A 55,371-nucleotide genomic window follows, 5' to 3' on the forward strand; every position below is an offset into this window, starting at 1 on the left:
CTTATAATTATAGGATCACCTCGTTCATAGCGGAATGAAACATCAATCCATATTCGGCGGCGCGGGGACACCCTAACGGGGAGCATTATCGTTTGAACCACCCCTCTTTCACTGTGATCCCCGATGGGGCACTTATCTGCTTCCCCTCTAGGTTTTCAAGCATTTTAGACCGGAGTTCTTCAAGCGCCTGAAGGACAGCATAATATGCTTCGGGCGTGTTTGGGGGCTCGTGCGCGGCGATGTATAGCGCGCATGCATGGATAATCTCGCCGCTACGGTCTCGGTGATGTGCGTCTGCAAGTCGATCAATTTGCTCAACCATGCCGGGATCCATCCTTACTCCAGTCTGTTTATTCCTTTTTGCCATTTGCCATCACCAAAATTTACCATTATATATCGTTGATAAACGTTGTAAAACCGGTAGGCATATATGGGTTTGTATATCATTGTTAATTTGTGGTAAACAATGGTAAATAAAAACCAGAAAGCCGCCCTTCTGCACTCCATTTGGTTCAAAGTCCCTACGTGGATGCTCGACGCGATCGATGAGGTACAGGTCAGCCACAAGTTGGTCACCCGCACCGAGGCGGCGCGGCTCATCGTTGTTCGAGGGCTCGATGCTCTCGGTATCGACACTTCAGATGTCGCAGAAGAGGAGGTCTCTGAAACGAAAGGCTCCGTCGAGCGAATTTTCATCAAAGGTGAGAATGCATGTCAAAAAACAAATGCCTGAACGGCAGCCCCGCGTGTTCCCACGCCTGCAAGCACCAGGAAAACCGGGCCGCCACATCTGTATCGGAATCTGAGAATATATTGGTTCGCCCGCGCGTCCCGGATACCTTTGCCTGCCGGGTCGCCAGGTGCCCTGACCTCATCGAGGGTACGAATCGGGCCGGCCGGCCGCACCGCACCTGCAGAGCGGCCGGAAACAAGTGCCCCGGGAAACTCAAGCAGTGCCCGACGGGCTGGCTGGACCAGCATTTGTCTGAGACCCCAAATGCTGCGAAGACCACCGCCTGCCCCCGATGCGGTGCGGACAGCATCCGGACCGGGACCGTGCAGGATGGCATCGGGGCGACGTATGAACGCTACCGGTGCCTGCGGTGCGGGCATGTGATCGTGGTCCAAGACGAGGGGTGCGCCTGATGCAGTACACTCTTTCCCGCGGCCCCTTCCCCGATGAAGCGCTTGCCGTAAGTCGGGCGTATCACATCGGGATCTCCGACGGCACACTTCGGCCCCGGCTGGATCTAGGCCGCTACTTTCGGCAGCGCCGGCTTCCGGGGGTGGAGTAAGTGAACTCCACTCTAATCCTCGGAGACTGTGACACCGGCATGGCGACGCTCCCCGATGACTCAGTTAACCTCATCTTCACCGATCCGCCCTACCTCGGGAAGACGTACGAGCAGGCGTACAGCACTCTCGCACGCCACGCCCCCAGGATCCTCAAATCCTCCGGGTTCCTCGTCATGTACTGCCCGCAGTTCTACCTCAACCGCATCATGCACATCTTCGAGGACGCCCCCGGCCTGAGTTACTTCTGGACCGTGGCACAACTCAACAGCGGTGCAAAAACAGTAGTGTGGGCCCGAAAGGTAATCTGCGGCTGGAAACCTATTCTCATCTACCAGAAACCCCCGATCACGCCGGTAGAAACCATCTTCTTAGATGTAGTCTCCGGGGCCCGGGCAAAGCAGTTCCATCAATGGGAACAGTCTATTCAAGAGCCGTTGCACTTACTCTCACGGCTCACACAACCCGGGGATCTCGTTCTCGACCCTTACGCCGGATCGGGAACGTCCCTCCTCGCGGCAAAGCTCCTCAACCTATCGTACCTCGGATACGAGATCGACCCGCTTGCATACGAGACAGCCCGGGCGCGGCTCCAGCAGGAACCACTCACCATCTCAACGCCTCGCGGGCAAGGGGTGGCAGAATGATCACCGCCACCCGAACAACAAAGGCCCTCCTCACCCGCACCCGGGGGAAGACATGGGACGTCATCCCCGGCACCGAGGAAGGAGAGTTCATCCGTGTACAGGTAGTGGGCCGGCACGCATCGTATTACTGCCGCCGCTCGGACCTCGACGGACGCCGCCAGCAGCTCTACCTCTACGAGCTCACAGCGCCGCAGGAGGCGGTATAGGTGCTTCTCTTCAAGCCCTCCTATCACGTCGAAGCCGTGATCCTCGGAAGGAAGACACAGACACGCAGGAATTGGAAGAAGCCGCGAGTGAAGATCGGCTCCCGCCACCTTGCAAAAACGGTGATGCTTTCGCCGGTCTGGTTCGCCCGGGTTGAGCTCCTCAACATCGTATTGAAGGGTGAGGGGGTGCCGGCATGACCCGCCAGGTCTCTCCCGCAGATATGGATCGGCTTCTCCTCGATCCTCGATGCACCCCCGCTCACCGGGCCGTCATCGATCTTAAGATCGAGTCGGGCGAGTGGGTCATTAAGGCCCCGGACCAGGCGCAAAACTGAGGGGAGCGCAATGGAAGACTTCCCTCATGCGATAGCGGACGCCATCAATGACTTCGAGGCGTCCGCCGGCGTCCGCGTCTGGCAGGTCATCGGCCGTCCGGGATCCTGGCGTGCCGAATACTCCGACCTCCACCCACCCAGGCGACCCCAACCGAGGGAGCCGCAGGCCACCGGTCCGGAACGTCTCTCCTCGTTCGGTGTCTCCGGCCCCCTCGCACCGCTCATGGAGACTCTCCAGGGTATAGCAGCGAAGGCCGGGACTATAAACCTCCACATCGCCCGACCGGCCCGGGACGCCGCTCCGCTCCTGATCTGGTGGACCGCCCGCGATCCACGAACTGCCCTGAGAACACCAGTTCTTCACCACGCACGGATTGAATGCGACTTTCGTACACGGAACAGCGGATCGCCCGCCTCATAGCGACGGGCGATCACACTCAGGCTCAGGTGGCGCGCTTACTCGGAGTTTCACGGAAGCACGTCAGCATCACTATACGGAAGTTACGCGAGCTCGGGCTACTCTGGCCGAGCTCCGCCACCCCGGGAAAAACGGATCAGTGGTGGGTGGGAGCCACAGACCTACGGGCCCCGCGGCCCCCGCCGGAGCTCTCTTCCTGCCGGGTTCACAACATCCGGCTTAAGTATCAGATTACCCGGATGGATGGCCTTCTCTCCCTCGATCCGCTGCACACCGGGTATTACCGCTCATGGAAGATGCGTAACGGGGAGCGTCACAAGTTCCTTGCCGCACAGCAGGGGCCGAACATGCCAGCTATAACGCTCGATCTGCACCCCCGGAGTATCGTAGCATACCCGGACGCCCAACAGCGGATTATAGCCCCTTCTATGGAGGTGGCGGAGGTGCGGGTCCTGCTCGCCATCCATGAAGCCGTGCAGAACTTCGTGCTTGCTCAGTACTACACCGGCTGCACGATCGAGGTGCATCACCCCGACGAGATCGGGAAGATCATTACTCAGCCCCATTACGCCTTCCGGGTCTCGGAGACTCTGGCGGACGGGGGAACTGCTCTCCCGGGTTGGTGGGTGGACCACAGCGAAGGCCCCGCCGAGGTGGAGACGATGGACCGGGGGGGAGCGTCCGCCCTTGACCGGGGGATTCTCCGGCTCCTCACTCACGATCGGGCGCTGGAGAAGATCGACGCCCTCACCGAGCAGGTGAGCAGGCTTACGGCGCTTATGGAGGGGAAGAATGGGGAATGACCTGTGTTCCCATTGCAGCGATCACTTGAGAAAGGCAGGTGTTTCGAGTTAAACCGCGAGAGGAGTGCGACAAAGGGCCTATACCGTGAAGAGGATGCACTCACAGTATTGCTGAGCGCGCGCTCAAAAGTCAATGTTACACACTTAACAATTCATGTATTATACACTTTCACACCGCGCATATGAAAAAGTTAAATATTCTAGGGTTCTTCATTGAGTATACATCCATACTCATAAATATCCAATGTGCAGATGAGTGTATTAATATCGGACCCAGAGAGCTGCGTGAGGGGTATGACGAATGGTCGGATCGAGAGAAATTAGTATTTACATTGCTTCACACAGTGAAGAACACCCCAAGATATCAGTTAATGCTCTTATCAGCAATTTTCAGGCGATCCAGAATTTAATGTATGTCGTATGCGATCACCTAGAGGGTCATAAACCAAGAGCTGCAGGTGACTTCCCCAAGACTGTGAAGGACAATTGCGAGCTGGAAATATCTGAGCTTAAGCAGGGTAGTGTCGACGCTACTGTGAGGCTTTCGCACAGTCAGTATGGACTTCCAGGTGTTGGAGGCACATTCGGGGAGCGTGCGATCTCCATTGCTGGCACCATAGTAGATATCGCTTCGAGTCAAGACGAGATCTACTCTAAGGTACTCGGTGTACTAAATAACGATGAAGATAGAGCGGTTAAATCCATCGAGGTCGTGGATAATCTCTGGCCGGAGCAAGATTCAATATATGATGTCAATATCGGGTTTGGATCTGCGGAGAAAGTAAAGTTAGACCCACAGAGAAAACCCATAATCAAGAATGCCATAATTAAGCCCCCAAAACCAATTAGAAAAACTGTCACGGGCCGTTTAGTAGAGTTAAGTGTAGATAAAAAGCGCCAGTTTATTATTGACACGCCTGAGGGTAAATATACCTGTAAGTATCCTCCAGAACTCGAAGGAATTGTGATAAAAAGAATTAAACAGCTTGTTAGTGTAAGTGGTTCAACTGAGGAGGGTCAACGAACTATTAATATTGCGAACGAAAAAGAATTCAAACCATTAAAAAATCTCCCTCTAACCCACATTCGATTCGATGAATCGCATGTTCTGTCTCTTCGAGTTCCTATCAACCTTGAAGTTGAGTTTGAAAATGACGAATATATCCTTTATAATGATGATTTCAGTCTCCTAGTTACATGCAATGACCTAAAAGATGGTGTAGATAGGATAAACGAAGAATTCAAGTTGCTATGGTTCGATTATGTTGAGGAGGATGTTAACAAATTGACTGAAGGAGGAGTTCAGTTCCGTGAAAAACTGCTATCACTACCGGCTGAGGGGATATAATTGGGAACCCGGAAAAACCGCAACATCCAAAATGCGTTGATAAGAAAAGGTTTCCAACAACATAACTCAAAAGACATCAAATTAACTCTCTACCATAACGGTAAAAAGACGCGGATAGTCACTTGGGTGAGTCACGGAACCAAAGAGATCAGTGATAAACTAATTGGGATAATGGCAAGACAGTTAAAAATCGAGAAAAATGAGTTTGAGAACCTTGTTGACTGTACCTTATCAGAGCAAGGCCTGATCGACCTATATAATAAACGAGAGATCCAGTTCTAAAACCCGATCCAAACTATTTCTATAGCCCTATGTAGGGTGCAACAATCCCTAACCCAAAAACCACGTCAGTCCCAGCTCATCCACTGGCACACAACGCAGGCCCAACCGATAGGTAGCCACTCCCTCTGCTCTCCCGATGACCGTACGTACACCCGGTTCATGATCGTTCCACAGTGGACGCACCGGGGGTGGGTCTCCTTCTTCTCCGTCATGGTATACCCTTTTCTCAACATCGAGATATTTATATCTTCTGCAGAACGAAAGCGCAGGAAAAGACATGAAACAGGTAAACAAATTACGGCTTTGAACCTCGGATGAAAAGGAGCCGCTGGGGGGACTTGAACCCCCGACCTGCTGATTACGAATCAGCCGCTATACCGCTAAGCCACAGCGGCGACTGCCTTACAACATTGTACGTCCGAAATTAAAAAGGTATCACCTGCCCGGAGACCGCCGCCCCGATCCCGTTCAGGAGTAGCCCCGGATGGTGACGTTACTCTCCTGGTGTGGGGCGGTCTCAGGGGTGGTGATCTTGCCGAACTTCTGTTCGTAGTCGGCAACGCTCTTTGCCAGCACCTCGACCAGATTTTTCGCGTGCCGGGGGCTGATCGAGACGATCGCCTTCGCACGCGCCTGGTTCATGCCGGGGATCTCGTGCAGGAAGAGGAACGTGAACTCGTCCTCCTTGTAGGCGATCTGGATCCGGTTCGAGTAGACCGGGTCGAGGTTGCCGGGGATGTTGACCGATATCTCTCGGTTTGCCATACTCTTCTTTTGTGACCTGCTTCGGCATAAGAGTTCGTCCCGGGTGCGGCCGGGGCCGGGACCCCGCACCGGTGCAGAGGACAAGCCCATATAAAGAGGGAGGACGTATGTCTCTCTCAACAGAACCGATTGCGCATGAACGAGTATATCCCGGTATCCGGCGTCGTCGCCTGTCACATCTGCCCCCGGCGCTACTACTTCGAGCGGTCGGAAGAGCGGGAGGAACCACCCCGCTACACCGTCTGCAAACAGGTCTCCATGCACCTTGGAGAACCCCTTGAAGCGGAGCGGATCTGGCAGGAAGTTCTCTGTGTTCTCCCCGATGCTCCCCCGGAAGCCCGGGAATTCCTCGACGAGTGCGTCGCCGCCTGCCGGGAGACGGCCTGGCAGACGCCGGTCCAGACCGACCTTGCCGTCGAGTCCGACCTCCTCGGCATCCGGGGGAGGATAGACAAGGTCTTTTCCGACGGCACGTTCGCCGTCACCCGGTCGAGCACCGCCCCGAAAGCCGGGGTCTATGGCACCGACCGCCTCCGGGTTGCCTGTTACGTCGCCTGTCTCCGGGAGACACTCGGGCGCGCCGTCACCGGCGGCTACGTCGAGTATGTCGCAAGCGGGACCTGCCGGTTCGTCGAGCCCCAGCCCCGCGACCGCAGGGAGATGATCAGGGCGATCCGGGCGGCAAAACGGGTCGTCGCGGGCGATATCCCGCCGCGGCCCCTCAGAGCGCCATGCGACGGCTGCCCCCACTCCGAGCGGTGCACGACCGGTCCGCGACGGCTCTCGGACCTCTTCTGACTACCCCGCGTTCTCAAGCAGCGTCTTTGAGACGATGTACTCCCCCTTCGCCTCGCGAGTCGTGCCGACGATCAGCCACCGCTCGTCGCCGTGCTCCTCCACGACACCCCGGGCCTCGATGACCTCCCCTGCAAGCGCCTGCCCCGCGTAGGTATGAGTGAAGGAGAGCACCCGGGAGATCTCACCGTGGGCCACGGCGTAGACCGCCGGGCTGTCGAAGGAGAGGGAGGCATCGGTGACCGTGGCCTCGATCGTCGTCCGGCCGACCACCTTCCCCTTGCCGGCAGGGACCGCATCCAGGTTCCCGTAGGCCCGGGTGTAGAGGAGGTCGAAGTAGGTCCCCTCGAACTCCCCCCGGTTCCACTTCCGCTGCTCGTGCAGGACAAAGGTGTCAAACGATATCTCCGGGACCCTCTTCTCGTAGACCTTCCGCCACATCGCGGTGCTCATCCCCGGGATCACCCCCGCCCCCACAAGATGCCGGAGCTGACGCTGAGCGGCAAACCAGGCGTCGCCATAGACCACCAGATCGATATCGGAAGCGGCGTTGTCCAGGCCGCAGAGGAGCGAGCCCGTGCACCCGAACGAACCCGGCGGGAGGTCGAAATGGGAGAGGAGCCTCCGCACCCGGGCGTTCCGGGCCGCCACCTTGCCGATCTCCTCTTCCGGTTTATACACCCGCACCACATCAGAGCGGGGCACCCGGTGGACCGAGTCCAGGTACTCCGGCTTATGCTCCCGGATCCAGGCAAAAGACTCGGCAAAGTCATATTTCCGATACCGTCGGCCGGAGAGGCTCGTTCGCTCCCCGCCATCATCGGGGACGTAGCGGAGGATACACCCGATCCGGTCGTCGTTGTCGTAATTCGAGACCGCATAAAGACAACCCTCGCGGTCCTCGATGAAATCACGAAGTCGTATCGGCCGCATGGTTCACCCTAACGTTTCCAGAAACGCCTTCACTGCTTCATATTCCGCGCCCTCCCGCAGGATGCGCCGGGCAGGGAGGTCAACCACCGTGCTCGGTGTTCCGGGAAGTTCTCCGCCGTCAACCAGATAGTCATGGGGCACGGAGACTTCTTCGGGCCGGGTTGGCGGGACATCCCCCGAGATGTTCGCGCTGGTGGCAGTGATGGGAGCGTCGAGCCGCGCGATGATCGCAAGAGCGAGCGCGTGATCGGGCCACCGGATGCCGACAAGGCCTGTGCCGCCGGTGAGGACAGCCGGCAGACAGGACTTCGCCGGCAGAATCACCGTCACCGGACCGGGCAGGAACCGCTCGATGAAGGCCCGCGCGGCCTCGTCCACCACTGCAACAGCCGAAAGCATCTCCATATCCGAGACTGCGACCGATACTGGTTTTCCCACCGGACGGTTCTTAGCCTCGTAGACCCGCATCACCGCATCCTCCGAGAGGGCGTCCGCCCCGAGACCATAGACCGTCTCGGTGGGATAGACGACGAGCCCGTCCCGCGAGAGCACCCTGACTGCCATATCTATCGGATCCATCAGAACTCACGCCCACGTACGCGGTTGATATCAAAGACTCCTTTGCCGCTGACGTGCATCACGGCAAAAACACCGGCCTGGATGGGATCGGTCACGACCAGGTCGGCATGCTGCGGAACGCTCCCGGCCATCTTGAGAGCGATCACCGGGATGCCCGCCTGCCGGACCCGGTCCACGGCCCGCGAGACCTCGCCGCCCATCAGCGACCCGGCGAGCACCAGGATCGACGCCCGGGGGAGCCGGGCCACCGCATCCACGGCAAGCGTCAGGTTCTGCTCCCCGACGAGGGGGATCGTGTCCACCGATATCCGCTCGCCGCGGATGTTGTGGCGGTCCGCCTCGTTTACAGCACCGAGCGCCACCTGCGCCACCTGCGCACCCCCGCCGATGATGATCACCCTTGTGCCGAATATCCGGGAGAACGGCGGGTAGATCGTGACGTCGACGACGGACGGAACCCGCGCAAGGTCGGCGACGAGTTCGCCGTGGTCTCCGCACTCCTCGAACTCAAAGTAGAGGTAGGCCCTCCCGACGTTCGAACCGGTGGTGATGATCGACTGCTGGATCATCTGGATATTGGCCTGGTAATTCGCCATCACCGTGGCCACATCGCGTAACACCCCTGCCCGGTTCTCGGTGATGATCGAGAGGGCATACAGATCGGCATCGCTGCTGGTCATGATCCTCCCCTGCCGGAGATCCGGGTGCTCTCCGATTGCCTGGTGGACAGGAAAAATTCGGTCATATAGCGCTAATTGTTAGATTTGGGTCTCATAAGGGTTATAGGTTTTCGGTATGGCAACCGCACCCGGGCAGAACCGGGACCGATTTTTCGAGCGGACATCATCTCCTGTGCCTGGCGGGATCGAGCAGCTCGCCCGCCCTGATGATCACGAAGGTCGCCACCGCGAGAACGCCCATCAGGCTGAGAATGACCCAGAATGCAAGAGAATGCTCTTTAAGCGGGAGGGATACTTCCATCCCCCAGAGAGCGCCGATGATGGCCGGGACGGAGAGCGCAATGGTGATCTCCGTCAGGGTCCGGACGAGGTTATTGAGGTTCAGCGAGACCAGAGACGTAAACCCACCGATGAGGTCGTTGTGGAGTTTTGCGGTGGTGTTGGCAACGGTGAGGCTCTCTCTGTTCCTATGGACAACGTCCTCCAGCAGGTCCCGATCCTCCGGCTCAAGGTACCTCGAACTCCGGAGCGCCTCAACCATCTCCTGATTGGACCCTAGAGCGGAGACGAAGTACGCGAGGCTCCGCTCGCCGTCCAGGAGATCGATCAGCCCCGTCCCGGTGAGAGCTCGCGTGAGCACCTCCTCATCGAGTACACCCCGCTCCCGGATCTCTCCCAGATGCACCTTGAATATCCGGGCGTTTTGCAGCAAAATCATCAGACAAAACCTGTGTCTCTCGTAGGTGGGGACCGCATACGCATCTTCCAAAAGGAGGTCGAAGATTAATTCCGGATCGCGAGAGCAGATCGTGACGATCATCTTCTCCCGGAGCACGATGCCGAGCGGTTGCGTCACAAACGGCACCGACTGCTCTGCACCGGAGCGGGAACAGAGCAAGACAATAGAGAGGGAACCATCCAGTTTCCTCGCCCGGGCCAGCGCATCCGGATCGAGGGCCTCTTCGATACAGTCCCGGGGGATACCGTGCTCCTGGATAAGGTATTCTTTCTCCTCGTCGGACGGGGCCAGCACATGGACCCATCCGCCTTCTTCCGGGTGATCCCGCAGCGTCAGGGCGCCGTCGACCGTCCTGAACGGAAAGATCATGGCAGGGAGAGAGACACCGAGATTAAAAATGGTATCCTCCGGGGAGGCGGAGAAGAGTGATGCCTCGAGCCGCTGCTGCGGGGCAACACAGCAACACACAGGATAACAAGCGCAGGACGGCGACCGTGCGGGCGGCGGGGCGCAAAAAAAAGTACGGGTCTGGACCCCTTCATGGAAGGCGCCCGGGTGCGGGAGAGGAGCCCCGGCGTTACCGGGTCCGGATCTCCCGCGCCACCTTCCGCCCGAGCTCGTAACACCGGGCGAGTTCGCCGGCATCCGGGCGGTAGTTCACCTGGAACCCGCCTTCGATCACCTCGATCCCGGCTGCCTTCAGTGCCTCTTCGGCCTGGGCGACCGCGCCGCCCATGCCGCCGTGCGATCCGAACGCACACCCGATCTTCTTTGCCGTAAGGCGCCCCGGCCGCAGTCCCCGGAGGTAGCTGAGGAACCCTGCCACCGTGGGGAGAACCTCGTCCTGGAGTGTCGGCGACCCGATGAGGACCGCCTTTGAGTCGAGCACATCCGTGACGACGTCGCTCCGGTGCGTCCCCTCGTAGCGGCCGTCCCGGAGGAGGCAGACCTTGACGTCAGCCCCTTCGGCCATGACGCCCTCGGCGATAGCCCGGGCCATCATCGTGGTTGAGTTGTGCATGGTGTCGTAGACGATTGTGACCTTATCCTTCGAGACGCCCCTGCTCCAGTCGGTGTAAGCCTTGAGAATGTCCCCGGCATGCGACCGCCAGATAACGCCGTGGCTCGGCGCGACCATCTTGATCTCGATGCCGAGTTTTCCGACCTCGTCGAGCTTCTTTAAGACCTTCGGTGCGAGCGGGATGATCAGGTTCGCGAAGAACTTCTGTGCGTGGGCCATCGCCACGTCCTTCCCGAGCTGGTCGTCGAACCGGGCGGCGCTTGCAACGTGCTGCCCGAAGGCGTCGTTCGGGAAGAGAATGGCATCCTCGGCAAGGTAGGTGAACATCGAGTCGGGCCAGTGGAGCATCGGCGCTTCAAGGAAGGTGAGCGTCTTGCCGCCGAGGTCGAGGGTGTCGCCGGTCTTGACAACCCGGATGTTCCAGCCTGTCGTATCGTAGTGGCGGGCAAGGCCGGCCTTCGCCCGCTCCGTGCAGTAGATCGGGATACCGGGCATCTGCCGCACGAACGCGGGCAGGGTGCCGGAGTGGTCCATCTCGATGTGATTCACAACAATGTAGTCGATCTTAACGGGGTCGGAGACAGACTCGATCCGGCCGAGGACCTCTTCCTCGAACCCATGGTAGGCGCCGTCTATGAGCGCCGTCTTCTCACCCTGAACGAGATAGGCGTTGTAGGTCGTTCCCGGGAGGGTGTAGCCGTGATACTCCCGAAGGTTCCAGTCGATTGCCCCGACCCAGTGGACGCCGGGGGCGAGTTTCGTAGCCATCATTTTTTATCCCTCAAGTCGTTCTGCTTTCAACGAACATTCTACTATATCCGAACATTTGATATATCTTCCTTTCGATCCTGATCTATGGAGCAGGTAATGACCGGCAAAGGGAGAGCCGGCCGGCCGAAGCCGGACAGTGAAATAGACCTGTACTCGACGCCGGGCGGGATACGGGCGGTCGAGAATCCGGTGCGGCGTGCGATCCTCTCGGCACTCAGGGAACGTGAGTGCACATTCGACGACCTCGTCGCCCTCGCCGGACGGGCGAAGTCGACAGTCTCGGTGCATCTCCAGGAACTCGCGGCGGCAGGCGTGGTCGGGTCACGGACCGATCCGGAGGATGCAAGACGGAAAGTCTTCTTCCTTTCCGGCAACCTCGTCGCGAGCGTCTCATCGGAGGAACGGGTGGCCGGCAACCTCGCCGCCTATGCGGGGGCGTACTACCGGACAGGGGCGGGCGACCCTTTCGTGTTCTACAAACTGACCTTCCGGACGATCCGGGTCTCGCTTATGCAGGAGGGGATCCTCCTCGACCCGCTCCTCACCCAGGCCGGGGAGCGGGTCGGGGCGGAACTCTATCCAGCGCTCGCCGACCCGGAGACCGGACAATTTTGCACGAATATCGCCCGATTCTGGGACGAACACCACCTCGGTCGGGTCGAGGTCACAGGGACGCAACCGTTAACGCTCCTCATCTACGACTGTTTCGAGTGCGCCGACCTCCCGGTCACCGGCAAACCCGCGTGCGCGTTCGACTCCGGCATCCTCCGGGCGCTCTTCTCCCGCCACTACGGGCGGCCGACGGCGGCGATCGAGACCCGATGCTACTCGATGGGATTTGACCACTGCCGGTTTGAGGTGGTGCCGGAGGAGAAGGGAGAGAGGACACCCACGGATAATGAACCGGGTACGCTCCCCCGGCGCGCTACATGAAAAATGCCGGGGACCATTCAGGTACAGCAGCTACACGAGTTATCCCAAGAGAATGAAAGAAGGAGTCGGATAATAATTCCGATGCGATAGCCGGGAATCGAACCCGGGCTAGAGGCTTGGGAAGCCCCTGTCCTACCGCTAGACTACTATCGCACAGGTACCAATATACATTGACTAAGGAGATGATAAATATTCGGCTCGTTTGTCCCCTGCCTCCGAAAGGCGGCGGCGCAGGGTGAACGTAACGGCGGCACCCTTTTCCGGCCGCCCGAAAATCCTGTCGCCTGCCCGGACGCTCCCCCCATACCGCTCCGTAAGCGTCCGGACGATGTAGAGGCCGAGGCCCTTCCCGCCTTTCTTCGTCTCTCCGCGCTGGTAGCGCCCAAAGAGACGCGGCTTCAGGTCATCGGGGATCCCGGGGCCGGTATCGGCCACCGTCACCGAGACCATACCCCCATCCTCCTTAACGCTGACGGTAACCTCGACCTCCGGCCCCCCGAACTTGACGGCGTTGCCAATCAGATTCACAAAGATCTCGGGCAGGAGGTCGTCGGCGAGGACCGTCGCGTCCGCTCCCTCGCAGGTGATGCAGGTATCGGAGTAATAGTTGCGGATCTCCCGGAGTACAGGCCCAAGCTGCACCGGCCGTAGTTCGACGGAACCGGCCTTGATCTTGCGGATCGTGGAGACGTTCCGGATGATGTCGTTGCTCTGGTAGATGGCTGCAAGCGACTTTTTGGCGGCCAGGACACCCGACTCGTCGGCGGCGGACTCAAGGAACATCTGCAGGTAGCCCATGGCTGCGGTGTTTGCGTTGTTGATATCGTGGGTGAGGATATCCACGTAGAGGTTGACCTCCCCCGTTGCTGCATTTGCTTCGTCGAGGTAGCGATTGGCGGACGCGAGCGCCCCCTCCAGGTCCTCCTGGAGCATCCCCATCACGACCGCGCTGCCGAGCTCTTCACCGATAGCAAGAAGGATCCGGCGCTCGCTCTCCGGGACGGTCTCCCGGGTCCTGCTCCCGACCGCAAACCACCCCACCGGGCCGTCATCACCGGGGATGGGCACCGCGACAAGAACCTTGACCAAGGAACCGGGATGCCGCGCCCGGATATCCTCGATACAACGCACATCGCCGGCCAGAACAAGGTCCCGGTAGAAGGGATCGTCCCGCCGCACCACCGCCGGCAGAATCCGGCCCTCCCCCTCCAGGACACGGAGAACCGCCGTATCGCTTCCGGGACGCATCAGATAGACCGCACCGTGATCGAACCCGAGCAAGGCGATAATTTTTGCCAGTGAGGCCTGCAGGAGATCATCCAGCCGGCGGGACGCGGTGGCAGCGGCGATGACCTCATTAACGATGGAGAGACGTCGATTCTCTTCCCGCATCGCCTCCTCCGCCCAACGCCGCTCGGTGATGTTCCGGATGACCAGAATCTGACGTTCCGGGGCGTCCCCGTCTCTCGCGAGGTAGGTGGCCGAGACCTCTGCAGGCCACTCGCTCCCGTCGATCCTGCAGAGCATGCACTCTCCGGGTGCGGGCATCTCCCCGCGCAGGGCCCGTTCCAGGTAAACCCGGGCGGCCTCTCGATACCTCGCGGCGACCAGGTCCAGAGGGTTTCTCCCGATCAGGTCCTCCCGCCCGGCTCCGCCGAAGAGCCCAATTGCCGCCTTGTTCGCCTCGACGACCTGTCTGCCCGGGTCGGTGAGGACGATCCCGACGTCAACGGTGTCGAGGATAACCCGGTACGTCGCCTCCGACCGGCGGAGCCGGTTCTCCATCCGTTTTTGCTCCGTCGTCCCGGTGACCACCGCGCAGCCAGCCTGCCGGCCGGGAAGGAGGTTCGCCGAGAGGATAACCGGGCAGGACGTCCCGTCCCGGCGGACGAGACTGCAATCAAGACCCTCGATCCCCGTCTGCTCAAGGGCTCCGGCGGAGCCGGGATACCCCGGCCAGACCTCGGACACCTCCAGGGGCGGAACGTCGCCGTCGGGATACCCGAGCATCCCGGCGCACCCCCGGTTCATCTCCTTAATCTTCCCGGTCACAGGCGAGAAGATAAAGACCCCCGCACCGGACGTCTCGAAGATCCCGCGGTATCGGCGCTCCCGTGTCTGCAGGCGGCCGGAGAGGTGCGAGACGACGGCGGCGACGACGAGGAACACCCCGGCGCGGAGGAGAGCGGATGCAACCTCAAACCAGCTCCCCGTTGTGAAGAGGAGCACTTCCGCGAGATAGCCGGCGGCAAGCACGCCGGCAAACGCAACGCCCCGGTCAGGATAAAGATAGGCTGCAAGGACTATCGGGATATAAAAGAAATGGGAGACAACGATGGGTAGCCCTGCAAAGAGAGAGTACCCCGTCGTACCGAACGCGAAAAGAGCCGAGGTAGCGATGATCCAGGAGAGAAGGTGCTCCCGGGCGAACGTACTCCCGGGCAGGTGGTCCGGCCGGCCCGCATCCATACATTAACAATCGCATTGAACCGCAATAAACCCCCATTGATCTGCTTTAGCCCGGAATCGTCCCAAAAACCCTTTGCCGGGGAGGGTGCCCGGTCGAAAGTCCGCGGGGTTTTCATGCTCCTTTCGGCCTCATCTGAGGGTGTGGAACGGATCAGGAACACCGTCAGTACAATCCCGAAAATGTTTTGAGTCCGCATTCCAGTTCAGTGACTTTCCCAAAAAAAACAGAGGTTCACGACGCGGCAACTCCAACCAGGGTGTATCAGGGGGCTCGCATGAGTTTTGGGACTCACGCACGGGAATCGGAGCCTTCACCCGATACCCTTAAGATACCGCCCGGAGAACATGATACAGCACCATATGTGCTGGCTATGGTAAGTCCGACGTGCTCCCGGAAGCACTGCCCGCAAGGGCTCGGGATTACAGAAATTAGTCAGTTAACGGCTCTTTTCTGGACTTACATAGTATATCTAACGGAGGTGTATAAATGGCAAGAATGTACGCTCGGCGTCGTGGAACCAGTAGTTCCGTCCGACCCTATCGGAAGGAAGCACCCGAGTGGTCCAATACGGACGTAACGGAGATCGAGAAGATCATTGTCGATCTCCGCAAAGACGGCATGTCAGCCAGCCAGATTGGCCTTGCATTGCGGGACCGGTACGCCGTCCCTGACGTCAAGCTCGCCACAGGCAAGCGTATAAACGAGATCCTCCACGAAAAGGGTCTTGAATCCGAGATCCCCGAAGACCTTCGGAACCTGATGCAGAAAGCGCTCAGGCTGAGGAAGCATCTCGCGGAGAACAGGAAGGACGTGCACAACACCCGGCAACTTCAGATCGCCGAATCCAAGGTACGCAGACTGGTCAAGTACTACGTCGGGTCCGGAAGGCTGCCGGAAGGCTGGACCTACAAACCGGAGACGGCAGAGATCCTGCTTTCCCGCTGATAACCCATGTCGCTTGAAGCTGCTGCTGCCGGCCTCGCCGACCACCTGCGCGAACAGGAGTTTGTGGAGGTGCTCGCACACCACGATGCGGATGGAATAGCCGCCGCATCCATCCTCTGCCACGCCATGTTCCGCGAGGGCGGGCGGTTCAGACTGAGGGTCCGCTCGGGCATCACCACGGCCGACATCCCGCGCGACAGCAGCGTGCTTCTCTGCGACTTAGGGTCAGCGCTCACGGACCTTCCCGGCGACGTGATGGTGGTGGACCACCACCTGCCCCACTTCGAGGGCGACTACCACGTCAACCCGCGTCTCGAAGGGATCGACGGCGACCGGAACCTCTCGGCGGCCGGCACGGCCTACATCGTCGCACAGCGCATGGGCGACAACCGCGACCTCGCGGGACTTGCGCTCCTCGGGATCATCGGCGACGGCCAGGAGATCGAGGGACCGAACCGGGATATCACAAGCGAAGGAATTGCAAACGGGTTCATAGCACCCCGCCGCGGCCTCCGCCTCCCGGGAAGGGGCCTCGTCGAGCAACTCGCGCTCGCCGTCAACCCGTACCTCGCCGGATTCTCGGGCGTTCCCGAAACGGCCAGGGCGCTGGTCGCACAGGTCACCGACGAGGACGACGTCGACTATGAGTCTCTCCTCTCCCGGGTTGTCCTTGCGGCCGCCCCGAACGCGTCGCTTCAAGCGCTCTGCGGGATCTGGGGCACCACCTACAGCCTCGGGCGGGAGGTGATCGACGAGGCCGTGAACCTCACCGCCGTCGTCGACGCCTGCGGCAAGTCAGGCCACGGGGATATCGGTGCATCGCTCTGTCTCCGCTCGACCCACGCGCTGGGGGAAGCCTGGGAGATCGCCGCCCGTCACCGGCAGGCGGTCATCGTCGGCATTCAGGGGGCGCGCCGTCTCGACGAGCACCGCGCCCTCTTCGAGGTGGACGATGGAACGGTGACGGGCGATGTCGCGGATGCGCTCGCAAACGACCTTGTCCAGACCGGCCCGGTCTTCGTCATCGGCAAGAACGCTGATCACTGCGTCGTATCGGCGCGCTGCCCTCCGGGCATCGACCTCGATCTCGAGCCGCTGATGGGGAGGATCGCGGAGGCCTGCGGCGGCCAGGGCGGCGGGCACCACCGACGAGCCGGCGCCCGGATCGGCGCCGACCAGGTGGACCGGTTCCGGCAGGAACTCCAGAAGGAGGTGCCGGCATGACCGGGATCGAGGGCGTCATCAAGACGCCGCACAGCCACCCCGAATGCGTGGCGGCAGCGCTCGAACCCGATAACCTCACCCTGATCCGGGCGTATCCGGTAAAGGGGGGGGTGCGGGCCGAGATCGACGGGACCAGACTCCGGTCGATCATCGCCTCGGTGGACGACTACCTCATGAATCTGGCGATAGCGGAGGACGTATGCACCTCCGCTTCCCGGAAGCAACGGAAAGGTTCGGAGTGAATTCTGGCTAAACAGAGAGAATAAAGAGAAGTGATACCATGGCAAAGAAGAAACAGGTTGGAAGAAGGCTGGAAGGCTGGAAGGCCAAGAAGTGGTACCGTGTCTACGTACCCGATGCCTTCGGCAAAGTTGAGATTGGCGACACCATCTCGGCCGACCCCGAAAACATGGTCGGCCGGATCATGACCGCAACGCTCGGCGAAGTCGTGCAGGACTACTCCAAGTCCCATATCAAGATGAGGTTTAAGATCAACAACGTGGCCGGCGACGCCGCATACACCGAGTTCGTCGGGCACGAGGTGACCCGGGACTACCTCCGGTCGATGGTCAAACGGCGGGCATCCCGCATCGACACCATCCACCCGATCATCAGCAAGGACGGCAAGCTCCTGCGGGTGACGGTCGTCTGCCTCACCCTCTCGAGGGCCGAGCAGAGCCAGGTCCACGCCGTGCGGCAGGCGATCTCACAGGCCCTCTCCGCCCGGGCGGCGGAGAGCGACTTTGAGACCCTGGTTAAGGATATCGTCTCCGGCGACATGGCCCGGGACGTCTTCAAGGTCGTCAAGACCATCTACCCGATCCGCCGGGTCGAGATCACCAAATCCAAACTGGAGCAGGTCGCGGCCGTATAAGGCCGACCGCTCCCCAATTTTTATCATTTTCCACTCTTTCCTTCGTGCCGGAGATCCGGCACGAAGGGTATATGCTCTATGACCGGCTATACACCGGGCGTAGAGGGGAGAGGTGATGTCGGCAAAAGAGCCGGACACGGGTGCACAGCGAGTAAAATCGGCCGTACTCGATCCGGGGCCCCCGGAAGACCGGCAGGCGATGACCCGGGGGATCATCAGGAGGCTGCTCGTCCAGTTTCACCGGGAGTGGACGGACCTCGAAGAAAAAGAGAATAACGCGACCTGGGTCCCCGCTGCAAACGCCCTGCTCGACCGGTATTCGCACCAGCTCTACGACATCATATGCGATGTCGGGGCAATCGTTGATGAAGACTTTGCCGTGGAGATCCGGTGCCTTTCGGCAGATATGATCAAAACGACCAACATTCTCATCATGGTCGGGCGCGGGGAGGAGTGCCGCAGGCGGGGCGACGCCATCGCGAAGGAGGTGCTCCACCACGCCGACCGATGCCCGGCACCTGTGCAGAAAGAAAAGAGGGCTCCGGAAACCCGGACCCTCCCTGCCCGCCGGGAAGAGTAATCAGACTCGCAATCTCACCTCTTCTTGATGATTGCTCGCAAGGCGTTATTTCTGGTACCGGACGGAGGGGATCTCCGACCGTCCCTGTGAAGCGCTGAACGGACTGACCCCCCGGCGCCGCAAAGACCCCGGTCCCCGACCGGATCGCCGCGGAGGGGGGTGCGGGATCATGGACTCCGTTGCTTCGGGGATACACCCGGGTTCCGATGCCTCCCACCTTGCCCTGCTCAGTCGAAAGATCACAGCGCCAACCAGGTGGCCGGTCGTCATCAGGGGCCCCGGAGTCAGGACGGACCGGTTCGACGAAGTTTCGTGCGTGGAGGGTGATCCACAGCGTATCCGCGGCGGCGATCTCATGCCGATCGTCCCGGATCTAATTAATAAGAGTCATAAGTATGGCGCATGAAGATATACCGTATAAATGGAACCGACAGGAGACCACGACTGGATAAAGGCCTGCACCCTCCCGGACCATACCGAGCTCCAGGAGAGGACACTCATGACCGGAGAGGACATCGTCATCGGCGACCGGTGCCGGATCGATTACGGCCTCTCGGGTAAAGACGTCGTGGTCAGTGAATTCAGCAAGATCAATGGAAACATCGTTGCAGCCGGCGATGCCCGGATAGACAACTGGTGTGAGATCGGCGGCGATGTTGTCGTGGAGGAGGACGCCTACCTCGGCGAGGGGGTGAAGATCCAGGGCAAACTGGTCGTCAAAGGCGACCTCGACATCGGTGACAACGTCCAGATCGAGCGCGGATTCGAGGCAAAGGGCTGGATCTCCATCCGTAACCCGATGCCGGTCATCATCTACATCATGATGTACCTGGTGGCCGTCCTCGGGATCGAGAAGGAAGAGGAACTGGACTCCGTCCTCCAGAAACTCTTCGGCGATGAGAAGGGAGCTCCCACCGAGACGCCGCTGATGATCCCGACCGGCGCCGTCCTCAATATGCAGACCTTTGCGGTCCCGGAGAAGATGGCCATCGGGTCTGGGTGCCGGCTGCACGGGAACATCCGTGCCGGGTCGATCACGGTCCGGGAGGAGACGACGATCTTCGGGAGCCTTCATGTGAAGGAAGGTGCAAGCATCGCGAGAGGGTCGGTCATCCACGGCGACGTGCAGGGTGGCGGCGACGTGACGATCGAGCAGGATGTACACATCCTCGGGAACGTCTCCTGCCAGCGCCTCACCCTGCACGAGGACGCCCGCGTGGACGGGGTCATCCGGGCACCGGGGGGCTTAAAAATCGAGAGGCGATCTGCATGAAGGTCGCAGATATCCTTGAGGTCGACGGGTGCCGGCTGGTTGAACCGTCGTTTGCAGAATTGACGATTGACTCCCATACGGCGCTGCTCTTCGAGACCGGGGCGGACGAAGCCCGCCTTCTGGTCGACGAGGAGGAGAAACCGCTTGCGCTTGCCCTCCACGACGACGAGGGCTGGCTGGCCGCCTCGTTCCTCTTTCGGGACCCGACGCTCGCCGCCATCGAATGTTTCGAGATGGTCGGCGGCGAGATCTACCAGGAAAGCCGGGAAGCGTGGCTCTCGGCGCTCCGCGAATATTACAGCAGGGAACTCTCGGCAACCGTCGCTCCCGCCCTCGAAGACCTGCGCCCCGACCGGGAAGGAAAGATCCGGGAACTCGTGACCGGGGTCTGGGGCGACCGTGCGGGGACCCTCTGTCTCGACTGCTGCTGTGGGTCGGGCGTCGGCACCGCAGCCCTCCGGGCGGGCGGAGTGCGGGCGCTTGCCTACGACAACGACCCGGAGCTTCTTGCGCTCGGTCTCGCGAAGGGCCGCCTTGTGCCGGAAGACACTATGTGCATCGACGCGCGGGAGGCGCCCCGTTACATCGCGCCGGCACCCCTCGGCGTCCTGTTCATGGCCGGGGAGATCTACTCCTACAACGCGGGCCTCTGGGAGGAAATAATCACCGGGCTCCTTACCCTCACCGATGAAACCCTGATCACCGTCGGCACACGGGCCGAGGCGGCGCGGGTAGAAGAGTGGTGCGCAGGAGAGGGCCGGGACGTCGAGGTCTTCGAAAACGCGCGCGACCCGCTCTACGACCGATGGTGCTGCGTCGCGCGGCGGACGTGATCCCAACCGACGACCGAGTTAACTATAGATAATATAGATAAGATATACTACCAACCGTTTCTCCCGCAACTGCGTAACGCCTGCCATAGACCAATCGTGCGGCCATGGACTCCCAACCCGGTGTAATCCCGAATGAATACCGCCAGACGAGTATATAACGTCTTATTCATCTCCGTCTTTGCCACCATGCTCGGGCTCGGTGTCGTCAGCCCGCTCCTCCCCATCTACGCGGAGAACCTCGGAGCGACCGGCATCTGGCTCGGCATCATCTTCTCGGCTTTCGCGCTCTCCCGGTCGGTCTTCATGCCCATCTTCGGGCGGCTATCGGACCGGCGGGGGAGGAAGCGGATCATCCTCATCGGCATGTTTGCCTATGCCGTCCTCTCGCTCACCTACCTCGTCGCGGGCAGCGCCTACTCCCTCACGGCCGTTCGCTTCGCCCACGGAATTGCATCGGCGATGGTCGTCCCGATTGCCATGGCCTACATCGCGGATTTCTCAGAAGCAGGCAGGGAAGGAAGCCAGATGGGGAACTTCTCCATCTCGATGTTCCTCGGCCTGGGGGCGGGACCGCTGCTTGGGGGATTCCTGAACGACGCGTTCGGTATGAACTCGGTCTTCTACGTCATGGCCGGTCTCTCGGCGTTCGCCACGCTCCTCGTCGCCATCTCCCTCCCGGAGGCCAGAACATCTCCGGCCGCACTCCCGAGCGTGGAACCCGCCCCGATGCGGGAGCTTCTCAGGCTGCCGGTCATGCGAGGAGTCCTGGTCTTCACCCTCATCAGCGCCCTCGGCCGTGGGGGTATCATGGTCTTCATCCCGGTCTTCGCCCCGTTCATCGCAATCAGCCCGTTCGAAGTGGGGATCGTCCTCTCCGTAAACACCTTCCTGATGGCGTTCCTCCAGGTGCCGGTAGGGAGGCTCACCGATACCGGGAACAAGGTCGCTCTGATCGTCGCGGGGTCGACCATAGCGTCGGTAGCACTCGCCGCAATCCCCTTCTGCAGGTCGCTTGGACCCCTGCTCGTGGTCACCGCCATCATGGGCGTCGGGGGTGCCGTCCAGCAGCCTTCCATCATGGCCCTGACGGTCGATGCAGGCCGGACCATCGGGATGGGGACCTCGATGGGCGCCTACAACACGGTCTTCGGGATCGGCATGATCGTCGCACCGCTGATAGGAGGCGTTTTCATGGACTACATCGGGATCGACGCCGTCTTTTACGTGGCCGGGGCGATAAGCCTCCTCGCAACGGCGGTTTTTGCCGTGATGATGCAGGGGTACGCCCGCAAAGGCGCCAGGGGAGAGGCACCCGGATCACGATAGGCCGCCGCACCCCGTCAACTTGAGAAAAAGACTTTTTTGCACCGTTACGGCGCTTCTTCCCCGGCACACTCGAGTTCCGCGATGACCTCGGCCGCGTCGTCCATCCGCCGGACCAGGTCCTTGATCTCGATCAGGCGTTCGGCGCCGATGAAGTGCTCGGCCATCACCCGGGCCATATCGGAGAGTTCGATGCGGCCGGCCCGCCGTCGGACCAGGCCGTAGTCGAGAAGGGTGGGGAGTGCGGGCTCCAGGGTCCCGACCATCGAACGGTTCATGCGGATGACCTGCTGTTCGTCGCCGCCCGAGACCACGGCGTTCGCGACGAACTCCTCCGTGCTCTGCTCCATGTCGTACTCGGGAGCGACCTCCTCCATATCGCCCCGCAGGAGGCCGACGGCAACCTCTTCTTCGGTCTTCCCGGACGTCCGGGAATACGACCCGCCGGGTTCCGCGAGGATGACCACCCGGCCGAGGTCGTGGAAGTCCGGCCGGCCGGCCCGGCCCATCATCTGGTAAAACTCCTGGACGGTAAGCCACTTGATGCCCATGGCAAGAGCGTCGAAGATCACCTGGGATGCCGGGAAATCGACGCCGGCGGCAAGCGCCGCCGTAGTCACGACGGCGGCGATCTCGCCGTTCGCGAATCGGCGCTCCACGTCCCGGCGCTCCTGGGCGGTCAGCCCCGCATGGTATGGGGCAGCCTTCTTCCCGAGAGCATCGGCAATGACGTGACAGCGGGCCCGGGAGTTGGTGAAGATGATCGTCTGACCCCGATAGCCCTTCGACGACCGCACCTTGTACTCCTCGGCGACCATCTGTTTGATGAACCCGATCTTCTTTGACCGCTCCAAGAAGTAGAGATACCGCTCGAGCGGGACGGGGCGGGCCGCGTAGCGAACCAGGTTCGCCTGGAGTTTCTCCGCAAGCAGCCCGGGGAACCCGATTGTGGCCGAGAGGTAGAGGAACTGCGCCTCGGGGGCGACGTGTTTGAGCCGGGCGATCAGCCCGTCGAGACGGTGGCCCCGCTCGGGGTCCTCAAGCATCTGGACCTCGTCGATGACGACGGTCCCGATGTCCTTCAACGACCTTCCTGTCCGGAGAGCGTGATCGATCCCCTCGTAGGTTCCCACCACGACGGGAGCGTTGACGTCCCGGTCCCCTGCCGGGCGGGTCTCGGGGAGGTTGAGGCGGCTCACCCCAACCTGGAGAGTGACTCGGACAAGGTGACCGTAACGGTCGCGGAACCGCTGGTATTTCTGGTTCGCAAGCGCGACCAGCGGGACCAGAAAGAGCATTCGCCCCCGCCCTTCGAGGAAGTTCTTCATCCCGGCCATCTCCCCGATGAAGGTCTTGCCGCTCGCGGTGGCGGATACGACGAGGAGGTGCTGCCCTTCGAGGAGCCCGTTCTGGACGGCGAGCTGCTGGACGGGCATGAGGTAGTCGACACCGGCGGCCTGCGTGAACGCAGGAGGGAGCGCCAGATCGGTGATATGAGCCGTCTTCTGGACCTCGTGCGCTTCGAGCCGGTCAAAGAGGGCCCGCGACCGGTCGGGACGGTCGGGTCCCACCGACGCGAGAACCCGGTCGAGGTCGCGGACCTGGACGAGGAGTTTTTCAAGGTGCATGAGCACCGAGCCGCCGAACCTGCCGATATAGCCGAGTTCCCGGCGCATCTCACGCTTTGCGCAGTCCATGCAGATCCACTCCCCGCCGTATCGGACGCCGGTCGCCGGATCGACGGGTACAAAACGGTCTTCGAGCTGGCAGAACCGGCAGATGTTGATCCGCGACGAGGGGATCTGAAGGTCGGCAAGGAAGGATTCGAATTCCGGGCTCTTCGCCGCGAGGTGCACCGAAGACCGGCGCAGCAACGTGATCAGGTCCCGGGTCGGGATGGGCTTGAGTTGTTTGCCCCGCCTGCGCATCTTGAAGTTCTTGGGCCGACGGCCTTTCGGGGTTTCGGTCAGGTCGACGAACCCGGAACTATCGACGCGGCCGCCTTCGACAAACAGCAGTTTGTACGTGCCTTTCTGGGGCTGGACGATAACCTTCATGGTGCGATCAGGTCATGGATCGTGTAGGCGAGCCCCACGGTCTCCAGTCGCTTGAGAAAATCGGTAAATTCCTCATCGACGATGAGGATGGCGCATTCCTGCCCGTGGAACGCCGCCTCGATGACGCCCTCCCGGGAGCCGAAGAACATATCCGGCTCGATACCGGCTTTTTTGAGGGCGACGTAGGACTCGAGCCCGACGGCGGCCACCATTTCTACGCCCTGGACCACGTCTCTGAGCAGGTCCGTCCGGACCTGCCGGGACCCGCCGCGCTCTACCCGCGGCACCTTACAGACATGAATGAGCCCTTCCTCGTGCTCGATGATGCCGTTTAACTGGGCGACGCCGAGGTCCTCGCCGGGCTCTGCGTCCATGGTCGCCCTGCCGGTAGCGCTCTGCTCCACATCTTTCGTCGCGTAAAGCCACCCGTCCTGCATGAAGACGCCGACCGTATCCCCCTTCCGGATCTCTTCCCGGGCGACAGCCGTCCAGACCGCGACCTGCTGGATGACGTCCCGATTGACGTGGCGGGCATAGGCCTCAAGCGCCTCGGCGTGCCGCAGGGTCCACTCGATCCCGCTCTTCGTCACCTCATACCGGCCCCGGCCGTGAGCGGCGACCAGCCCTTCGTCCACCAGCTCCCGGATGTACTCGGAGACGGCCTGCGGGGTCACGCCGAGTTTCTCGGCGATCTCCTGCTGGCGGACAGCCGGCTGATGTTCGGCGATCTCCACCAGGATCTGGAACCGGGTGGCCTCCCGCTTGCTGCGCAGGATGATGTACAGGGGATCGTCAGTGTAGTCGGTCAAGCAGCACCATTCCCTGTCCTTTCACATCGAGACCGGGAATCCTCTTCGCCAACCCCTTGATGAAGGTCGGACTGACCCCGTATTTCCGGGAGATATCGCCGATCGAAGTGGTTCCGGCCGCAATCTCCTGCTCGACCGAATCCACAATTGCCCTGAGGCCCTCGTCGTTTGAGACGGCTATATGCAACAGGTCTCCGATATCGCCCATGGAACACTGAAAACTTGCCCTGAATTTGCTGTATGTCGCCCGGTATTCCTTCGTCGGCTTCTCCCCGGGCTTGGGCATCCGCCACTGCTCTTCGACCAAGTTGCCCTTGCGGAGGATGGAAAGACACTCGGTCACCATCGAGGGATCCGAATACGCCCTAAGCTCCTCCTCCGTCAGCCAGGCCTTATTTAAGAGCTCGTAGATCCGTTTATAATCGGCATTATTGAACGTTATAAGAAGAGGAACCAGTTCCACTGGATCGTTAAGAATTTTAATATGTCCCGTCACTGCGATACCCTATTATTATATTGTTGTGTAACTCCATAAATTTTTGCTGAATATTAATGCGTACACAGGGAACCATCATCATCCGGGGCATCGTTCAGGGGGTCGGGTTTCGTCCCTTTGTCTATGCAACGGCCAGGAAATTCGGGATTACCGGATCGGTTAAAAACCTCGGGAGCGAGGTCGAAATCCATGCATTCGGAAACCGTTTCGAAGAATTTCTCGAGGTTGTTTCCCGAGGAACGCCGTTATCTCAGATAGATTCTATAGATGTCCAGGATATGCGCGGCAGTCCGCCCGAAACGTTTACCATCCTTGAGAGCGGTTCGGGATGCCTCTCCGGCTTCATCCCCCCCGACATCGCCACCTGTGACGACTGCATCGCCGATATCTTCACACCCGGCGGGCGATACGAAGGCTACTGGGCCACGTCCTGCGTCAACTGCGGCCCCCGATACAGCATCATCAACGCCCTCCCCTACGACCGGGAGCGTACGACCATGCAGCCGTTTCCCATGTGTACCGCCTGTGAGCGTGAATACACCCACCCGGCGTGCCGGCGCCACCACGCCCAGACGATCGCCTGTGCAGCCTGCGGGCCGCACCTCACGCTTCTTCGGGCCGACGGAACGCCGCTTCGAGCGGCGGACCCCATCAGGGAAACTGCATCCCTCCTCGATGCGGGCTCGATCGTCGCCATCCGGGGGATAGGCGGATTTCATATCGCCTGCACCGAGGAGGCGGCAGGCGCCCTGAAACGTCGTCTGGGCCGGACGGAGCAGCCTCTTGCGGTGATGGCGACCCCGGAGGAGGTGGAGCGGATCGCGGTTGTATCGGACGAAGAACGGGGAATTCTCCGTTCCCGGGAGCGGCCGATAGTGGTGCTCGCAAAGCGGGACCCCGCGTCGCACCCGGGGATCTCCAACCTCCATACCGTCGGGTGCATGCTCCCCTATACCGGGCTGCACCACCTCCTCTTTGCAAACCTCGCCCACCCGCTCCTCATCATGACGAGTGCGAACCTGCCGGGCTACCCGATGATCACCGATCTCGCGACCGCTCTCGAACGGCTTTCGGAACAGGTGGACTACATCCTCACGCACGACCGCCGGATCGTCAACCGGTGCGACGACTCCGTTGTTCGGGACGGCTGCATCATCCGTCTCTCGCGGGGCCTCGCCCCGAAGCGGACGGCAATCGATCTCGGCAATGAGTGCATCCTCGGTGTCGGCCCGGAACTGAACGCAAACATCTCCATCTACCAGAACGGGTTCTGCATCACGTCCCCGCACGTCGGAAACGTCAGGAACCCGCAGACCCTCGCCTACCTGCAGGAGACGATCGAAAGGATAGGGGGGCTCATCGGCGCCCGATACGACCGGATCGTCCACGACCTTCACCCGCAGTTCCTCTCGACTCGCTACGCGAGGAAGATCGCCGGAGAGACCGGGGCGGAACTCCTCGCCGTCCAGCACCACCGGGCGCACATCGCCGCAGCGACCCGGGAGGAATGCGTCGGAATCGCCATCGACGGCGTGGGATACGGCGACGACGGAACGGTCTGGGGCGGTGAGGTCTTTGCCGGGAAGGTCCCCCGCCTCGACCGGGTCGCCCACCTCGAGGTCGTCCCGATGCCGGGCGGCGACCTTGCCACCCGGTTCCCGGAGCGGATGCTCTACGGCATCCTGCCGACGTCGGGGGTCCGGGACCTTCTCGCATCGCGGGGCTGGAGCGAGATCGAACTATCGGCCCTTACCCGGCAGGTGGAGCGGGGGCTGAACGTCGCCGCGACCTCAAGCACGGGCCGGGTCCTCGATGCCGTTGCGGCCCTCCTCGGGATCTGCCGGGAACGGACCTACGACGGGGAACCGGCGATGAAACTCGAGGCGGCGGCGTCCGCCGGAAAGCCGTCGGCCTGGGACCTCGACTTCCTGCACGGCAGCGACGGCTGCGAGGTCCTCTCGACCCGTTCGCTCATAGCGGAGGCATACCGGCGGTACGCCGCCGGGGAACGGACCGAAAGCATCGCCGCGTCCTTCCAGTACAACCTCGCCCGGGGCGTCGCCGCGATGGCTGTCCGGGCGGCGGAGGAGCGGGGGACCCCCCGGGTGGCGCTCTCGGGCGGCGTGGCCTACAACCGGGCGATCCGGGAGACGATCCGGGACGAGGTCCGGGCTGCCGGGCTGGAGTTCATCATCAACCGTGACTATCCCCTCGGAGACGGGTGCATCAGCTTCGGGCAGGCGGTCTACGGGGGGAGTGAGGAGGAGTGAAGGGGCAAATCAACAAAATCCGGTTAACATAATGGAGAAATTTAGCAAATAATATACCTCCCCGCGCCCCATAGCAAAGCGCAGACGCCATGAAGTTGATTACCGTTGCAGGCCCTCCGTCTTCAGGGAAGACCTCCGTGATTCTCAAAACCATTGCAGCTCTCGGACTACCCGGGGGGAGCGTGGGCGTCGTGAAGTTCGACTCGCTCACCTCCTTCGATCACCAGCGCTACGACGAACAGGGGATACCCAACCAGACCGCGTTCGCCGGCAAGATCTGTCCCGACCACTTCTTCGTCAGCAATGTTGAAGGGGCGGTCGAGTGGGGCATGAAGAAGGGGCTGTCGGTTCTCGTCACGGAGAGCGCAGGGCTCTGCAACCGGTGCTCGCCGTACGTGAACGGCATTCTGTCGGTCTGCGTGATCGACAACCTTTCCGGCGTCAATACCCCGAGGAAGATCGGGCCGATGCTGAAATACGCCGATATCGTCGTCGTCACCAAAGGGGATATCGTCTCTCAGGCGGAGCGTGAAGTCTTTGCCTTCAACGTCCACGAGGTCAATGCGGCGGCAATCGTTCTCTTCGTCAACGGCATTACCGGCCAGGGAGCGTTCATGCTCGCCCGCTACTGGCAGGACGCACTCGATATCCAGACGCTTCGCGACCGCAAACTCAGGTTCACCATGCCCGCCGCCATCTGCTCGTACTGCACCGGCGAGACCCTTATCGGGGAGCCGTATCAGATGGGGATGGTCAAAAGAGTGGGGTTTGACGACGCATGAATGCCCTCGGTTACGTTGCCGAGGTTTCGACCGTCCCAATCGGCGAGATCCTCCGCCGCTATCCTCTTGCAGTCGATTACCTTGCCAATATGCGACTCGCCGGGGTCGATGAGACCAAAACACTCCCCGAAATTCTGGAGGATGTCGATGAGGATATGCTTGAGGAGTTCGGGCTCGACCGTGAGGAGGTCATCTACCACTTCTGTGCATTCCTTGAGGCGTTTTCCCGGGCGAAGGGGTCGGATGAGGCGATCTCCTCCGTTACGATCCTCGGCGGACGGGACAAGACAGGAAGGCCGGAGATGGTCGAATTGACAATAACGCCCGGTGAGGTCGTCAGCATCGTCGGTCCCACCGGCTCGGGGAAGAGCAGACTGCTTGAAGATATAGAATGCCTCGCCCAGCGCGATACGCCGACCGCAAGGCAGATCCTCATCAACGGCTCGGTTCCCGATGCCGACAAAAGATTCGCCACCGGGGGCAAACTGGTGGCCCAGCTCTCGCAGAATATGAACTTCGTCATGGACTTAACCGTGCAGGAATTCCTGAAAATGCACGCAAAAAGCCGGATGATCCCCGATCCCGCCGCAGTTGTGGAGAAGTGTTTTGCGGTTGCCAACTCTCTTGCGGGCGAGAAATTTACGCTCGATACGAAAGTCACCCAGCTCTCCGGCGGGCAGTCGCGGTCGCTGATGATCGCCGATACCGCACTTCTGAGTTCATCCCCGATCATCCTTATCGACGAACTGGAAAATGCAGGAATCGACCGGCGGGAGGCGGTCAAGCTCCTTGTCGGCAACGAGAAGATCGTCCTCATGTCGACGCACGATCCGCTCCTCGCCCTCCGCGCAGACAAACGGATCGTCATCAGAAACGGCGGCATTGCAAAAGTGATTGAAACGACGGCGGAAGAAGAAGAGACGCTGCATAAAATCGAGGCGATCGACTCCGTCCTCCTCGATATCCGTAATCAACTCCGGGGAGGAGGGATCGTTGCAAAAGAGAGTATCCCGGAATTTCAGGAGAAATGACCTATGTGGGAGTTATACGACGCATTGATCGAAGAGATCCCGGACGATATCATCGTCGATGACATCGTCGTCGGCGGAGAGATGACGTATGTTGAGGCAAACGGCGGCATCGGTCTTGCGGCATACCGCGATTATGTCCAGCGCGCGCCGATGATGACCAAAAATCGGATTGGAATGCCGTTAAAAGAGGTCGCCGGGTGTGTGAAGTCCTGGAATCTGCGGGAAGCGTCCATCGGCCAGTCGGCGATCGATGCGTGGTACAACCACCCGGATGTCGCTCGGCGCGCAGGGATCGAGGTTCCGGAAAAGAAGCGGGTTGAGGAGCGGCTGAAAGACCCGTTCATCCGGTCCCAGAACCTCGTGAAAGGAAAGAAGGTCTGTGTCGTCGGTCATTTTCCGTTCCTTGAGAAGCTGATCGCCCCGGTCTCCGACCTGAGCATCGTTGAGTGGGACCCCGCGGAGGGGGATTACCCGTATTCCGCCTGTGAGTATCTGCTGCCGGAATGCGATTATGCGTTCCTGACCTGTGCCGCCGTCGGGGACAAGAGCATGCCGCGGCTTCTTGAACTCTCGGAGAATGCAGAAGCGGTGACGATCGTAGGTCCGGGAACTCCTCTGTCCTCGGTATTCTTCGATTACGGCGTCTCCGATCTCTCGGGTTTTGTCGTGACCGACGCTCCGCTCGCCAAAAGGATTATTGCAGGAGCGGAGAGCCAGAGGATCTTCGGGGCGGGAATGAAGGTGCAGTACCTCCGCCCCTGAGGAGATTGCGGCGCATCGTTGCCGCTCATGGACGTGCCGCCCGTACTTACCGGCAGAGGTCTATAGCGGCTGACGGGGGCGGAGACCCTCTCTTTTCGTCCGTCACATCTCGATCCGGGTCGAAACGCCGTGCATGTGGTCCGCCGGCAAACGGTAGAACTGGACGAATGTCGGCGCAAGCCGTTTGATCGTGGCGAACACCTGCCAGACCAGATGGTTGGTCACGATCTCCTCGAGCCCATAGAAGATCACTTTCTCCCGAATGTCATGTTCCCTCAGGATCGGGGTGATGTCCACGAACTCGAGGTATCCGTGCCGGATCTCAAATGTCCGGAGTCCCTCGGCCAGGTCACGCTTGAAGCCGTGCACGACCCCGAACGGCGTGTCGTCGACCACAATCGAGACCAGAATGTTATCCTGATACAGGATGTTGTTCACGAACATGGTCCGGGCGATGTACGGCGGTATCCGTTTCACGTCCCGGGCGAAAAAGAGGGCGGTACCGCTGATAGGCTCCATGGTGTCCCGGATCTTACGGTACTGACGGAGAAAATCCTTGAGCTGAACCGGCCGGAACGCACGATGGAGCCGGCGCTGGCCCGCAAGGTAGATCAGGATCACACCCATCGGCACGGCTGCGAACACAAGCGACCAGTACCCGCCGGTCACGAGCTTGCTCTGGCTCGCACCGAGGAAGAGGAAGTCGATAAGGGTGATGCCCCACGCAAGGGCTGCATGGCCGTACCGGTGCCGGTATAGGAAGATGCCGGTGATCAGGATACCGGAGATAACCATCGTTCCCGTGACGGCGAGCCCGTATGCGGACGCAAGGTGCCGGGACTCCCGGAAGAAGAGCATCACAAAGAGCACGGCGAAAAGCAGCATCCAGTTGACGCTGTTGATGTAGATCTGCGACCGTAGCGCGGTCGATGTGTATTCGACCTTCAGTGTCGGCAGGAGCCGGGTCATGATCCCCTGATAGACGATCGAGAAGATCCCGCTGATCATCGCCTGCGACGCGATCACGGTCGCGGCGATCGAGAGGAGGACGAAGGGGATGTACAGACCAGCCGAGAGGGAGAGGATCATCTCAAAGAGGATGCTCGATGCATCGGGCTGTATCAGCGCAAAAGCCCCCTGTCCCAGGTAATTGATCACGAGCGCCGGGAAGACGAAGCACCAGGCCCGACGGATCGGTTCGCGGCCGAGGTGTCCCATGTCGGCGTACAGGGCTTCGCCGCCCGTCGCACAGAGGATCACCGACGCGAGGACCAGGAAGGACTCAAGCCCGTTCGAGAAGAGGAAGTTCACCCCGATGAGTGGATTGATCGCCCAGAGGACGGTGGGCGCCTGTACGATCATGATGATGCCCGACAGAGTCAGCGCGGCAAACCAGACGACCATGAGCGGCCCGAAGGTGACCGCGACCCGATCGGTGCCCCGCCGCTGAATGGAGAAGAGTATAATGGCGATGCCGGCTGCGAGCAGGATAAGCATGTCCGGCCCCACCCCCTTGAGGCCCGGGATCAGCGGCACACCTTCGACGGCCGAGAGTATGCTGATTGCCGGGGTAATCACGCCGTCGCCGATCAGGAGCGAGACCCCGATCACGGTCAGGATCAGGAGGGCGTAGCGCGACCTGGAGTGCTTCAGGAGCGGGTTCAGGAGCTCCCGCAGCACGATCGTCCCGCCCTCCCCCCTCTTTCCCAGGCTCATGGCGAGCCAGGCGTACTGGACCGAGACGATCAGAAGCAGGGTCCAGATGATCAGGGAGAGGACGCCGAGGATCGCGGCTTCGGTCCGGGGAATGAGGGCGAGAATCACCGTCAGGGTATAGATGGGGCTTGTCCCGATATCGCCGAAGACAAGGCCCGCTGCCTTGACCGCCCCCAGAGTTCCGGTCTCCTTCCCGCCTCCAGCGGCGCCAGTTCCCCCCATACAGGAAGATGGCCGCCTGCTGCCAATAAATCTATTCAATCGCTCATCTCTTCACGCAGGCAGCCGTAACCCCGTGGTATGTCTCTCGGACAATGCCCGGAACACCGACAGATTCCAGCGGATCATAACACCGGCAACCGCCGGCAAAAGAAAAAAGTTTAGCCGAAGAGGGCGCCGAGACCGGCCATACCGCTCTCTTCTTCCTCTTCCTTCTTTGCCTCTTCCTTGGCCTCGTCCGCGGCTGCTGCGGCGGGTGCTGCGGCGGCAGGGGCAGCAGCGGCTGCCGCGGGTGCGGCGGCGGCCGGAGCAACGGCGGCCTTGCTGATGGCCTCGTCGATGTTCACATCTTCGAGTGCGGCGACAAGGGCCTTCACACGGGCATCCTCGACGGCGACACCGGCCGCCTTCAGGACAGCAGTCACATTCTCTTCAGTTACATCCTTGCCTGCGTTGTGCAGGAGCAGTGCAGCGTAGATATACTCCATAGTTCATTCACCTTTGGTTTTGAAATACTGTTAGCCGAAGAGGGCGCCGAGACCGGCCATGCCGCTCTCTTCTTCCTCTTCCTTCTTCTCCTCTTCCGTCTCTTCTTTTTCGGGCTTTGCCTCGGCCGTCTTCTCCGTTGCCGCGGGTGCCGCCGCAACGGTTGCCGCCGAGGCGGCCTTCAGGGTCGCCTCATCGAGCTCGAACCCATGGGCCTCTGCCGCAAGCGCGACACCCAGCATCTCCCGCTGTGCCCGCCCGATGATCAGGTCGATGATGTCCTTCTCGTAGATGCTCGCTTCGACACCTACAGTCCGGGCTTCCCGAACCGCCTTGCCGATGATGGCGCCGATGGTGAGCGGTGTCGGGATGACGGCATTGACCGAGAGGTTAAACGCCTGCTGGGCCGCAAGCACGATATTGCGGTAGTAAGCCTCTTCATCGATAACGAGGAGGTCGGGCGTAAAGACGGTGTTCTTGTAGTAAGCAGCCTGGAGGACGAGACCGACGTCCATCGGCTTGATGTCGAGCTTCACGAGAGCATCGGCAATCTTCTTGCTGATGACCTCACCCTTCTTCACGACCGTCTTCGTCTCACGAATCTTGACCTTTCCACCCTCAATGGCTGCCGGAATGCCCACCTGCTGGAGTTCGCCCACAATGGGGCCGGGCTTGAAGCTGGTCGGGCCCTTCGGGACGACGATATCCTCCGGTGCAATCTCGCCGGGCTTCGCCGCCATCTTCGTCTTGGTCTGCTCAAGCAGCTTGAAGAGTTTGAAAGGGTTCTCGTTCGTGAAGATCATGGCGCTCTGGCCTTCGGCATGTTCCCTCAGAGCCACAACGCTGCCGCCGACCTCATTTAAGGCGTGCTCGATCAGCGTGTTCCGGGCCATCTTCACCCTCGCCGTACCGCGGAGGTTCCTCCGGATATGCTGGACCTGCGAGGCGGGAATGCCGTACATGTCCACAACGCCGACGAGCGAATGCTCCCCGATACCGCGCTTGATCTCGTCCACCTCGTCCTTCTTCCACTTGGGCAGGTGGTGTGTGTAGAGTGCCATTAGATTACCCTCACTGCCGGCCCCATGGTTGTCTTCACGTAGACCGAGTGAATGTTCAGTGCCCCGCTCTCCAGGACGGACTCAACCCGCCGAAGAACCGCTTCGATGTTCTCGGCGATCTGCTCCGGTTCCATTCCGGCCGACCCAACCTTCGTGTGGAAGACTTTCTTGTCCTTCGTCCGGATCTTCACGGAACCCCTCAGACGCTGAACAATGGGCCGGATATCCATTCCCTGCGGAACCGGCATGGGCATCCTGCCCCGCGGACCGAGCCTGACACCGAGATAACGACCGACGAGAGGCATCACTGCCGTCTCTGCAAGGAAGAACTGATACTCTTCCGCCATTTTACGCGCTTCCCGGGGTTCTCCCCCGAGCCGCTCGATCTCCTCAGGTCCGATAATAAGGTCCACATTCGCCTCTTTGGCCTGTGTGGTGATGTCGCCCTTCCCGAGAACGGCGATCTTGACGTTGTCAAAACCGTTCGGGAGGAGAATCGTCTCATCGATACGATTCTTGGGCTGGGACATATCGAGATTCCTGAGGTTGACGGTGATATCCACGCTCTCCACGAACTTCCTTTCCGGAGCCTGCGAGAGGGCCGTCGTCACGGCTTTTTGTATACTGGTTTTATCGACCATCCTTTTCCTCCATAGTACGCGACCTCACGATCTTCTATGGTTGTCTGACATCTATGCGACGAGTACGCTGTCGTATGCTCCGTCGTTGATGGCCTGGATCATCTCGCGGGGGCTCTTGCCCTCGACGGTGACACCGACGCTCACGCACGTTCCAACGACCTCTTTGACCGCAGATTTCAGGTCGTACGAGAGCATGCCATCAAGTTTCATACGGGCGATACGGACAGCGGCCTCCAGCGGCAGGTTTCCCGCCACCTGAGCGCCCGGCTCTGCAGACCCCTTTTCGATACCGGCTTCTTTCATAACAAGCGCCGTCGTGGGCGGAATGCCCACTTCAATCGTGTAGTTGCGCTTATCGTCGACCGCGACCGTCACCGGCACCTGCATGCCGTTGAAATCAGCCGTCTTCTTGTTGATCTCATCGACGACAGCCTTCACGTTGATACCGAGAGGTCCGAGCGCAGGCCCGAGAGGCGGGCCTGCTGTTGCCTTGCCGCCGGGTACCAATACCTCGACCGTTTCTGTCATACAAATTCTCCAGCTTATTCCTCAGGGGAATAGTTGCCTGGGTTATCTAAGGTCATCGTAAAGAGATTTAAATATAATGCCGGACCGTGCCGCGCAAATACCGGGCCCGTCGCGCAGGCGGGCACGTCAGAATGAGGGAAACAGCATCAACACCGATGCAGCGACTCCCCGTTGCCCGGGTTAAAAAAGGGAGAAGAGAATGCGCCTAACCGCCACTCTCCGACCGCTCCACGACGCGAACGGAATCGCCGCGAACCGTGATCGGGATGGGGACCATGCTCTCGTAGAGCTCGACCGTGATCTCTTCTTTTCCGGAATCAATACGTTTGACGACCGCCTTCTCACCCTTGAACGGTCCGGCGATGATCTCGACGATGGTGCCCTCGGTGATGCCGCTGACCACCGGTTTCGGCACCAGGAAATGCTCCACCTCCGAGAGCGCAGTCGAGCCCTGCACCACCGCGCGCGCATGAGGGATCAGCTCCACCAGTTGTTCGATTCGGGCGATTGAGTCGGGACTCTCCACAAGGACGTAGCCTTTCAGTTCCTCAGGGACCATGACGGCCGTCACATGAATGTCCTTCTGCTCCCTCGTCACCTTCTCGATGTTGTCGGCAACCGTTCGTTCCTGTTTCGCGGTCGTCTTTATTGCATATACCCTGTTTCCGCTCTCAGCCATATTCATCATTTAGGCAATACCAGCATGATCTCGTATATGACAAACCCGACAAGACCGATGAGCATGATCCCGACCGCCGCCACGATGGCGATCTTCGAGAACTCGTCGCGGGTCGGCGCCCGTGCCAGTTTCAGCACGCGCCAGTACTTCTTGAAGAGCTCCTCTTCGATCTTGAACGATTTTGCGCCTTCAAATTTTTCTTTATAATCCATCATCTCGACTCACTTCAGGAAGTCAATCTCAAACTCTTTCATCATCCGTGGCATACTCTTTTCGTTTCTCCCATATATTTGTGGTGACCGGACACCGGTGACCACGAGGAGCGTCCGCATCTTGCCCTGCATCTCGGGGTCGACCTGGGCGCCCCAGATGATGCGGGCGTCGGGGTCGATGCGGTCGTAAACCTCCTGGATGACGGCCTCTGCCTCGAACATGGTCATATCGGGCCCGCCGACGACATTGACAAGTGCGGCGCTCGCCCCGCCGATGTCCACGTCGAGCAGCGGGGAGCGCAGCGCCTTCTTGACCGAGTCGGCGGCTTTGTCCTCACTGTCGCTCTCGCCCATCCCGATCATCGCCACGCCTCCCCGCTCCATGACGGTCCGGACATCAGCGAAGTCGAGGTTCACGAGCCCGGGCATCGTGATCAGTTCGGTGATGCCCTTCACCGCACGCATCAGCACCTCGTCCGAGACCTTGAAGGCGGCGTGGAGCGGGAGTCGGGGCACGACCTCGAGCAGGCGGTCGTTCGGCACGACGATAACGGTATCCGCCACCTCGCGGAGCCGCTCAAGACCGGCCTCGGCGTTCTGACCCCGGATCGCGCCTTCGGCCGTGAACGGCAGGGTAACTACCGCGATGGTAAGGGCGCCCTCCTCCCGGGCGGACTTCGCGACCACGGGTGCGGAGCCGGTACCGGTGCCGCCCCCGAGGCCGGTGGTGATGAAAACCATATCGCACCCTTCGACGGCCCGCTTGATGTCGTCCTCGTTCTCGAGGGCCGCCTCCTCGCCGACCTGGGGGATCGAACCCGCGCCAAGGCCGCGGGTCCTCTGTCTCCCGATCAGGATCCGGGTGTCCGCCCGGGTCCGGATAAGGTGCTGGGCGTCGGTGTTGAGGGCGATCAGCCGCGCTCCGTTGATACCCTCCTCCGACATCCGGGTGATCGTGTTCGAACCGCCGCCACCGCACCCGACGACCGCGATCTCAGTCCGGAGTTCCATGAGGACCTCCTCAAGCTCCTTGTCGACCTCTATGGGCTCAGAAAAGCGCTGATCCTCTCGTGCCCGTGAAAGTGCCTCTTCTACAATGGATTTCATGTATATCTCTCCAATCCCGGGATATGTATCCGCTTCACGCTGGTTGTCTGTACTGCATCGGCGGTAATCCTTCGTCCTTCGACCGTAACCGCGTTCCCACCGGCAAGCGTGGCAAAGAGCGGCCCCTTCGGAACCCCGAGCATGCGCGCTTTCCCGGGGTCGAACCGCACCTTGCAAAGGACAAGGTGATCACCGTCGATAACAGCATTTTCACAGATAAGTAAGAGTTTTACGCACAGGGTAGTTATATCTCTTGCGAGTTGGGAGGATGCATCCTCAAAGCCGATAAACGTCGGCAGTACTTCCGCCGACCCTTTTGAGAGATGGACAATCGGCAATTCATCGATGGATTCAAGAAATCTGTCTTTACTGGATTTTACGATCTCTTCAACAAGGTCCGGGGCAACGGTTACCGGGACCGGAGTTCCCTCTCCCGCGAGGCCGTGGATGTGGATGCGGGAGCCGGGAGCGATCTCTCCGGCGAGAGCTCTGACCCTGCAGTAAGTGGCCCAATCGAGACGCGAGACCTCCGGGATTTCAGACTCGGTGAGGTGAATGATCCCGGCATCGTCAAGCATCCGCTCGATCCGTTCGAATTCACCGGTCGAGAGTGCTTTTCGGTCGATGTAAGTGGCAACGGCACGGCTCGCCTCCTGCATCCGCAGGATGAGGGGCGGGGTTATGTCGCCGACCTGACGGGTCGGCACGATGTGGCCGAAAGCGCCCCGGGAAGAGAGAGCGATAGCGGTCTGCCGCATGGCGTAGTGGGTCCCACCAAAGCCGATGAGGTTGATCGTCTTCAGTGGCCGGGCGGTGAGGATGCTCTCCGCTACCGCCCTTCCTGCGACCGGGTCGGCCCATTCAGCGGCGGTGGACCCGATTTCGACGAAGAATGACGGCGTGGATAGCGCCGTCGGACCGTGGTGCGTCACTTCGTAGGAGACCCGGTAGCCCTCCGGGGCCCGGGCGGCGAGGCTACCAAGGACGGCGTGCATCCATGCCGGAGATGCCGGCGCAAGAGTCTGTGGCTCTCCGCCGAGTTCGGCGGCACCGTAGTTTCCGGTCGCGTGCACGGTCAGGGCGGGCGTCGGGTGCACGCTCGAGTGCCGGGAGAGGAAGATAATGAGATCGGCATCGACCTCTTCATCGATCCGGTCCTGATAGATCAATCTTCCCGCGATTTCGTGGAACGCCAGCGTATGCCGGTTCGCAAGCGGCCACGACCCGCCCTCCGCAAGCAGTTCCCGGAGGCGATCGCGGATGTTCACCCCCGCACAATCCTCTCTTGAGTTGATCAGCGCGATCCGCATCGGTACATACATGGGCGGGCAGGACGCTAAATGATAGTGCTTGTTGACCCGACAGTAAATCCTATCTGCCGGCAGGCAAACCATGTTGGTACTATGGACAAAGAGAAGATACGCAAAGCGTTCGAGGCGTACGGCATAGAAAACGAGATCACCTGCCCGCAGGCGTTCGAGATCTCCGGGAAGTACGACATCTCGAAGGCGGACATTGCCCGATACTGCAATCAGCGCGAACCGAGGATCAAGATCCGGGCCTGCCAGTTGGGCTGCTTCAGATGAGCCTCTTCCTTGAGGTCGTGTCCGTCAGCGAGGCCGTGGAGGCGGTGCGGAGGATCGCCCCGCTGCCCGGGTGCGAGGAGGTCCCGCTCGAAGACGCCCTCCATCGGGTTCTCGCGCGGGATGTCCGTGCCGATATCGATATCCCGGGGTTCGACCGCTCGACGGTCGACGGCTACGCACTCGCCGCTGCCGAGACCACCGGGGCCTCCGAGGCCATCCCGGCTATGCTCCAGTGCCGGGGCCGGGTCGGGATGGGAAGCGCGGATGTGGGTGAGATCTCTTCAGGGGCGTGCCGATACGTTCCCACCGGAGGGGCTCTCCCGGAGGGGGCGGACGCGGCGGTGATGATCGAGCACGCAGAGCAGATCGGGGACGACGTTCTGATACACCGCCCGGTGGCGCCCGGCGAGAACGTGGTCTTCCGGGGCGAAGACTTCGGCGCCGGGAAGGTCGCCCTGGAGCGGGGCCGTGTGCTCTCGCCCCGGGAGATCGGCGTAGCCGCGGCGGTCGGCGCCGACCGGGTATCTGTGGTGACGAGACCGAAGATCGGGATCATATCCACGGGGAACGAACTCGTCCCCGTCGTCGAGACCCCGGGGCCGGGGGAGGTGCGGGACGCAAACTCCTACCTCGCCGGCGCTTTCGTGACGGAGCGGGGGTGCCACCCGGTCTACTTCGGGATCGTCAGGGACGAGCAGGCGATGCTGAAGAGGGCAGTCTCTTCGGCGCTTGACCGGTGCGATGCGGTCCTGGTCTCGGGGGGGTCCTCGAAAGATGAGCGGGACAACACCGCCGCGGTCATCGCGGAACTCGGCGAGGTGCTGGTGCACGGGATCGCCATCGCGCCGGGAAAACCCACCATCATCGGAACGGCGGGGGGAAAACCGGTTATCGGACTCCCGGGGCACCCGGCATCGACCTATGTCGTGCTCGTCGCCGTCGTCGACCACCTGCTCGCGGCGATGCAGATGACCACCGTCTCACGGCGGACCATCCGCGCACAGCTGACAGAGAACGTTCCTTCCACCCGCGGGAGGGAGGACTACGTCCGGGTCAGCGTCAGGAACGGGAAGGCGACGCCGGTCTTCGGGAAGTCGGGGCTCCTCAACACCCTGGTGCAGAGCGGGGGGCTGGTGCAGATCCCGGCGTCGAGCGAGGGGCTCGAGGTCGGCGAAGAGGTTGAGGTGATTCTGTGGTGAAACGCTACCTCTCGGTCATCTCTCTCGCCGAAGCGCGGGAGCTCGTGGAGCGCTCCTTCCCGGCGATCCCCGGGGTCGTCCGGGTCCCGGTGACCACCGGAGCGGTCGGCAGGATCACCGCCGGGCCCATATTCGCCAGGTTCTCGGTCCCCGCCATCCACCTCTCGGCGATGGACGGGATCGCGGTAAGAAGCGCCGATACCCGCGGGGCAAGCGAGCAGCACCCGGTGACCCTCCCGGTTGCGGTGCGGGTCAACACGGGAAACATCGTCCCGCCCGGCTACGATGCGGTGGTGATGATCGAGGATGTCTGGGTTGAGGGCGAGACCTACACCATCAGAAAGCCGGTCAGCCCCTGGCAGCACATCCGCCCGGTCGGCGAGGATATCGGGGAGTCGGAGATGATCCTCCCGCAGGGCCACCGGATACGGCCGCAGGACGTGGGGGCGCTCGCAAACTACGGGGTCACCGAGGTCGCGGTCAAAAATGTCCGGGCGGGGCTGATCCCCACCGGGAGCGAACTGGTGCCGGCGGGCGAGATGCCGCCGCCCGGGAAGGTGGTGGAGAGCAACACCCTGATGGCCGCGGCGGTACTCGAGGAGGCGGGCGTGGAGGCGCACCGCTACGCAATCGTCCCGGACGACTACGACCGGATCCGGGACGCCGTCCGGCGCGGCGTCGCCGAGAACGATATCCTGTTCGTCTCGGCCGGCTCGTCCGCCGGGACCCGCGACTACACCGCCGATATCGTCCGGGACCTCGGCGAAGTGCTGGCGCACGGGGTCGCCATCAAACCCGGAAAACCGGTGATCATCGGCCGGATTGAGGGAAAACCGGTGATCGGCCTTCCCGGCTATCCCCTTGCGGCGGCAACCGTGCTCCGCGAGATCGTGCTGCCGTTCATAGCCCGCTACGGCCTTTCCGTCCCCCGGCCGGAATGCGTCGACGCCCGGCTTACCACGAGCCTGCACTCGGATATCGGGACGGACGAGTTCGTCCTCCTCTCGGTGGGGAGGATCGGCGACCGCTGGGTGGCGGTGCCCCAGTCCCGGGGCGCCGGAGTTCAGATGAGCGCGGTGCGGGCGAACGCATACCTGCAGATCCCGGCGCAGAAAGAGGGGGTCGAGGCCGGGGAGACGATGAGCGTCCGGCTCACCGTCCCCCGCGCGGAGGCGGAGGAAGCGGTGCTCATCACCGGCAGCCACGACCCGGCCCTCGACTACCTGGCCGACCTCATCCGACCGCGCGATGTCGATATCCACTCCACCCACGTCGGGAGCATGGGCGGCGTGATTGCCCTGAAGAAGCAGGAGTGCCACGCGGCCCCGATGCACCTTCTCTCCCCCGACGGCACCTACAATATCCATTACCTGGAGCGCTACCTGCCCGGCGCGGACCTCGTCCTCCTCTGCGTGGCGGAACGCCAGCAGGGGGTCATGTCCCGCGACGGGCTGACGATTGACGATCTACCCGGCCGGACGTTCATCAACCGGCAGAAGGGGTCGGGGACGCGGGTGCTCTTCGACCACGTTCTCACAAAACGCGGGATCGCACCGGCCGCCATCCCGGGCTACGACCGCGAGGCGACGACGCACCTTGCGGTGGCCCTGGCCGTCCGGACCGGGGAGGCCGATGCAGGAATGGGCGTTTACAGCGCCGCAAAGGCGCTCGGTCTCGCGTTCGTCCCGGTGGCGACGGAGCGCTACGAACTCGCGATTCACCGGGCGATGCTCGACGACCCCCGGATCGCGGCCCTCGTCGAGACTGTCTCGTCGGAGGCGTTCAAGCGGGTCCTCCGGGACCTCGGGGGCTACGAGACGGGCGAGACCGGCGTCCTGCGCGGACTGCGAGGCTGACCGCCTCCCCGGGCGTGGCGCACTCCCTCACCCCCTCTATCTTCCAGGTCAAAAGACCGTAGACCGGTTTTCCTGTCTTGAGCGCGATCGCGATCTCCGAGAGGGTGCCGTAGCCGCCCCCGACGGCGATCACCGCATCCGCCGAGTTCACGAGAACGACGTTCCTCGCGTGCCCCATGCCGGTGCGGACCACCACGTCGAGATAGGGGTTTCCGTCCCCGACATCCGGGAGGATGCCGACGGTCGCCCCCCCGCCCTCTTTTGCGCCCCTGCAGGCGGCCTCCATCACCCCGCCGAGGCCGCCGCAACAGACGGTCCCGTGGTTCCCGGCGATGAGGCGGCCGACGGCTTCTGCAAGCCCGTAGTCTTCTCCGGAGCAGTCCCCCCTCCCGATGACGGCTATCTGCATGGGGAGAGGTCGGGGGGTGAGGAGATAATGGGTTGGACGGGGGGGCGCTCCTGCCCTGCGGCCAGTCGAGAGTCGCACCTTGCGGTGCTCCTGCCCCGCCTGCCCTGCGGGGCACGCGGGGCACACACAAACACTTTGTCTCACAACAACAAATGGTACACCAGAGTGTGACTATGAGGGATATGAGGTGAAAGAAGTCACCAGCAGTTATAACCCGCGCGAGATCGAGACGCGAGTCCAGGATTACTGGAAGAGCGAAAATATCTATGCACGTGTCCAGGAGAGGAGGAAGGATGGGGAAGCGTTCTTTTTCGTCGACGGGCCGCCGTACACCACCGGCAACATTCACCTCGGCACCGCCTGGAACAAGATCATAAAAGACGCTATCCTCCGGTATCAGCGGATGCTGGGCAAAAACGTCATCGAGCGCGCCGGTTACGACATGCACGGCCTCCCCATCGAGGTGCAGGTTGAGCACCAGCTCGGGTTCACCTCGAAGAAAGATATCGAAGAGTACGGTATCGCCGCATTCATCGAACAATGCCGGACGTTTGCCCTGACGCACATGGAGATCATGAGCGACCAGTTCCGGCGGCTCGGCATCTGGCTCGACTTCGACAACCCCTACCAGACCATCAAGGAGGAGTACATCGAGTCCGCGTGGTGGGCGCTCCAGCAGGCCGACAGGCACGGGCTCCTCGAACGCGGCCACCGGGTCGTGAACTGGTGCCCCCGGTGCGAGACGGCGATCGCCGACTCCGAAGTGGACTACTGGGATGAGACCGACCCCTCCATCTTCGTCAAGTTCCCCGTCGTCGGGCGCGAAAACGAGTACCTCGTGATCTGGACGACGACGCCCTGGACCCTTCCCGCGAACGTGGCGGTGGCGGTCAACGCCGCGTTCACCTACGCGCGGGTGCGGGCGAAGAAAGACAACGGCGAGGAGGTTCTCTGGCTCGCCGAAGAACTCGTCGAACCCGTCCTGAAGATGGGCAGGTATCAGGACTACACGGTCCTCGATAAGGTCCCGGGGAGCAGCCTCGTCGGCATGGAGTACACCTCCCCGCTCGCCGGTCACGTGCCGCACCAGGCGGAGATCCGGCACCGGGTCGTGGCGGCCGACTACGTCGCGCTCGAGAACACCGGCCTCGTCCACATCGCCCCCGGCCACGGGTGGGACGACTACCTGGTCGGTATCCGGGAGGGGCTTGAGGTCTTCTGCCCGGTCGACGCCGGAGGGTGCTTCACCCCGGAGGCCGGGGCGTTTGCCGACATGTACGTCCGGGACGCAAACGATGTCGTCATCGACGCACTCGGCGGCTACCTCCTCGCCCGGAAGACGATCACCCACCGCTACGGCCACTGCTGGCGGTGCAAGGCCCCCATCATCTACCGTGCGACGGCACAGTGGTTCCTGAAGGCCACCACCGTCCGCGACCGGATGCTCGACGAGATCACGAAGGTGAAGTGGTATCCGGAATGGGCAGGAAGCGCCCGGTTCCATGACTTCGTCAAGGAGTCACGCGACTGGTGCATCTCCCGGCAGCGCTACTGGGGCATCCCCATCCCCATCTGGCACTGCCCGCAGTGCGGAGAGAAGATCGTCATCGGCACCATCGCCGAACTCGAAGAGCGGTCGGGAACGGCGATCCCCGATCCCCACCGCCCCTACGTGGATGCGGTCACCATCCCGTGCTCCTGCGGCGGAAAGATGCACCGGGTCGCCGATATCTTCGACGTCTGGTTCGACTCGGCGGTCGCGTCCTGGGCAACCCTCGGGTTCCCCCGGCGGCGCGAGGCCTTCGACCGCTACTGGCCGGCGGACTTCATCACCGAAGGACAGGACCAGACCCGGGGCTGGTTCTATTCCCAGCTCGGGGCAAGCACCATGGCGTTCTCCCGCGCTCCCTACAAAAGCGTCCTGATGCACGGGTTTGCTCTCGACGCCGATGGGCGCAAGATGAGCAAGAGCCTCGGAAACGTCGTGACGCCCGAAGAGGTGATGAACCAGTTCGGCGTCGACGTCCTCCGGTTCTACGTCCTCTGGGCAAACGCCCCCTGGGACGACCTGAAGTTCAACTGGGACGGCGTGAAGACCATTCACCGGGCGCTCAACATCCTCTGGAACGTCTACCGGTTCCCGCTCCCGTATATGGCCCTCGACTCGTTCCAGCCGGCGTCCGACGACGGCGGTCGGTGGAACGACGCGTTCGTCCGGGACAACATCGAAAAAATGCCGGAGGAAGACCGCTGGATCATCTCCCGGGTCAACTCGCTCGCCCGGTCGATAGCCGGGGATATGCAGGAGTACCTGCTCCACAGGATAACGCGGACGCTTTCCGCCTTTATCCTCGAGGACCTCTCCCGCTGGTACGTGCAGATCGTTCGGCCGCGGATGTGGCTTGAAGAGGATTCTCCGGAGAAGCGGTATGCCTACGAGGCCTCCTACTACGTCATGCGCCGCCTGATAGTGCTTCTTTCTCCGTTTACTCCTCATATCACCGAGGAGATGTACCGGAACCTCCGTCTTGCGGGAGACCCGGAGAGCGTCCATATGCTCGACTGGCCGAAGGTGGACGACCTCCTGATCGATTCGCACCTTGAGGCCGACATGGAGGTCATCCGGTCGTTCGACGACGCGGTCGCCAACGCCCGGCAGGCCGGAAAGCGGAAACTCCGCTGGCCGGTAGAAGAGGTCGTGGTAGTCACCGAAAGCGAAGACGTGAAGGCAGCCTTCCACGACCTGAACGCTCTTGCCCGGAACCGGGCGAACGCCCGGACGGTTCGGGTCGTCTACGGGACGTGGGACCGGCTCCTCTGGCAGGCAGAACCGGTGATGCGTAGTGTCGGCCCGGAGTTCGGCAGGGAGGGGCCGAAGGTCAAGGCGCTGATCGAGCGGGCGGACGGCACCGCCCTGAAGGCCACCATCGAGCGGGACGGAAAAGCCGAACTCGACGGCTACGAAGTGTCTGCACGTCACGTCGCCTTCGCGGAGGCCCTCCCCGAGGGTGTCTTCTCCGCCCCCATGAAGGACGCGACGGTCTACGTGGACGTCACCCTCACGCCGGCGCTCGAAGCCGAGGGCTATTCTCGCGAGGTCATCCGGCGAATCCAGGAGATGCGGCGCCAGCTGGACCTGAACGTCGACGACTTCATCGCCGCAGCCGTGGATATTGCCGATGGAAGGGTGGCCTCGCTCATCGGGGAAGAGGTGTGGCAGAACGAGATCGCCGGAGAGGTGCGGGCGGCAACCCTCACCGTCCGCCACGCAGACGGAAAGAAGCCGGCAGAGACCTTTGAACTCGAGAAAGACTGGGACGTGGAAGGCGTGCGGATGCAGATCGGCATCTCACGCGCCGGTGAGTGAACGGATCAGGGCGGCCCCCTCGTCCGTTGAGAAGAGAGGGGTCACCTCCGGTTCCCGGATGCAGGTCCGCTGGGCCTGCACGATCTCGCCCGTTATGGGGTTATACCCCTCTTTTATGCACTCTTCCCGGTAGAGGAGCATACCCCGCCGCTGCCAGGCAGGCGTTGCCGCCAGGTTGATGCCTCGCTCAAACATCATCTCGTGCATCGCATCGGACCGCATCCCCCGGAGTGCGGCGGCGGCCTCCCGGGGGCTCATCCCTTCGTCGACCAGCGCACTCTGGCAGTAGGCGTTGATATGGTTCCGCCACGCCTCGTTCTGCCGGGAGATGAGGTACTCGACAGCAAACTCCCCCGTTGCGGGGATTGTCCGGGCATCGAACGCAAGAGGTTCGGCGCACCTGAGTTCGATCGTGAGCCTGCTCGCCGCAATCGCGGCGGTCACGGAGTCGATCTTCTCCACCCGCCCGGAGAACGGCAGCGTCTTAAAATAGAGGCTGATCTCGTCGGAGAAGGTATAGGCGAACGCAGGAGCAAGACCGCTTTCGGTGAGGAGGTAGCGGCAGACAGCCCGCATGCTCGCGCAGAAGGCGGGGTCGAACGGTTTTTTGAAATTGAGCGTCCGGGTCAGGCGGTGAAAAGCCCGGCCGTCGAGCCTGACAAAAACAGGGGGGAAGATGGTGAGACCCGCGAAGATCTCCCGGTCTTGAATATCCATATGCTATCAGATGTATGAGGAGCCCCGGACCGGTCGGATTCGCGTTTATTCTTCTTTTTCCGGCGACCTGAAGATACCGGGGATATGGCGGACGATGACGATATCCCCGATGCTCTTTACGACCCGGAAGGGGATCTGCAGTCCCGAGTAGCCTTTTACCTCTCCGATCTCGGGGTTGAGCTCGCCGACCGCAAGGGAGTCGATCTTCTTCTGGTCGACGTCGAGCACGACATCATCGACGTTCCCGATATATACAGCCCTATCGGTATAGACACTCAGTCCGAACAGCTCTGTAATCTGTGTTCTCATCGGCATCCTCTGAAGGTATATTACTATAAATGATAAAAAGATACTCTTTTCTCATGGATGCGTCGTTGCAGATCGGAAACCTGGCCGGGATTCCGGTCAAATTGCACTGGAGTTTTCTTCTAGTGATCCCTCTCTTTGCCTGGATCATCGGGAGCCAGATCCTGCTCACGACCGAGGTGATTGCAGTCCTCTTCGATGTTCCAATCGACGTGACGCTGATCACGGCTGGGTTCAATCCCTACATCCTCGGGACCGTCGTTGCGCTCGGCCTCTTTGTCGGGGTCTTCATCCACGAGTTGGCCCACTCGCTCATCGCGAAAGCGAAGGGGATCAAGATCCACAGCATCACGCTCCTCATCCTCGGGGGGGTCTCCCAGATGGAGGAGACGATGCCGGACCCGAAGGTGGAACTCCCCATGGCGCTCGCGGGTCCGCTCATGAGCCTTGCCGTCGGGGTGATCTGCAGTGCTCTGGTCTACGTCTTCGACGCTCTCGTCCCGGACCCGGGGCTGGCCGGCGTCCTCGTCTTCACCTTCGGCTATCTCGGTCTCTTAAACGTCCTGCTCTTTGCGTTCAACCTTATCCCGGCGTTTCCCATGGACGGGGGGCGCGTGCTTCGAGCATGGCTTGCGCGAAGATTGCCGCTCTCCCAGGCAACCCGGATCGCCGCCGATGTCGGGAAGGCGTTTGCCGTCATCTTCGGGATCATCGGACTCCTGCTCCTCAACCCCATCCTGATCCTCATCGCCTTCTTCATCTACATCGGGGCAAACCAGGAGGCCACTTACCTCCGCTACAACATCCTGCTGCAGGACGTCACGGTGGCGGACGCAATGAGCAGCCCGGTCGTCACCGTAGAACCGACGATGCCGCTCCCGCAGCTGATGGATATGATGTACGAGACGAAACACCTCGGGTTTCCCGTGGTGGAACGGGGGTCGCTTGTCGGGATCGTCGCTCTCGCCGACGTCCACAAGAGTTCGCCGGTCGACCGGGAGGCGATGCAGGTGCGGGACGTCATGACCCGGACCCCGACCACCCTCTCGCCGTCGGCGCCGCTCATCGATGCGCTGAAGGTCATCTCGGGCATGAATATCGGGAGAATCCCGGTGGTCGAAGACGGCAATCTTGTCGGGATCGTCACCCGGACGGACGTGCTCCGGGTGATGGAACTGAGAGAGGAGAAGTAGGGGGTGGATAGTTCCTCTTCACTCAGTTTTGATGAGTTTTTTCCCGCTAACAACTGGATGATGCGACACGCAAATCCGTCCTTAGTTAATGTTTGTCGATGGTTGGTTGGTGTTTAAGACGTTGCGACGATGGAAACTGTTTCACCAGTTTCTAATTCGTCCAGAAATGCAAGGGTGGCGGCATCGAGGATGTTGCCGATAAGCTCTCCAATAGATTTTCCCTGGGTACAAACACAGTGATGGGAGTGTTGTCCGATGTACACTTTTAGACCGCCGAAAGTGCACAAAGTTACGCCGCCGTTGACAACGTCTGGCAGTGTTTACAGAAATACTGCTGATTCCCAGCACAATTCCTCCCATTCATAATGAGATCTTTCCCTTCCTCAAGCTGGAAGAACCGGCATCCAGAATTCTGGCAGGTCATCGTGCCGGAACTGCGGGCACGGGACATGGGCAATACTATTCTTGAGAATAAATAAAAATATGTGAATAATATGTAGAGACACTAGAAATGTGATACCAGTGATTTAATGGAGCACTACCCCGGTGTGAGAGAGAAAAACCGGGGACAGATAGTGATCTCGCGTTTCCGCTACCTTAACGTGAATTGTCCTGCTCTGCGCTTTCAGGAGAATGTCTCCGTACTGCCGTCTCTCCCACAACGTGTAAATAGCGAGCATAATGAGCATGGTCAGGAGCCCTACCATCGAACTCAGTTGCCCGTGACCGCCCCACTGCATGAGAAACAGCGCCAGTGTGACGGGGAACCAGAGCAAAACGCCAAAGAAGAGAATTTTAAGTTCAGCTGCGCCACGAGCGGCTTCGGTACCTCCTACTTTCCGCTGGTACATCAGGTAGTTCCCGGCGCAGACAAGGAACACCATGGGACCGATATAAAGCCAGTTGATGACGGGATTTTGAATGCCGCCGCCCTGATGAGGGAAGAAGATACGTTCAACGAGCAATAGAATAAGAACGATCCATGTGATTGCCAATAGTAGCCCGAGTACTGCTCCCCCTGCCCTGCTCGGTCTCTCGTTTGAATCTGTCTTCATTTGAACCGTTTTCCATTCGGTGTAATGAAATAGTTCTACGGATCGTCGAGAAGGCGTGTGTCAACAATATATGCTAAGTAGGCGTATGCTACGCCCAGCACCACTCCAAGTATGAACGTGACCTGGGAAAAACCGTGTTTCGCGCCTTCTTCCCAGATACCTATGAGCCTATAGAAAACAAACTGCAATATAATAAAACCTAAGATCGTGAATCCAATAATTATTTTTTTTCGTTTCATGGAATTCAACCCCAAAAAATGGGCTCGTATTGGTTATATAAGCACCGGCACATCGTGCGATCCCAGTCTCACGACAATCGGTTGCGGTCCCGGCATCGCCAGGTACACAGGAATGAGTGCAAGAGTCAGAGTACTGAAATACATGTCCAGACTTCCATCTAGATTCCTGTAGTACCAGGCGTTGAAGATTAACGCTCCTGCAATCGCCACGGCCAAGGCTAGTGCGGGGAGAGCAGCTAGTCCCAATATTACGGCCAGTGCCGCTCCTAGACTTTCGACTACTAAAAAACCCCCTGGTGCGATCAAATTATCCATATCGTAAGTTCCAAAGTGTATGTGAAGACCGGTTGAGTCGTTCCAGTAGTACGAGTCTCTGAGGATCGGGGTGTTAGCAACAGCCCCTCTGGAATCGACCTCAAATACATTAATCCTCCAGACCTCTCTTCCATCCACCTCATCCTTCCATTCCTTAACAAAGAATTTTTGGTCGGAGTCGCCTTTGTGCGGAACGGTTACATAGCTCTCCCTGGCACTCGCGGTTTCTCTGACGATCTCGACGCTTCCCAGAGCATCCTCATACACTTTCGCCTCGCTATACGCAGCCACCGCCGGCACCATCGTCACGCTCACCAGCAGTATAGCAAAGAGCGCGGAGAGTGCCCGCATTCCAATCTTTCCATTCATTTGACTTCCTCCTGTTACATCCCCGGAGGCAAAAGATGCACAACCTTAATATACATGGAATGCGAACCACTTTTTTGCCTTCGGGCCGTGGGGGGTTCACCCTATCCGTGCAAGGCCAGGTGAACCTCCACCATGATGCGAACGCTTTTTTGAGCATCCGCAAGGGGACGTCAACGTTTTGATATTTATATTTTACGGCCACAGCGACGTACGTATCGATCGACCATCTGCAAAAGCGGGGTAGGCCATCCTATCCTGGTGAAGTTCGGTCCCGGGCATATGGTGTCTGCCGATCAACAGGCGATCGACCGCGCCACCCGGATCAGCTCATCGCGTTCGAGCGGCCCACGTACCTGATACGTGGCATCTCCGGCTGCCCAGACGATCAGCCGTTCCTGTTCGGTCTCGTAGATCTGCCCTGCATATTCGTTGATCTCAACGACTTTCGGTTCTGTGGTAACGGTCTGATCGTCTGCATAGGGGTTGTACCCATACTTGCTCCAGGAGACTTCGAGGAGAACCGTCTCGGGGGTCCACGTCCACCCATTCTGCAGTGTACCGTCACGCACGTAGCGCAGGGTCTCGCCGATCGTTGTGCGGCGATCGTAAGGCTCCGTCTCGTTCCAGACGGTAACTATCTGGAGGCCGTAGAGGGTATACTCCCGGGAAGATACGTAGGCGGGGGGAAACTCGTGTATTCGGCGGGTTCCTCCCATCCCTCGAACCTGAAGAAGAAGGATTCCCGGAGTGACGGTACGTTATCGGAGGGGAGTTCGGTCAGGGTGTCTACAGTGGGCGGCGGTGTAACCGTTACGAGATCAACGGTCCCCGGTTAAACACACCCTGCGGTAAGGAGGATGAGCAGAAGGACGATATGACAGGGCTTCATATGATGTTCCCTTCGCAAATTTGAGTACGATGGGCTCGCATAAGAACCATACCGTTGATTGGGGTACGAGAATACATCTGCAGGTCTGTACCAGGTACTTGAGGTTGTCCCAAAACGATCTTCAAACCTTGAGGTCATCCCAAAGCGCTACGTTTGAGGGGAGGGAATACTCCCACCCCCGCGTGTACATGCTTCAACCAGGGTTACCGAAGGCGAGCTTGAAGAAGCATCAACAAAAAGAAAAATCGGAAATCCCAATTTTTCTAAAAAACCCACGAATTACTATAATTTCGACGTAATGCGGAGATTGTCCCAGAATACTGCGACCGGGAGGGGGACATCGTCGCCCTGGTCAGGCGTGGGTCCGGCTAGGGTCCCACGCCTGACCCATTCATTACAAGGGGTGGGGTTTTAGGGAACGCCGGGCCGTCAGGGCCGGCGTTGGAGCACCGCAGGTGCGACCCGGGTCTCCCGCCCCTGACCCTGTCACGACACGGGTTGCCTACACTCAGACGGCGACGCTCGGATGCACAGAGATCGTGTGTGCCGACATCTCAGGGGAAGAGGGTTGCACCCTCTCCCCCCGGCCCCCTCTCCCAACATTGCGATAGGTCTCGGTGGGGATGGACCAGCATCCTTCGCACCTGCGGTGCTCTGACTCCGGACGTTTGAAAACGCTTCGCGTTTTCTCGAGCTCCGTTCCTTACGGAACATCGCTTTCCGTCCGTCGTCCTCACCGAGCCCGGAGGCGTCGTCATCAACGTCTGTTATCCGTCTGTCTATTGGGACCCGGGGACTGCAAGGGTTCACCAGGCTCAACGGGGGGAACGGGTGGGGAATATTAGACCGTCGGTTACAATTGTCCAGGGGGAAGCGTTCCATGCGTATTAGCGAAGTACTGAGTCGGAGGTCGTCTTAATGCTCTGATGTGTGGGCACCATTGGTTCGGAGATCGTTGTGGGACAACCTCGTTTGATAATCGACCACCTCACTCCCCCGCGCGCCTCCCTAAAACCTCATCACACCCTCGATTCCCGTCTCCCCTGCGACCTTCCGGAACTCCGCAAGGTCCCGGAACGGCCGGCGGGCGGCGATTGTTGCGGCCCGCTTCCGGCCGACGCCCGGAAGCCACCGGAGCGCCGTTATCGGGAGGGTGTTGACCTCCACCGGGCAGGGGAGGGCCGTCACCGACCGCATCCCCCAGTCCACCACCACGGCGTCGAGCACGGTCCTCGCCGGGAGTTCAAGAGGGATTCCGACGAGAATAGGGTATGAACCCATCTGCCGCCCGAACGACGGCTTTCCGGGGATCTCGACGACGACGTCGGAAAGGACGGTACCGACGGGGAAGACCCGGCGGAGCATCGGCTCGTCGAATTCTCGCCGGGTCCACTCCTTGAAGGCCCGGAACCGGGCATCGTGCTCCCCGAGGGTATTCTTCGTGTAGGCCGCCGTCCCCTCAAACGGCATCAGTTGCCGGATATTGACCCGCCGGACCAGAAGCCCGGCGTCGAGCGCCCGCCGGAGGAACGCCTCGTTTGCGTCGAACGTCGCCGGCGTCTCTCCCGCGAGGCCGACGATGAAGTTCAAACCCGGCAGGAGTTCAGGGACGCCGCGGGTCCGCCTCCCCCCGACGTCGTTCACCACCTCGATCGCCCGGAAGACATCGTCCGGCATGGCTTTGAGGTTGTTCGCCGCCACCACCGCCGGATCGGCGGTCTCCATGCCGAAGGCGGCGGTGTCGCCGGGGGTGTGGCCGGCCACGATGGCCGCAAGCGCCGCCCGCGCCGCGTCCTCATGCCGGGCGATGGTGCCCGGGTTGATGTTGTCGATGTGCAGGGTTGCAAGGTCGGGAGCACCTGCCCGGACGGCTGAGAAGAGGTCTTCAAGCACCTCCGGGCGCGGGACCGGGAACTCCCCGCCGGGACTCCGGTAGGCAAGAAGGTCCGGCTGCCGGCCGAGCCTGAAGTGGCGGGCGCCTGCCGCGTGGAGCGCCGCCACCTCATCCGCGATCCCCTCGATGCTGCGGTAACACGGGAGGCCGTAGAAGGGTTCGGTGCAGAAGGAGCATCCCCCGACCGTCGCACGGGAGCACCCGGTCGCGGTCTCGAGCTCGCACATCACGTAGGGGAACGCCGGGTGCCGGGCAACAATCCCGGCGCCTGCTACGGACCAGGGGTCCGTCCGGGAGTAGTCGGTGCGGCCGACGGGCTCCCCGCCCGAGAGCCAGGCATCGAGCGCGACCGCGGGAGACCCCGAGAGCGTGACGTCGAACCCGGCGATTGCCTGCCGAACCGCCTTCCTTCCGCCTTCCGGAGCATAGCCGAAGGTTATCGGCCCGCCGACGGCGGTGGTCGGTCCCCGAAGGAGGGTCCCGAGTTGCTGGACCTCCGTCAGGGTCGCCGGCTTCCCCCCGATATAGGCGCCGGGCACGGTCATCCCCGCGATCATCACCACAAGGTCGCCGCGACCGGGGCCGGCGATGAGAGCCGGGTCGGCCCGGACCTGGTCGATGGTGACGTAACGGGCGGCGTAGCCGTGCTCGGAGAGGACGCCCGCGACCTCCCGGACGTAGGGCGAGATGTAAGGGGAGACGCCGAGACACGCGGGTTCGTCGACGTAGCCGTCGACGATGAGAGCGTTAGAGGTCATACCCGATCAGGTGGAGAAGCTCTCGCGCCCAGAAGAGTTTGCCCCGCTTGACGGGGTCGACGTCCCGGTCGGAGAGGTCGAACCCGACGATCCGGACCCGCGCCGCACCGAGTTCATCGGCGGCAAAGACCGCCCGGTCGCCGTCGGTGAACCCGCCGAAGTTGTGGACGTGCGAAAGGGGGGCCGCCTGGGTGGTGGCAACGAGCGGGCCCGGGAGGAGAGGCACCCAGTGGCGGAGGAGCGGGATGTTGTCGCCGTGGGCGTGCACGACCATCACCGTCCCCTGCCGGGAGAGGTCGACGAAGACATCGGTCGCTCCGTCAAGGTCGGTGAAGACCGCGTCGGGCCGGACCCCGTGGTCCACAAGCACTTCGGCGGCGGCGTCGGCGGCGAGCACCGTTCCCTCCACCCGGTCGAGTTCCTCCGGAAGGGAGGGGGCGTTCCCGCAGACCGTGACCGTTTTATCGCGGATGAGGGCTTCAAGCAGCCCGACATCGTCCCGGCCGAAGGCAAGATCCGCAAGCAACCGGGCGGCCGCCTCGTCCGCCTCGCGCTCAAACCCGAAATACTCAAGAATTGCAGTGTAGTGAGGTTCCCAGTCCGCAAACCTCATTGTTCGTCCTCATTATCCAGGCCGACGATACTTGAGAACCGTTTGAGAATAGGATCGATGATCAGGGCGAGCAGGCCCTCTTTCTCCTTCACCATCGAGAAGTAATTGAGCGGTATCAGGGCGGCGGCCATCGTAGCGTGCCCGCCCGCTTCGCCGATAGGGCCAAAAGCCTCGGCCATCACGTTGCCGAGATGAAGCCTGATATCCTTGTTCCGGGCGGAGATGACGATGTTCTGATCGCTGATGCCGTAGACCAGTGCGGTATTTACGCCTTCAAGGTGGATCAGCATGTCGGCCGCCTGCGGGAGGGCGTCGCGGTTCCGGATGTAGCCGACGCCGGAGAAGAGGTACCCGCTCTTGATCCGCCGGTTCCGAATGGCGTTCCCGATGATCTCCACGGTCTCCTGCGATAAAGATGGGGAGGTTATCTTGTCGAGGAGCTCCGAGTCGGTCAGGGGAAGGAGAAACGCCGCGTAGTTAAGGTCCTGAGGAGTGACGTTTCTCTTGAAGTCCCTTGTATCGGCCCTGATGCCGTAGAGGAGCGCGGTGGCGACCGGTTTGCTCACCGGGATATCAAGTTCCATCAGGTACTGGGTCAGGATGCTCGCGGTGGCGCCGACCCCCGGCCGGATGTCGATGAAGTCGGCAACCGTGGAAGACTGGTCGCCGTTCTTGTGGTGGTCGATGATGATGTTGACCCGGGTGGATTTGGGGAGTTCGTTGTTCACGCCGGGTGCGGATGAGTCGACCAGAGCGATGTAGTTGCACTCTTCGAGCATCTGGGGAGTGAGCCGTTCCATCTTGATGTCCAGGAGGTTGATGAACGCCCGGTTCTCCTGGTGCCCGATATCGCCTTCGTAAACGATACGGCACAGAAGTTTGTTGTGGCTTGCGTGCCGCGCGATCATCGAGAGCGCCATGGCGCTCGATATCGAGTCGGGGTCGGGGTTTAAGTGAGTGACGATGCAGAGCGTCCCCTCCCAGCCGGCAAGCATGTCGTAGAGCCGCAGGGCGAGCCTTGAGGAGTGAAGTTTCCGGATATGATGAATGGCCGTCCGGGCCACCACTTCCTGCGGATAGAGAACGATATCGGCGCCCTCCTGCTGGAGGAGATCGACGCTGACCGGGTCGGCGGCGCGTGCGATGACATAGGTCGCCGGATACCGGTTCTTGACAGTCTTGAGCGCCGCCAGGTTTGCCTCCCGGTCGTTGGTGAGGATAAACGCGATCTCCGGTACGGGCAACCCGTCCATCAGGTTCGGGTCCTGGAGATCGCGCACAATCGCTTCGTATTTCTGATCCCGAAGATCCTCCACCCGCTTTTCGTCCTTATCGACGATGATGAGATCCTCATTCTCCTGCGCGAGTTCCTCGGCAACATTATAGCCGGTGCTCCCGCAGCCAAGAATAATGTATTTAATACGTTCTTTTGAAACGCTCTGGACTGCCTCAGGCATGCGTACAATGGTGTAACTTCTCATCTTATTAAGGGATTCCATTTCGGCGATTTTCGGGAGAGTTCCACAAGATTTATACCTTTTCCCGTGCCATACTATTAGGTCAGATGCGTGGGCCTGTAGCTTAGTTCGGCAGAGCGACGGACTCTTAATCCGTAGGCCAAGGGTTCAAATCCCTTCAGGCCCGTCGAATATTCAATTCTTCAGCATCATTTTCCTCCTA

At 60.9% G+C, this 55,371-nt stretch carries 60 protein-coding genes and 3 tRNA genes; 31 read left to right on the top strand and 32 right to left on the bottom strand.

Annotated features, from left to right (window positions below; all coding sequences use genetic code 11):
* Positions 1-85 precede the first annotated feature (85 nt).
* Positions 86-367 (bottom strand): hypothetical protein, encoded by a 282-nt coding sequence (locus tag BRA42_RS00755; protein WP_292409301.1) that lies wholly within the window; start codon positions 365-367, stop codon positions 86-88.
* A 99-nt stretch (positions 368-466) separates the two neighbouring features.
* Here BRA42_RS00755 and BRA42_RS00760 point away from each other — a divergent pair, with 99 nt between their 5' ends.
* The 10 genes from BRA42_RS00760 to BRA42_RS00805 all read left to right on the top strand — a co-directional run bounded on the left by BRA42_RS00760 (position 467) and on the right by BRA42_RS00805 (position 5,050).
* On the top strand, positions 467-733 hold the full coding sequence (locus tag BRA42_RS00760) for a hypothetical protein (protein WP_292409303.1): 267 nt from the start codon (positions 467-469) through the stop codon (positions 731-733).
* Positions 712-1,146, top strand: coding sequence for a hypothetical protein (locus BRA42_RS00765; protein WP_292409306.1), 435 nt, complete (start codon positions 712-714; stop codon positions 1,144-1,146). Before BRA42_RS00760 ends, BRA42_RS00765 begins: the two co-directional genes overlap by 22 nt.
* Positions 1,146-1,295 carry a hypothetical protein gene (locus BRA42_RS00770; protein WP_292409307.1) on the top strand — a complete coding sequence of 50 codons (150 nt, stop codon included), beginning with the start codon at positions 1,146-1,148 and terminating at the stop codon, positions 1,293-1,295. Before BRA42_RS00765 ends, BRA42_RS00770 begins: the two co-directional genes overlap by 1 nt.
* Positions 1,296-1,940, top strand: a complete 645-nt coding sequence (locus tag BRA42_RS00775; protein WP_292409309.1) for a DNA-methyltransferase — start codon at positions 1,296-1,298, stop codon at positions 1,938-1,940. It abuts the gene before it with no gap.
* Positions 1,937-2,146 carry a hypothetical protein gene (locus BRA42_RS00780; RefSeq protein ID WP_292409311.1) on the top strand — a complete coding sequence of 70 codons (210 nt, stop codon included), beginning with the start codon at positions 1,937-1,939 and terminating at the stop codon, positions 2,144-2,146. Before BRA42_RS00775 ends, BRA42_RS00780 begins: the two co-directional genes overlap by 4 nt.
* Positions 2,147-2,344, top strand: coding sequence for a hypothetical protein (locus BRA42_RS00785; RefSeq protein WP_342770409.1), 198 nt, complete (start codon positions 2,147-2,149; stop codon positions 2,342-2,344).
* Positions 2,341-2,481 carry a hypothetical protein gene (locus tag BRA42_RS00790; protein WP_292409315.1) on the top strand — a complete coding sequence of 47 codons (141 nt, stop codon included), beginning with the start codon at positions 2,341-2,343 and terminating at the stop codon, positions 2,479-2,481. The genes BRA42_RS00785 and BRA42_RS00790 overlap by 4 nt, the downstream gene beginning before the upstream one ends.
* Positions 2,482-2,491: 10 nt before the next feature.
* A complete protein-coding gene (locus BRA42_RS00795; protein ID WP_292409317.1) occupies positions 2,492-2,902 on the top strand; it encodes a hypothetical protein in 411 nt (136 codons plus the stop codon).
* Positions 2,903-3,138: 236 nt separating this feature from the next.
* Positions 3,139-3,702, top strand: coding sequence for a hypothetical protein (locus tag BRA42_RS00800; protein ID WP_292409319.1), 564 nt, complete (start codon positions 3,139-3,141; stop codon positions 3,700-3,702).
* Between the two features lie 301 nt (positions 3,703-4,003).
* Entirely contained in the window at positions 4,004-5,050 is a 1,047-nt protein-coding gene (locus BRA42_RS00805; RefSeq protein WP_292409320.1) for a hypothetical protein, read from the top strand.
* Between the two features lie 605 nt (positions 5,051-5,655).
* Here BRA42_RS00805 and BRA42_RS00810 read toward each other — a convergent pair.
* Together BRA42_RS00810 and BRA42_RS00815 are read right to left on the bottom strand one after the other, a co-directional pair.
* Positions 5,656-5,727 (bottom strand) — tRNA-Thr (locus tag BRA42_RS00810).
* Positions 5,728-5,800: 73 nt separating this feature from the next.
* Positions 5,801-6,097 (bottom strand): DUF3467 domain-containing protein, encoded by a 297-nt coding sequence (locus tag BRA42_RS00815; RefSeq protein ID WP_292409322.1) that lies wholly within the window; start codon positions 6,095-6,097, stop codon positions 5,801-5,803.
* 135 nt (positions 6,098-6,232) lie between these two features.
* On the opposite strand from BRA42_RS00815, the gene BRA42_RS00820 reads away from it, so the two are divergent.
* Positions 6,233-6,895 (top strand): CRISPR-associated protein Cas4, encoded by a 663-nt coding sequence (locus tag BRA42_RS00820; protein ID WP_292409324.1) that lies wholly within the window; start codon positions 6,233-6,235, stop codon positions 6,893-6,895.
* On the opposite strand, the gene BRA42_RS00825 is transcribed toward BRA42_RS00820, so the two are convergent.
* The 5 genes from BRA42_RS00825 to BRA42_RS00845 form a co-directional block, all read right to left on the bottom strand.
* On the bottom strand, positions 6,896-7,825 hold the full coding sequence (locus BRA42_RS00825; RefSeq protein WP_292409326.1) for a DNA polymerase subunit beta: 930 nt from the start codon (positions 7,823-7,825) through the stop codon (positions 6,896-6,898). It abuts the gene before it with no gap.
* A 3-nt stretch (positions 7,826-7,828) separates the two neighbouring features.
* A complete protein-coding gene (locus tag BRA42_RS00830) occupies positions 7,829-8,404 on the bottom strand; it encodes an L-threonylcarbamoyladenylate synthase (protein ID WP_292409328.1) in 576 nt (191 codons plus the stop codon).
* Complete coding sequence (locus tag BRA42_RS00835) at positions 8,404-9,084, bottom strand: DUF5612 domain-containing protein (RefSeq protein WP_292409330.1); 681 nt, start codon at positions 9,082-9,084, stop codon at positions 8,404-8,406. Before BRA42_RS00835 ends, BRA42_RS00830 begins: the two co-directional genes overlap by 1 nt.
* 163 nt (positions 9,085-9,247) lie before the next feature.
* The gene (locus BRA42_RS00840) at positions 9,248-10,192 is read right to left on the bottom strand and encodes a magnesium transporter CorA family protein (protein ID WP_342771186.1); all 945 of its coding nucleotides are present in this window, start codon (positions 10,190-10,192) and stop codon (positions 9,248-9,250) included.
* 208 nt (positions 10,193-10,400) lie between these two features.
* Positions 10,401-11,615 carry an FprA family A-type flavoprotein gene (locus BRA42_RS00845; protein WP_342770615.1) on the bottom strand — a complete coding sequence of 405 codons (1,215 nt, stop codon included), beginning with the start codon at positions 11,613-11,615 and terminating at the stop codon, positions 10,401-10,403.
* Positions 11,616-11,699: 84 nt separating this feature from the next.
* Between BRA42_RS00845 and BRA42_RS00850 the strand changes: the two genes are divergently transcribed.
* Positions 11,700-12,548, top strand: a complete 849-nt coding sequence (locus tag BRA42_RS00850) for a V4R domain-containing protein (protein WP_292409338.1) — start codon at positions 11,700-11,702, stop codon at positions 12,546-12,548.
* An 82-nt stretch (positions 12,549-12,630) separates the two neighbouring features.
* On the opposite strand, the gene BRA42_RS00855 is transcribed toward BRA42_RS00850, so the two are convergent.
* Positions 12,631-12,701, bottom strand: a tRNA-Gly gene (locus tag BRA42_RS00855).
* A gap of 21 nt (positions 12,702-12,722) precedes the next feature.
* The gene (locus BRA42_RS00860) at positions 12,723-15,017 is read right to left on the bottom strand and encodes an ATP-binding protein (RefSeq protein ID WP_342770614.1); all 2,295 of its coding nucleotides are present in this window, start codon (positions 15,015-15,017) and stop codon (positions 12,723-12,725) included.
* Between the two features lie 487 nt (positions 15,018-15,504).
* Between BRA42_RS00860 and BRA42_RS00865 the strand changes: the two genes are divergently transcribed.
* From BRA42_RS00865 to BRA42_RS00900, 9 genes are all read left to right on the top strand, one after another.
* Complete coding sequence (locus tag BRA42_RS00865) at positions 15,505-15,963, top strand: 30S ribosomal protein S15 (protein ID WP_292409342.1); 459 nt, start codon at positions 15,505-15,507, stop codon at positions 15,961-15,963.
* 6 nt (positions 15,964-15,969) lie between these two features.
* Positions 15,970-17,187, top strand: coding sequence for a DHHA1 domain-containing protein (locus tag BRA42_RS00870; RefSeq protein ID WP_292409344.1), 1,218 nt, complete (start codon positions 15,970-15,972; stop codon positions 17,185-17,187).
* Complete coding sequence (locus BRA42_RS00875; RefSeq protein WP_292409346.1) at positions 17,184-17,429, top strand: KEOPS complex subunit Pcc1; 246 nt, start codon at positions 17,184-17,186, stop codon at positions 17,427-17,429. The genes BRA42_RS00870 and BRA42_RS00875 overlap by 4 nt, the downstream gene beginning before the upstream one ends.
* 38 nt (positions 17,430-17,467) lie before the next feature.
* Positions 17,468-18,061, top strand: a complete 594-nt coding sequence (locus BRA42_RS00880; protein WP_292409348.1) for a 30S ribosomal protein S3ae — start codon at positions 17,468-17,470, stop codon at positions 18,059-18,061.
* Between the two features lie 115 nt (positions 18,062-18,176).
* Positions 18,177-18,641, top strand: coding sequence for a hypothetical protein (locus BRA42_RS00885; protein WP_292409350.1), 465 nt, complete (start codon positions 18,177-18,179; stop codon positions 18,639-18,641).
* Between the two features lie 169 nt (positions 18,642-18,810).
* A complete protein-coding gene (locus BRA42_RS14460; RefSeq protein WP_394339206.1) occupies positions 18,811-19,047 on the top strand; it encodes a hypothetical protein in 237 nt (78 codons plus the stop codon).
* A gap of 15 nt (positions 19,048-19,062) precedes the next feature.
* Positions 19,063-19,914: a polymer-forming cytoskeletal protein gene (locus BRA42_RS00890; RefSeq protein ID WP_292409351.1), complete on the top strand. Its 852-nt coding sequence runs from the start codon at positions 19,063-19,065 to the stop codon at positions 19,912-19,914.
* On the top strand, positions 19,911-20,747 hold the full coding sequence (locus BRA42_RS00895; protein ID WP_342770613.1) for a hypothetical protein: 837 nt from the start codon (positions 19,911-19,913) through the stop codon (positions 20,745-20,747). The genes BRA42_RS00890 and BRA42_RS00895 overlap by 4 nt, the downstream gene beginning before the upstream one ends.
* A 132-nt stretch (positions 20,748-20,879) precedes the next feature.
* Positions 20,880-22,073, top strand: a complete 1,194-nt coding sequence (locus BRA42_RS00900; protein WP_292409355.1) for an MFS transporter — start codon at positions 20,880-20,882, stop codon at positions 22,071-22,073.
* A gap of 44 nt (positions 22,074-22,117) precedes the next feature.
* Here BRA42_RS00900 and BRA42_RS00905 read toward each other — a convergent pair whose 3' ends face one another.
* The 3 genes from BRA42_RS00905 to BRA42_RS00915 are packed head-to-tail and all read right to left on the bottom strand — an operon-like array spanning position 22,118 to position 25,432.
* The gene (locus BRA42_RS00905; RefSeq protein WP_292409357.1) at positions 22,118-24,127 is read right to left on the bottom strand and encodes a DEAD/DEAH box helicase; all 2,010 of its coding nucleotides are present in this window, start codon (positions 24,125-24,127) and stop codon (positions 22,118-22,120) included.
* Entirely contained in the window at positions 24,124-24,936 is an 813-nt protein-coding gene (locus tag BRA42_RS00910; RefSeq protein ID WP_292409359.1) for a MarR family transcriptional regulator, read from the bottom strand. Before BRA42_RS00910 ends, BRA42_RS00905 begins: the two co-directional genes overlap by 4 nt.
* A complete protein-coding gene (locus BRA42_RS00915) occupies positions 24,920-25,432 on the bottom strand; it encodes an ArsR family transcriptional regulator (RefSeq protein WP_292409361.1) in 513 nt (170 codons plus the stop codon). Before BRA42_RS00915 ends, BRA42_RS00910 begins: the two co-directional genes overlap by 17 nt.
* Positions 25,433-25,488: 56 nt before the next feature.
* On the opposite strand from BRA42_RS00915, the gene hypF reads away from it, so the two are divergent.
* The 4 genes from hypF to BRA42_RS00935 all read left to right on the top strand — a co-directional run bounded on the left by hypF (position 25,489) and on the right by BRA42_RS00935 (position 30,277).
* Positions 25,489-27,702 (top strand): carbamoyltransferase HypF, encoded by a 2,214-nt coding sequence (gene hypF / locus BRA42_RS00920; protein ID WP_342771188.1) that lies wholly within the window; start codon positions 25,489-25,491, stop codon positions 27,700-27,702.
* 89 nt (positions 27,703-27,791) lie between these two features.
* A complete protein-coding gene (locus BRA42_RS00925; RefSeq protein WP_292406312.1) occupies positions 27,792-28,484 on the top strand; it encodes a GTP-binding protein in 693 nt (230 codons plus the stop codon).
* Positions 28,481-29,515 (top strand): ABC transporter ATP-binding protein, encoded by a 1,035-nt coding sequence (locus BRA42_RS00930; protein ID WP_292406309.1) that lies wholly within the window; start codon positions 28,481-28,483, stop codon positions 29,513-29,515. The genes BRA42_RS00925 and BRA42_RS00930 overlap by 4 nt, the downstream gene beginning before the upstream one ends.
* A 3-nt stretch (positions 29,516-29,518) precedes the next feature.
* Positions 29,519-30,277, top strand: a complete 759-nt coding sequence (locus BRA42_RS00935; protein ID WP_292406306.1) for a DUF364 domain-containing protein — start codon at positions 29,519-29,521, stop codon at positions 30,275-30,277.
* Between the two features lie 102 nt (positions 30,278-30,379).
* On the opposite strand, the gene BRA42_RS00940 is transcribed toward BRA42_RS00935, so the two are convergent.
* From BRA42_RS00940 to BRA42_RS00980, 9 genes are all read right to left on the bottom strand, one after another.
* Positions 30,380-32,215, bottom strand: coding sequence for a KUP/HAK/KT family potassium transporter (locus BRA42_RS00940; protein ID WP_342771189.1), 1,836 nt, complete (start codon positions 32,213-32,215; stop codon positions 30,380-30,382).
* 158 nt (positions 32,216-32,373) lie between these two features.
* A complete protein-coding gene (gene rpl12p, locus BRA42_RS00945) occupies positions 32,374-32,700 on the bottom strand; it encodes a 50S ribosomal protein P1 (RefSeq protein WP_342686257.1) in 327 nt (108 codons plus the stop codon).
* A gap of 30 nt (positions 32,701-32,730) precedes the next feature.
* Positions 32,731-33,759: a 50S ribosomal protein L10 gene (locus tag BRA42_RS00950; protein WP_342686258.1), complete on the bottom strand. Its 1,029-nt coding sequence runs from the start codon at positions 33,757-33,759 to the stop codon at positions 32,731-32,733.
* Positions 33,759-34,400: a 50S ribosomal protein L1 gene (locus tag BRA42_RS00955; RefSeq protein WP_292407352.1), complete on the bottom strand. Its 642-nt coding sequence runs from the start codon at positions 34,398-34,400 to the stop codon at positions 33,759-33,761. Before BRA42_RS00955 ends, BRA42_RS00950 begins: the two co-directional genes overlap by 1 nt.
* A gap of 51 nt (positions 34,401-34,451) precedes the next feature.
* The gene (locus tag BRA42_RS00960) at positions 34,452-34,928 is read right to left on the bottom strand and encodes a 50S ribosomal protein L11 (protein ID WP_292407349.1); all 477 of its coding nucleotides are present in this window, start codon (positions 34,926-34,928) and stop codon (positions 34,452-34,454) included.
* Between the two features lie 205 nt (positions 34,929-35,133).
* Entirely contained in the window at positions 35,134-35,607 is a 474-nt protein-coding gene (locus BRA42_RS00965; protein WP_292407358.1) for a transcription elongation factor Spt5, read from the bottom strand.
* A 5-nt stretch (positions 35,608-35,612) separates the two neighbouring features.
* Positions 35,613-35,822: a protein translocase SEC61 complex subunit gamma gene (locus BRA42_RS00970; RefSeq protein ID WP_292407346.1), complete on the bottom strand. Its 210-nt coding sequence runs from the start codon at positions 35,820-35,822 to the stop codon at positions 35,613-35,615.
* Positions 35,823-35,828: 6 nt separating this feature from the next.
* Positions 35,829-36,926 carry a cell division protein FtsZ gene (ftsZ, locus tag BRA42_RS00975; RefSeq protein ID WP_292407343.1) on the bottom strand — a complete coding sequence of 366 codons (1,098 nt, stop codon included), beginning with the start codon at positions 36,924-36,926 and terminating at the stop codon, positions 35,829-35,831.
* Positions 36,923-38,248, bottom strand: coding sequence for a D-aminoacyl-tRNA deacylase (locus BRA42_RS00980; protein WP_292407340.1), 1,326 nt, complete (start codon positions 38,246-38,248; stop codon positions 36,923-36,925). The genes ftsZ and BRA42_RS00980 overlap by 4 nt, the downstream gene beginning before the upstream one ends.
* An 81-nt stretch (positions 38,249-38,329) precedes the next feature.
* Between BRA42_RS00980 and BRA42_RS00985 the strand changes: the two genes are divergently transcribed.
* From BRA42_RS00985 to BRA42_RS00995, 3 genes are read left to right on the top strand one after another with little or no spacing between them, the layout of a single operon-like run.
* Positions 38,330-38,512 (top strand): hypothetical protein, encoded by a 183-nt coding sequence (locus BRA42_RS00985; protein ID WP_292407337.1) that lies wholly within the window; start codon positions 38,330-38,332, stop codon positions 38,510-38,512.
* Positions 38,509-39,711 (top strand): gephyrin-like molybdotransferase Glp, encoded by a 1,203-nt coding sequence (gene glp, locus BRA42_RS00990; RefSeq protein ID WP_292407335.1) that lies wholly within the window; start codon positions 38,509-38,511, stop codon positions 39,709-39,711. Before BRA42_RS00985 ends, glp begins: the two co-directional genes overlap by 4 nt.
* On the top strand, positions 39,705-41,567 hold the full coding sequence (locus BRA42_RS00995) for a molybdopterin biosynthesis protein (RefSeq protein ID WP_292407332.1): 1,863 nt from the start codon (positions 39,705-39,707) through the stop codon (positions 41,565-41,567). The genes glp and BRA42_RS00995 overlap by 7 nt, the downstream gene beginning before the upstream one ends.
* On the opposite strand, the gene BRA42_RS01000 is transcribed toward BRA42_RS00995, so the two are convergent.
* Complete coding sequence (locus BRA42_RS01000) at positions 41,494-41,976, bottom strand: TIGR00725 family protein (RefSeq protein WP_292407302.1); 483 nt, start codon at positions 41,974-41,976, stop codon at positions 41,494-41,496. The two genes, BRA42_RS00995 and BRA42_RS01000, sit on opposite strands and share 74 nt — an antisense overlap.
* Positions 41,977-42,163: 187 nt before the next feature.
* Here BRA42_RS01000 and ileS point away from each other — a divergent pair, with 187 nt between their 5' ends.
* Entirely contained in the window at positions 42,164-45,343 is a 3,180-nt protein-coding gene (gene ileS / locus BRA42_RS01005; protein WP_342770657.1) for an isoleucine--tRNA ligase, read from the top strand.
* Here ileS and BRA42_RS01010 read toward each other — a convergent pair.
* On the bottom strand, positions 45,326-46,060 hold the full coding sequence (locus BRA42_RS01010; RefSeq protein ID WP_292407293.1) for a tRNA(His) guanylyltransferase Thg1 family protein: 735 nt from the start codon (positions 46,058-46,060) through the stop codon (positions 45,326-45,328). The two genes, ileS and BRA42_RS01010, sit on opposite strands and share 18 nt — an antisense overlap.
* A gap of 45 nt (positions 46,061-46,105) precedes the next feature.
* On the bottom strand, positions 46,106-46,369 hold the full coding sequence (locus BRA42_RS01015) for a PRC-barrel domain-containing protein (protein ID WP_292407290.1): 264 nt from the start codon (positions 46,367-46,369) through the stop codon (positions 46,106-46,108).
* A gap of 53 nt (positions 46,370-46,422) precedes the next feature.
* Here BRA42_RS01015 and BRA42_RS01020 point away from each other — a divergent pair, with 53 nt between their 5' ends.
* Positions 46,423-47,559 (top strand): CBS domain-containing protein, encoded by a 1,137-nt coding sequence (locus tag BRA42_RS01020; protein WP_292407286.1) that lies wholly within the window; start codon positions 46,423-46,425, stop codon positions 47,557-47,559.
* A 527-nt stretch (positions 47,560-48,086) separates the two neighbouring features.
* On the opposite strand, the gene BRA42_RS01025 is transcribed toward BRA42_RS01020, so the two are convergent.
* The 7 genes from BRA42_RS01025 to BRA42_RS01055 all read right to left on the bottom strand — a co-directional run bounded on the left by BRA42_RS01025 (position 48,087) and on the right by BRA42_RS01055 (position 55,148).
* Positions 48,087-48,614, bottom strand: coding sequence for a hypothetical protein (locus BRA42_RS01025; RefSeq protein ID WP_292407283.1), 528 nt, complete (start codon positions 48,612-48,614; stop codon positions 48,087-48,089).
* A 35-nt stretch (positions 48,615-48,649) separates the two neighbouring features.
* Positions 48,650-48,853, bottom strand: a complete 204-nt coding sequence (locus BRA42_RS01030; RefSeq protein WP_342770656.1) for a hypothetical protein — start codon at positions 48,851-48,853, stop codon at positions 48,650-48,652.
* Between the two features lie 33 nt (positions 48,854-48,886).
* Positions 48,887-49,537 (bottom strand): hypothetical protein, encoded by a 651-nt coding sequence (locus tag BRA42_RS01035; RefSeq protein WP_342770655.1) that lies wholly within the window; start codon positions 49,535-49,537, stop codon positions 48,887-48,889.
* A gap of 293 nt (positions 49,538-49,830) precedes the next feature.
* Positions 49,831-50,253 (bottom strand): DUF4367 domain-containing protein, encoded by a 423-nt coding sequence (locus BRA42_RS01040; RefSeq protein ID WP_292407274.1) that lies wholly within the window; start codon positions 50,251-50,253, stop codon positions 49,831-49,833.
* A gap of 1,181 nt (positions 50,254-51,434) precedes the next feature.
* A complete protein-coding gene (locus BRA42_RS01045) occupies positions 51,435-53,078 on the bottom strand; it encodes a radical SAM protein (RefSeq protein ID WP_292407271.1) in 1,644 nt (547 codons plus the stop codon).
* Positions 53,068-53,691: a 6-hydroxymethylpterin diphosphokinase MptE-like protein gene (locus BRA42_RS01050; RefSeq protein WP_292407268.1), complete on the bottom strand. Its 624-nt coding sequence runs from the start codon at positions 53,689-53,691 to the stop codon at positions 53,068-53,070. The genes BRA42_RS01045 and BRA42_RS01050 overlap by 11 nt, the downstream gene beginning before the upstream one ends.
* Complete coding sequence (locus tag BRA42_RS01055) at positions 53,688-55,148, bottom strand: DHH family phosphoesterase (protein WP_292407264.1); 1,461 nt, start codon at positions 55,146-55,148, stop codon at positions 53,688-53,690. Before BRA42_RS01055 ends, BRA42_RS01050 begins: the two co-directional genes overlap by 4 nt.
* Positions 55,149-55,261: 113 nt before the next feature.
* On the opposite strand from BRA42_RS01055, the gene BRA42_RS01060 reads away from it, so the two are divergent.
* A tRNA-Lys gene (locus BRA42_RS01060) sits at positions 55,262-55,335 on the top strand.
* The last annotated feature ends 36 nt before the right edge of the window (positions 55,336-55,371 follow it).

Source organism: Methanoculleus sp. UBA374 (assembly GCA_002508705.1).
GTDB classification, from domain to species: Archaea; Halobacteriota; Methanomicrobia; order Methanomicrobiales; family Methanoculleaceae; genus Methanoculleus; species Methanoculleus palmolei.

Bases quoted from the DNA above. Each gene is read 5' to 3' on its own strand.
- BRA42_RS00980 (WP_292407340.1), bottom strand. From the start codon at position 38,248: ATGTATGTACCGATGCGGATCGCGCTGATCAACTCAAGAGAGGATTGT.
- BRA42_RS01045 (WP_292407271.1), bottom strand. From the start codon at position 53,078: ATGACCTCTAACGCTCTCATCGTCGACGGCTACGTCGACGAACCCGCG.
- BRA42_RS01030 (WP_342770656.1), bottom strand. From the start codon at position 48,853: ATGAAACGAAAAAAAATAATTATTGGATTCACGATCTTAGGTTTTATT.
- BRA42_RS01050 (WP_292407268.1), bottom strand. From the start codon at position 53,691: ATGAGGTTTGCGGACTGGGAACCTCACTACACTGCAATTCTTGAGTAT.
- BRA42_RS00755 (WP_292409301.1), bottom strand. From the start codon at position 367: ATGGCAAAAAGGAATAAACAGACTGGAGTAAGGATGGATCCCGGCATG.
- BRA42_RS00780 (WP_292409311.1), top strand. From the start codon at position 1,937: ATGATCACCGCCACCCGAACAACAAAGGCCCTCCTCACCCGCACCCGG.
- hypF (WP_342771188.1), top strand. From the start codon at position 25,489: ATGCGTACACAGGGAACCATCATCATCCGGGGCATCGTTCAGGGGGTC.
- BRA42_RS00765 (WP_292409306.1), top strand. From the start codon at position 712: ATGTCAAAAAACAAATGCCTGAACGGCAGCCCCGCGTGTTCCCACGCC.
- BRA42_RS00845 (WP_342770615.1), bottom strand. From the start codon at position 11,615: ATGATGGCTACGAAACTCGCCCCCGGCGTCCACTGGGTCGGGGCAATC.
- BRA42_RS00955 (WP_292407352.1), bottom strand. From the start codon at position 34,400: ATGGTCGATAAAACCAGTATACAAAAAGCCGTGACGACGGCCCTCTCG.
- BRA42_RS00850 (WP_292409338.1), top strand. From the start codon at position 11,700: ATGGAGCAGGTAATGACCGGCAAAGGGAGAGCCGGCCGGCCGAAGCCG.
- BRA42_RS00935 (WP_292406306.1), top strand. From the start codon at position 29,519: ATGTGGGAGTTATACGACGCATTGATCGAAGAGATCCCGGACGATATC.
- BRA42_RS01015 (WP_292407290.1), bottom strand. From the start codon at position 46,369: ATGAGAACACAGATTACAGAGCTGTTCGGACTGAGTGTCTATACCGAT.
- rpl12p (WP_342686257.1), bottom strand. From the start codon at position 32,700: ATGGAGTATATCTACGCTGCACTGCTCCTGCACAACGCAGGCAAGGAT.
- BRA42_RS00875 (WP_292409346.1), top strand. From the start codon at position 17,184: ATGACCGGGATCGAGGGCGTCATCAAGACGCCGCACAGCCACCCCGAA.
- BRA42_RS01000 (WP_292407302.1), bottom strand. From the start codon at position 41,976: ATGCAGATAGCCGTCATCGGGAGGGGGGACTGCTCCGGAGAAGACTAC.
- BRA42_RS00880 (WP_292409348.1), top strand. From the start codon at position 17,468: ATGGCAAAGAAGAAACAGGTTGGAAGAAGGCTGGAAGGCTGGAAGGCC.
- BRA42_RS00925 (WP_292406312.1), top strand. From the start codon at position 27,792: ATGAAGTTGATTACCGTTGCAGGCCCTCCGTCTTCAGGGAAGACCTCC.
- BRA42_RS01035 (WP_342770655.1), bottom strand. From the start codon at position 49,537: ATGAATGGAAAGATTGGAATGCGGGCACTCTCCGCGCTCTTTGCTATA.
- BRA42_RS00895 (WP_342770613.1), top strand. From the start codon at position 19,911: ATGAAGGTCGCAGATATCCTTGAGGTCGACGGGTGCCGGCTGGTTGAA.
- BRA42_RS00860 (WP_342770614.1), bottom strand. From the start codon at position 15,017: ATGGATGCGGGCCGGCCGGACCACCTGCCCGGGAGTACGTTCGCCCGG.
- BRA42_RS00930 (WP_292406309.1), top strand. From the start codon at position 28,481: ATGAATGCCCTCGGTTACGTTGCCGAGGTTTCGACCGTCCCAATCGGC.
- BRA42_RS00965 (WP_292407358.1), bottom strand. From the start codon at position 35,607: ATGGCTGAGAGCGGAAACAGGGTATATGCAATAAAGACGACCGCGAAA.
- BRA42_RS00795 (WP_292409317.1), top strand. From the start codon at position 2,492: ATGGAAGACTTCCCTCATGCGATAGCGGACGCCATCAATGACTTCGAG.
- BRA42_RS00770 (WP_292409307.1), top strand. From the start codon at position 1,146: ATGCAGTACACTCTTTCCCGCGGCCCCTTCCCCGATGAAGCGCTTGCC.
- BRA42_RS00815 (WP_292409322.1), bottom strand. From the start codon at position 6,097: ATGGCAAACCGAGAGATATCGGTCAACATCCCCGGCAACCTCGACCCG.
- BRA42_RS00760 (WP_292409303.1), top strand. From the start codon at position 467: ATGGTAAATAAAAACCAGAAAGCCGCCCTTCTGCACTCCATTTGGTTC.
- BRA42_RS00820 (WP_292409324.1), top strand. From the start codon at position 6,233: ATGAACGAGTATATCCCGGTATCCGGCGTCGTCGCCTGTCACATCTGC.
- BRA42_RS00950 (WP_342686258.1), bottom strand. From the start codon at position 33,759: ATGGCACTCTACACACACCACCTGCCCAAGTGGAAGAAGGACGAGGTG.
- BRA42_RS00830 (WP_292409328.1), bottom strand. From the start codon at position 8,404: ATGGATCCGATAGATATGGCAGTCAGGGTGCTCTCGCGGGACGGGCTC.
- BRA42_RS00835 (WP_292409330.1), bottom strand. From the start codon at position 9,084: ATGACCAGCAGCGATGCCGATCTGTATGCCCTCTCGATCATCACCGAG.
- BRA42_RS00890 (WP_292409351.1), top strand. From the start codon at position 19,063: ATGGAACCGACAGGAGACCACGACTGGATAAAGGCCTGCACCCTCCCG.
- BRA42_RS00885 (WP_292409350.1), top strand. From the start codon at position 18,177: ATGTCGGCAAAAGAGCCGGACACGGGTGCACAGCGAGTAAAATCGGCC.
- BRA42_RS00870 (WP_292409344.1), top strand. From the start codon at position 15,970: ATGTCGCTTGAAGCTGCTGCTGCCGGCCTCGCCGACCACCTGCGCGAA.
- BRA42_RS00805 (WP_292409320.1), top strand. From the start codon at position 4,004: ATGGTCGGATCGAGAGAAATTAGTATTTACATTGCTTCACACAGTGAA.
- BRA42_RS00800 (WP_292409319.1), top strand. From the start codon at position 3,139: ATGGATGGCCTTCTCTCCCTCGATCCGCTGCACACCGGGTATTACCGC.
- ftsZ (WP_292407343.1), bottom strand. From the start codon at position 36,926: ATGAAATCCATTGTAGAAGAGGCACTTTCACGGGCACGAGAGGATCAG.
- BRA42_RS00790 (WP_292409315.1), top strand. From the start codon at position 2,341: ATGACCCGCCAGGTCTCTCCCGCAGATATGGATCGGCTTCTCCTCGAT.
- BRA42_RS00940 (WP_342771189.1), bottom strand. From the start codon at position 32,215: ATGGGGGGAACTGGCGCCGCTGGAGGCGGGAAGGAGACCGGAACTCTG.
- BRA42_RS01020 (WP_292407286.1), top strand. From the start codon at position 46,423: ATGGATGCGTCGTTGCAGATCGGAAACCTGGCCGGGATTCCGGTCAAA.
- BRA42_RS00985 (WP_292407337.1), top strand. From the start codon at position 38,330: ATGGACAAAGAGAAGATACGCAAAGCGTTCGAGGCGTACGGCATAGAA.
- BRA42_RS01010 (WP_292407293.1), bottom strand. From the start codon at position 46,060: ATGGATATTCAAGACCGGGAGATCTTCGCGGGTCTCACCATCTTCCCC.
- BRA42_RS01055 (WP_292407264.1), bottom strand. From the start codon at position 55,148: ATGCCTGAGGCAGTCCAGAGCGTTTCAAAAGAACGTATTAAATACATT.
- BRA42_RS00825 (WP_292409326.1), bottom strand. From the start codon at position 7,825: ATGCGGCCGATACGACTTCGTGATTTCATCGAGGACCGCGAGGGTTGT.
- BRA42_RS00900 (WP_292409355.1), top strand. From the start codon at position 20,880: ATGAATACCGCCAGACGAGTATATAACGTCTTATTCATCTCCGTCTTT.
- BRA42_RS00960 (WP_292407349.1), bottom strand. From the start codon at position 34,928: ATGACAGAAACGGTCGAGGTATTGGTACCCGGCGGCAAGGCAACAGCA.
- BRA42_RS01025 (WP_292407283.1), bottom strand. From the start codon at position 48,614: ATGAAGACAGATTCAAACGAGAGACCGAGCAGGGCAGGGGGAGCAGTA.
- BRA42_RS00865 (WP_292409342.1), top strand. From the start codon at position 15,505: ATGGCAAGAATGTACGCTCGGCGTCGTGGAACCAGTAGTTCCGTCCGA.
- glp (WP_292407335.1), top strand. From the start codon at position 38,509: ATGAGCCTCTTCCTTGAGGTCGTGTCCGTCAGCGAGGCCGTGGAGGCG.
- BRA42_RS00905 (WP_292409357.1), bottom strand. From the start codon at position 24,127: ATGAAGGTTATCGTCCAGCCCCAGAAAGGCACGTACAAACTGCTGTTT.
- BRA42_RS00840 (WP_342771186.1), bottom strand. From the start codon at position 10,192: ATGATCTTTCCGTTCAGGACGGTCGACGGCGCCCTGACGCTGCGGGAT.
- BRA42_RS01040 (WP_292407274.1), bottom strand. From the start codon at position 50,253: ATGGGAGGAACCCGCCGAATACACGAGTTTCCCCCCGCCTACGTATCT.
- BRA42_RS14460 (WP_394339206.1), top strand. From the start codon at position 18,811: ATGGACTCCGTTGCTTCGGGGATACACCCGGGTTCCGATGCCTCCCAC.
- BRA42_RS00970 (WP_292407346.1), bottom strand. From the start codon at position 35,822: ATGATGGATTATAAAGAAAAATTTGAAGGCGCAAAATCGTTCAAGATC.